Source organism: Chryseobacterium contaminans, from assembly GCF_001684955.1.
Taxonomy (GTDB): Bacteria; Bacteroidota; Bacteroidia; order Flavobacteriales; family Weeksellaceae; genus Chryseobacterium; species Chryseobacterium contaminans.
In genome coordinates this window covers 1-57671 of the sequence record NZ_MAYF01000356.1, presented here as the reverse complement: position 1 = coordinate 57671, position 57671 = coordinate 1, and the positions used below count along the sequence as shown (strand labels likewise).

The 57671-nt window shown below is 33.2% G+C and carries 53 protein-coding genes and 1 pseudogene (1 of these 54 running past the window's edge); 45 read left to right on the top strand and 9 right to left on the bottom strand.

All coding sequences use genetic code 11. The features are described 5' to 3' along the window. From BBH99_RS20920 to BBH99_RS20890, 7 genes are all read left to right on the top strand, one after another. Positions 1-169: the 3' portion of a valine--tRNA ligase gene (locus tag BBH99_RS20920; RefSeq protein ID WP_066700279.1), read on the top strand. The gene continues 2447 nt to the left of window position 1, outside the view; the window shows 169 of its 2616 coding nt (coding positions 2448-2616); its start codon lies beyond the left edge, outside the window; the stop codon is at positions 167-169. 71 nt (positions 170-240) lie between these two features. After that, a complete protein-coding gene (locus tag BBH99_RS20915) occupies positions 241-603 on the top strand; it encodes a GIY-YIG nuclease family protein (RefSeq protein ID WP_066700278.1) in 363 nt (120 codons plus the stop codon). A gap of 9 nt (positions 604-612) precedes the next feature. Continuing rightward, the gene (locus BBH99_RS20910; RefSeq protein WP_066700276.1) at positions 613-1248 is read left to right on the top strand and encodes a DUF4241 domain-containing protein; all 636 of its coding nucleotides are present in this window, start codon (positions 613-615) and stop codon (positions 1246-1248) included. Positions 1249-1313: 65 nt separating this feature from the next. Next, on the top strand, positions 1314-2204 hold the full coding sequence (locus BBH99_RS20905) for a ribokinase (protein ID WP_066700271.1): 891 nt from the start codon (positions 1314-1316) through the stop codon (positions 2202-2204). Between the two features lie 90 nt (positions 2205-2294). Beyond that, positions 2295-3137 carry an alpha/beta hydrolase family protein gene (locus BBH99_RS20900; protein ID WP_066700269.1) on the top strand — a complete coding sequence of 281 codons (843 nt, stop codon included), beginning with the start codon at positions 2295-2297 and terminating at the stop codon, positions 3135-3137. Continuing rightward, positions 3137-3784, top strand: a complete 648-nt coding sequence (locus BBH99_RS20895; protein WP_066700267.1) for an HD domain-containing protein — start codon at positions 3137-3139, stop codon at positions 3782-3784. The genes BBH99_RS20900 and BBH99_RS20895 overlap by 1 nt, the downstream gene beginning before the upstream one ends. Positions 3785-3897: 113 nt before the next feature. Beyond that, the gene (locus tag BBH99_RS20890) at positions 3898-4422 is read left to right on the top strand and encodes a hypothetical protein (RefSeq protein ID WP_066700324.1); all 525 of its coding nucleotides are present in this window, start codon (positions 3898-3900) and stop codon (positions 4420-4422) included. Positions 4423-4510: 88 nt separating this feature from the next. Here BBH99_RS20890 and BBH99_RS20885 read toward each other — a convergent pair whose 3' ends face one another. Further along, positions 4511-4741, bottom strand: coding sequence for a hypothetical protein (locus tag BBH99_RS20885; RefSeq protein WP_066700265.1), 231 nt, complete (start codon positions 4739-4741; stop codon positions 4511-4513). A gap of 132 nt (positions 4742-4873) precedes the next feature. After that, positions 4874-5764 (bottom strand): DUF72 domain-containing protein, encoded by an 891-nt coding sequence (locus tag BBH99_RS20880; RefSeq protein WP_066700263.1) that lies wholly within the window; start codon positions 5762-5764, stop codon positions 4874-4876. Positions 5765-5970: 206 nt separating this feature from the next. On the opposite strand from BBH99_RS20880, the gene BBH99_RS20875 reads away from it, so the two are divergent. Further along, the gene (locus BBH99_RS20875; RefSeq protein ID WP_066700261.1) at positions 5971-9156 is read left to right on the top strand and encodes a TonB-dependent receptor; all 3186 of its coding nucleotides are present in this window, start codon (positions 5971-5973) and stop codon (positions 9154-9156) included. Between the two features lie 259 nt (positions 9157-9415). On the opposite strand, the gene BBH99_RS20870 is transcribed toward BBH99_RS20875, so the two are convergent. From BBH99_RS20870 to BBH99_RS20860, 3 genes are all read right to left on the bottom strand, one after another. After that, on the bottom strand, positions 9416-11074 hold the full coding sequence (locus BBH99_RS20870) for a ribonucleoside-diphosphate reductase subunit alpha (RefSeq protein ID WP_066700260.1): 1659 nt from the start codon (positions 11072-11074) through the stop codon (positions 9416-9418). Positions 11075-11129: 55 nt separating this feature from the next. Further along, a complete protein-coding gene (locus BBH99_RS20865; protein WP_066700257.1) occupies positions 11130-11420 on the bottom strand; it encodes a hypothetical protein in 291 nt (96 codons plus the stop codon). A 107-nt stretch (positions 11421-11527) separates the two neighbouring features. Continuing rightward, positions 11528-12502 (bottom strand): ribonucleotide-diphosphate reductase subunit beta, encoded by a 975-nt coding sequence (locus tag BBH99_RS20860; protein WP_027374636.1) that lies wholly within the window; start codon positions 12500-12502, stop codon positions 11528-11530. 423 nt (positions 12503-12925) lie between these two features. Between BBH99_RS20860 and BBH99_RS20855 the strand changes: the two genes are divergently transcribed. From BBH99_RS20855 to BBH99_RS20675, 37 genes are all read left to right on the top strand, one after another. Then, on the top strand, positions 12926-13615 hold the full coding sequence (locus tag BBH99_RS20855; RefSeq protein ID WP_066700255.1) for an ABC transporter ATP-binding protein: 690 nt from the start codon (positions 12926-12928) through the stop codon (positions 13613-13615). Positions 13616-13838: 223 nt separating this feature from the next. Next, positions 13839-14051 (top strand): four helix bundle protein, encoded by a 213-nt coding sequence (locus BBH99_RS20850; protein ID WP_262487215.1) that lies wholly within the window; start codon positions 13839-13841, stop codon positions 14049-14051. Positions 14052-14178: 127 nt separating this feature from the next. Continuing rightward, the gene (locus tag BBH99_RS20845; RefSeq protein ID WP_066700253.1) at positions 14179-15411 is read left to right on the top strand and encodes an ABC transporter permease; all 1233 of its coding nucleotides are present in this window, start codon (positions 14179-14181) and stop codon (positions 15409-15411) included. A 50-nt stretch (positions 15412-15461) separates the two neighbouring features. Then, positions 15462-16733 (top strand): ABC transporter permease, encoded by a 1272-nt coding sequence (locus BBH99_RS20840; RefSeq protein WP_066700251.1) that lies wholly within the window; start codon positions 15462-15464, stop codon positions 16731-16733. Positions 16734-16855: 122 nt separating this feature from the next. Next, on the top strand, positions 16856-18067 hold the full coding sequence (locus tag BBH99_RS20835; RefSeq protein WP_066700249.1) for an efflux RND transporter periplasmic adaptor subunit: 1212 nt from the start codon (positions 16856-16858) through the stop codon (positions 18065-18067). A 159-nt stretch (positions 18068-18226) separates the two neighbouring features. Next, entirely contained in the window at positions 18227-19744 is a 1518-nt protein-coding gene (locus BBH99_RS20830; protein ID WP_066700247.1) for a glycosyltransferase family 39 protein, read from the top strand. 135 nt (positions 19745-19879) lie between these two features. Continuing rightward, positions 19880-20782, top strand: a complete 903-nt coding sequence (locus BBH99_RS20825) for an NAD(P)/FAD-dependent oxidoreductase (protein WP_066700245.1) — start codon at positions 19880-19882, stop codon at positions 20780-20782. A gap of 195 nt (positions 20783-20977) precedes the next feature. Further along, positions 20978-22243, top strand: a complete 1266-nt coding sequence (gene glyA, locus BBH99_RS20820) for a serine hydroxymethyltransferase (protein WP_066700244.1) — start codon at positions 20978-20980, stop codon at positions 22241-22243. A gap of 58 nt (positions 22244-22301) precedes the next feature. Further along, positions 22302-22760 carry a regulatory protein RecX gene (locus BBH99_RS20815; RefSeq protein ID WP_083188897.1) on the top strand — a complete coding sequence of 153 codons (459 nt, stop codon included), beginning with the start codon at positions 22302-22304 and terminating at the stop codon, positions 22758-22760. Between the two features lie 20 nt (positions 22761-22780). Next, positions 22781-23917 (top strand): DegT/DnrJ/EryC1/StrS family aminotransferase, encoded by a 1137-nt coding sequence (locus BBH99_RS20810; RefSeq protein ID WP_066700243.1) that lies wholly within the window; start codon positions 22781-22783, stop codon positions 23915-23917. Positions 23918-24042: 125 nt separating this feature from the next. After that, a complete protein-coding gene (locus BBH99_RS20805; RefSeq protein WP_066700242.1) occupies positions 24043-25971 on the top strand; it encodes a polysaccharide biosynthesis protein in 1929 nt (642 codons plus the stop codon). 37 nt (positions 25972-26008) lie between these two features. Then, complete coding sequence (locus BBH99_RS20800) at positions 26009-26827, top strand: polysaccharide biosynthesis/export family protein (protein WP_066700236.1); 819 nt, start codon at positions 26009-26011, stop codon at positions 26825-26827. Positions 26828-26835: 8 nt separating this feature from the next. Next, positions 26836-29217 (top strand): GumC family protein, encoded by a 2382-nt coding sequence (locus tag BBH99_RS20795; RefSeq protein ID WP_066700234.1) that lies wholly within the window; start codon positions 26836-26838, stop codon positions 29215-29217. Continuing rightward, positions 29218-30183 (top strand): SDR family oxidoreductase, encoded by a 966-nt coding sequence (locus BBH99_RS20790; RefSeq protein ID WP_066700232.1) that lies wholly within the window; start codon positions 29218-29220, stop codon positions 30181-30183. Between the two features lie 9 nt (positions 30184-30192). Then, on the top strand, positions 30193-32031 hold the full coding sequence (locus tag BBH99_RS20785) for an acyltransferase family protein (RefSeq protein WP_066700227.1): 1839 nt from the start codon (positions 30193-30195) through the stop codon (positions 32029-32031). Between the two features lie 2 nt (positions 32032-32033). Beyond that, a complete protein-coding gene (locus tag BBH99_RS20780) occupies positions 32034-33323 on the top strand; it encodes a nucleotide sugar dehydrogenase (RefSeq protein ID WP_066700223.1) in 1290 nt (429 codons plus the stop codon). A 28-nt stretch (positions 33324-33351) separates the two neighbouring features. After that, positions 33352-34608, top strand: a complete 1257-nt coding sequence (locus BBH99_RS20775) for an oligosaccharide flippase family protein (RefSeq protein WP_066700221.1) — start codon at positions 33352-33354, stop codon at positions 34606-34608. Further along, positions 34605-35660 carry an EpsG family protein gene (locus tag BBH99_RS20770; protein WP_066700217.1) on the top strand — a complete coding sequence of 352 codons (1056 nt, stop codon included), beginning with the start codon at positions 34605-34607 and terminating at the stop codon, positions 35658-35660. The genes BBH99_RS20775 and BBH99_RS20770 overlap by 4 nt, the downstream gene beginning before the upstream one ends. After that, a complete protein-coding gene (locus tag BBH99_RS20765; RefSeq protein WP_066700215.1) occupies positions 35657-36811 on the top strand; it encodes a glycosyltransferase family 4 protein in 1155 nt (384 codons plus the stop codon). Before BBH99_RS20770 ends, BBH99_RS20765 begins: the two co-directional genes overlap by 4 nt. Beyond that, the gene (locus BBH99_RS20760) at positions 36808-37923 is read left to right on the top strand and encodes a glycosyltransferase family 4 protein (RefSeq protein WP_066700212.1); all 1116 of its coding nucleotides are present in this window, start codon (positions 36808-36810) and stop codon (positions 37921-37923) included. The genes BBH99_RS20765 and BBH99_RS20760 overlap by 4 nt, the downstream gene beginning before the upstream one ends. 1 nt (position 37924) lies before the next feature. Beyond that, positions 37925-39064, top strand: a complete 1140-nt coding sequence (locus BBH99_RS20755; protein ID WP_066700207.1) for a right-handed parallel beta-helix repeat-containing protein — start codon at positions 37925-37927, stop codon at positions 39062-39064. A gap of 64 nt (positions 39065-39128) precedes the next feature. Next, a complete protein-coding gene (locus tag BBH99_RS20750) occupies positions 39129-40124 on the top strand; it encodes a glycosyltransferase family 2 protein (protein WP_066700204.1) in 996 nt (331 codons plus the stop codon). A gap of 20 nt (positions 40125-40144) precedes the next feature. Further along, complete coding sequence (locus BBH99_RS20745) at positions 40145-41290, top strand: N-acetyl sugar amidotransferase (protein ID WP_066700202.1); 1146 nt, start codon at positions 40145-40147, stop codon at positions 41288-41290. Continuing rightward, positions 41287-41901, top strand: coding sequence for an imidazole glycerol phosphate synthase subunit HisH (gene hisH, locus BBH99_RS20740; RefSeq protein WP_066700200.1), 615 nt, complete (start codon positions 41287-41289; stop codon positions 41899-41901). The genes BBH99_RS20745 and hisH overlap by 4 nt, the downstream gene beginning before the upstream one ends. A gap of 5 nt (positions 41902-41906) precedes the next feature. Then, positions 41907-42671, top strand: a complete 765-nt coding sequence (locus BBH99_RS20735) for an AglZ/HisF2 family acetamidino modification protein (protein ID WP_066700199.1) — start codon at positions 41907-41909, stop codon at positions 42669-42671. A gap of 2 nt (positions 42672-42673) precedes the next feature. After that, a complete protein-coding gene (locus BBH99_RS20730; protein ID WP_066700198.1) occupies positions 42674-43708 on the top strand; it encodes a polysaccharide biosynthesis protein in 1035 nt (344 codons plus the stop codon). Between the two features lie 44 nt (positions 43709-43752). Further along, positions 43753-44166, top strand: coding sequence for a WxcM-like domain-containing protein (locus BBH99_RS20725; RefSeq protein WP_066700196.1), 414 nt, complete (start codon positions 43753-43755; stop codon positions 44164-44166). Next, complete coding sequence (locus tag BBH99_RS20720; RefSeq protein WP_066700194.1) at positions 44163-45281, top strand: polysaccharide biosynthesis C-terminal domain-containing protein; 1119 nt, start codon at positions 44163-44165, stop codon at positions 45279-45281. Before BBH99_RS20725 ends, BBH99_RS20720 begins: the two co-directional genes overlap by 4 nt. Positions 45282-45303: 22 nt before the next feature. Next, positions 45304-46440 (top strand): non-hydrolyzing UDP-N-acetylglucosamine 2-epimerase, encoded by a 1137-nt coding sequence (gene wecB / locus BBH99_RS20715; RefSeq protein WP_066700189.1) that lies wholly within the window; start codon positions 45304-45306, stop codon positions 46438-46440. Then, a complete protein-coding gene (locus BBH99_RS20710; protein ID WP_066700187.1) occupies positions 46440-47648 on the top strand; it encodes a glycosyltransferase family 4 protein in 1209 nt (402 codons plus the stop codon). Before wecB ends, BBH99_RS20710 begins: the two co-directional genes overlap by 1 nt. Next, on the top strand, positions 47645-48541 hold the full coding sequence (locus BBH99_RS20705; protein WP_066700186.1) for an NAD-dependent epimerase/dehydratase family protein: 897 nt from the start codon (positions 47645-47647) through the stop codon (positions 48539-48541). Before BBH99_RS20710 ends, BBH99_RS20705 begins: the two co-directional genes overlap by 4 nt. Continuing rightward, a complete protein-coding gene (locus BBH99_RS20700) occupies positions 48541-49503 on the top strand; it encodes an MraY family glycosyltransferase (RefSeq protein WP_066700184.1) in 963 nt (320 codons plus the stop codon). Before BBH99_RS20705 ends, BBH99_RS20700 begins: the two co-directional genes overlap by 1 nt. 2 nt (positions 49504-49505) lie before the next feature. Beyond that, positions 49506-50051: a dTDP-4-dehydrorhamnose 3,5-epimerase gene (rfbC, locus tag BBH99_RS20695; protein WP_066700182.1), complete on the top strand. Its 546-nt coding sequence runs from the start codon at positions 49506-49508 to the stop codon at positions 50049-50051. A gap of 97 nt (positions 50052-50148) precedes the next feature. Further along, positions 50149-51450, top strand: coding sequence for a 30S ribosomal protein S12 methylthiotransferase RimO (rimO, locus tag BBH99_RS20690; protein ID WP_066700180.1), 1302 nt, complete (start codon positions 50149-50151; stop codon positions 51448-51450). 384 nt (positions 51451-51834) lie between these two features. Next, positions 51835-52488 carry a hypothetical protein gene (locus tag BBH99_RS20685; RefSeq protein WP_066700179.1) on the top strand — a complete coding sequence of 218 codons (654 nt, stop codon included), beginning with the start codon at positions 51835-51837 and terminating at the stop codon, positions 52486-52488. A gap of 25 nt (positions 52489-52513) precedes the next feature. Beyond that, positions 52514-53260, top strand: a complete 747-nt coding sequence (locus BBH99_RS20680; protein WP_066700178.1) for a hypothetical protein — start codon at positions 52514-52516, stop codon at positions 53258-53260. A gap of 788 nt (positions 53261-54048) precedes the next feature. Further along, entirely contained in the window at positions 54049-54420 is a 372-nt protein-coding gene (locus tag BBH99_RS20675) for a septal ring lytic transglycosylase RlpA family protein (protein ID WP_066700177.1), read from the top strand. Between the two features lie 62 nt (positions 54421-54482). Here the strand turns inward: BBH99_RS20675 and BBH99_RS20670 are convergent, their stop codons facing one another. The 4 genes and pseudogenes from BBH99_RS20670 to porX form a co-directional block, all read right to left on the bottom strand. Beyond that, positions 54483-55247 carry an exodeoxyribonuclease III gene (locus BBH99_RS20670; RefSeq protein WP_066700175.1) on the bottom strand — a complete coding sequence of 255 codons (765 nt, stop codon included), beginning with the start codon at positions 55245-55247 and terminating at the stop codon, positions 54483-54485. Continuing rightward, complete coding sequence (locus tag BBH99_RS20665; protein ID WP_066700173.1) at positions 55247-55537, bottom strand: YciI family protein; 291 nt, start codon at positions 55535-55537, stop codon at positions 55247-55249. Before BBH99_RS20665 ends, BBH99_RS20670 begins: the two co-directional genes overlap by 1 nt. A 143-nt stretch (positions 55538-55680) precedes the next feature. Next, on the bottom strand, positions 55681-56064 hold the full coding sequence (locus BBH99_RS20660) for an MliC family protein (RefSeq protein ID WP_066700170.1): 384 nt from the start codon (positions 56062-56064) through the stop codon (positions 55681-55683). Between the two features lie 247 nt (positions 56065-56311). Then, positions 56312-57667, bottom strand: a pseudogene (porX, locus tag BBH99_RS20655) (T9SS response regulator signal transducer PorX); the annotation flags it as partial. Between the last annotated feature and the right edge of the window lie 4 nt (positions 57668-57671).

Genomic DNA, 57671 nt, shown 5'->3' with positions numbered 1-57671 from the left:
AGAAGAATTAAAGTATCTGAAAGGATTCTTGATTTCAGTAGATAAAAAGCTTTCCAACGAAAAGTTTGTGGCTAATGCTAAACCTGAAATTGTAGAGGTAGAACGTAAGAAACAGAAAGATGCTCTTGATAAGATTGCGATCTTGGAAGAGAAGCTGAAAAGTTTGTAAATAAACCCAATAATAAAAGAAGTTGTTGGAATGTCAGGCTGAGCGGAGTCGAAGCCTTTTTTGGAATAAAAATGAAACAATATTTCGTATATATTTTAAGATGTTCCGACAACTCCTATTATACAGGAGTTACCAATGATATTGAAGTAAGATTAGCTCAACATCAATCAGGTAAATTTCCTGAAAGTTATACTTATAAAAGAAGACCGGTTGAACTAGTCTTCTTTTATGTATTTAATGACATTATTCAAGCGATAGTGTTTGAAAAGCAAGTGAAAGGTTGGAGTAGAAAGAAAAAAGAAGCTATAATTAATGATAATTGGGATCAATTAAAAGAGTTGTCTGTTTGTCAAAACAAAAGTCACTCTGATAATGTTGACAGCAAAAATCAAAAAGGCTTCGACTCCGCTCAGCCTGACACTGAGAATAAGTAATACAATAAAATGACACATATAGAAAACATAAAAAAGCTATTTTCGAAGGATTTTGTAGAAAGTCCCTTGTTAGAAAGTTTTGAAGTAGGGAAAATCTATCTTTCCAGTGGAAAGCTGGTTGCTTGTGATCCCTTAATCACCAATGATATGCTTCCTTTTTCTGCAGATTTTCCAAAAGGAGAATTTTCTGTAATGTTACATAAAGAAAGAGATAGTAATTGTGTAGCTTATGCAGAAATTATTTTCAATACTGCAGAAATTAAAGACTGGAAGCTGGCAACTACGGCTGGGCAGAATATTAAGGAACTGGTGGAAGGAGAAGTTTTTGGATATCCGGTAGAAAGTGGAATGGGCTGCTTCATGGATGTGGATACTCAAAACAGTCTTAATGAATTGGAACAGAAACTTTATCATAAAAAAGGTGGAGACTTTATGGGAATCTATGAAGAGTTTTTCCATGAATATTTCTTCGATGAAAAGGGGGCAATAGATCAATATGCATTTCTAAAACCTTCAGAAACTCATCCCGGGACTATATTTGCTTTTGAGACAGGATACGGAGAAGGTTTTTATGCCAGCTATATTGCTTACGATAAAAATCAATCACCGGTGAAGATTATTACAGAATTTATTGAAATAAGTTAGGTAAAATTAGTTATTTTTGGCACGGAATTTAGTCTGTTATAATTTTTAAACTAATATCAAACACAATGAATTTCTCATCAGAACAACCAAAAATTATCGTTGTAGGCAGCTCCTCAATTGATCTTGTTTTGGAAACCGATAAACTTCCTTCACCTAACGAAACCGTTCTGGCTGTCAATTCAGAGAGCTATTTTGGTGGGAAAGGTGCTAACCAGGCAGTAGGAACTGCAAGATTGGGCGCCAGTGTTTATTTCATAGGTTGTGTTGGAATGGATCCCCTGGGACAACAAATTATGAGAAATCTGGTGAGCGAAAGCGTAAATGTAGGCTTTGTACATGAAACAGATAAAGAGTCTACAGGAACAGCTTATGTAACCACTTCTGAAGGGAATGCTGCTATTGTGGTAGTTCCTGCGGCCAATAAATATCTGAATACCTCACATATTGACGAAGCAGACCGCTATTTCCATACTTCAGACCTTGTTCTTGTACAGCTTGAGGTTTCAATGGAGGTGGTAGAATATACTGTAAAAAAGGCTAAAAAATATGGTAAAAAAGTAGGATTGTATGCCTCTCCTGCCATGAGGGTTGATGATGCCATCCTTGAAGAAGTAGATTTTATTGTAGCCAAAAGTAATGAATTGTTTATCATTTTTGGAGAAGAAAAAAGAGAAGAGGTTCTTAAAAAATACTTTAATAAAGTGTTTGTACGGGATGATACCAATTCTACCGTTTATTTTGACGGTACAGAAATGAAATATTACAGAAAGAATAAAGAGAAGACCGTTTATAAGATGGGAATGGGAGATGCATTTACTTCCGGATTTGCAATCGCACTTTGCCATGGGAACTCTATTGAAGACTGTGTGAAATTTGGAAATGAGGTGTCATCCCGTGTTTCAGGAGGTAAAGGTTCACAAACCGGACTTCCAAGAATGTCTGATTTTGTTTCTTAAAGCTATTTACGGCATATCGAAAGTTCAAAACTAAACATAATAATATACTGAAAATGTCCACTTTTATAGTGGATTTTTTCTTTTTATCCTATGGAAAAACTAATACTTACCACAGAAGACCATGCCTCATTAACTGCCCATCTTTTTCAGCCTGAAAAAAGTAATGGAAAATTATTGCTTATTAACTCTGCAACGGGTGTAAAACAGCAGGTTTATTTTTCCTTTGCCCAATATTTTTCTGAGCATGGATTTACTGTGATTACCTATGATTACAGAGGTATAGGGCTGTCTAAACCTGATAATATGAAAGGTTTTCATGGATCTATGAGAATTTGGGGTTCAAAGGATTATAAAGCCATAACAACATATATTAAAAATCACTTTCCCGAGTATAGAAAATTCTGCCTGGGACATTCCGTAGGTGCTTTGATTTTAGGAATGAATAAAGACTCCGAAATGTTTGAAGAGCTGATATTTGTAGGAACTCAGAATGCTTTTGTAGGAAACCTCAGACTCAGGACGAAAATTGAAGCTTATCTGGGATTTGGAATTGTACAGCCATTAACTACTTCATTGCTAGGATACTTTCCTGCCAATTGGTTTGGACTTGGAGAAAGTCTTCCAAAAAATTGTGCATATGACTGGAGAACCTTAATTTTAAACAAAAAATCTACCAACAGGCTGTTGGAGAAAATTGATGATTATTCTAAAAATTTAAAGCAGAACGTATTTGTGGTTCGTGCAGAAGATGATGTCTGGTTAACAGAAAAAGGGGTTCTGAGTCTTTTAAACAATACCTATCCTAATCTTAACCCTACTTACAGGCTGATAAGGACTGCAGAGTCTGAGAAAAAAGAAATCGGGCATGTTAATTTTTTTAGAAGCTATAATCACAAGCTCTGGAATATTATTTTAAATGAACTGATAGATTAATGAAAAGTACGATTAACAACACCGTAGAATTTGTAAAGGAAAAATTGAATGGAGCAGAAGCAGGACACGATTGGTTTCATATTGAAAGGGTGTGGAAGCTGGCCAGAAAAATAGCGGAAACAGAAAAAAATTGTGATCCGGATGTAGTAGAACTCTCAGCATTACTGCATGATATAGCAGATCCTAAATTTCATAACGGAGACGAAACCATTGCTCCAAGAATATCCAGAGAATTTTTAGAAAGCCAGAATGTTCCCAATGAAACAATTGAAAAAGTTTTATTTGTGATCGAAAATATTTCATTTAAAAATAGAAGCCAGGCTCCAGCTAATCCGCCTATTGAACTTAAAATTGTGCAGGATGCTGACCGTATTGATGCTATCGGAGCAATAGGAATTGCCAGAACATTCAATTTTGGAGGATTTAAAAATAATCCGATGTATGATCCTAATGTTCAGCCCAATCTGAATATGTCTAAAGAACAGTACAAAAAGTCTAACGGAACAACCATCAATCATTTCTATGAAAAATTATTGCTGCTGAAGGATTTGATGAATACTGAACACGGAAAAAAAATGGCTCAGGAAAGACACGATTATATGCTGAATTTCCTGGATCAGTTTTATAAAGAGTGGAATGTAGATTAACATGCTCTGAAAAAATCTGAAATCAGTATCTTTGCAGTATGGTATTTTTCATTCTTGTTATCTTTTGGGCGTGTATATTTTCCCTGGTTTTATATAAAGTAAAATCGGGAAGAATGGCAAAATGGGCAAGACTGTTCCGTATTGTAACAGTGGTTTCTTCCATCTCAGTTTTTACCTATTGGTTTATAAAGAAAAGCGCTGTGGCATTTGTTGATAATTCTGTAGGATTACAAGTCATCAATAAGCTTCCGCAAGCGTTGGATTTTTATCTTATCAATGTTAATAAAATTGATAGTGCCACAAAGCTTGAGCCTAAACATATCGGTAAGATACGTCCGGAATATTACAGAATAGAATATCTGAAAATGGATAAGTCTGATGAGTACTGGATTGTAGGATATCTTGGAAAGAAGAATCTGGTGTATTTTTCGCAGCATTCTGTTCCTAATAAGAATATAGATCAGATTGTGGAAGTGCAGAATTATATCAACCAAAGTATGAAGCTCTCTGACGCTGCTAAAAAACAGGTTGATGCTTACAATTATGAAAATACAAAGCTGGGGATCTGGATAACGCTGGACTTTTTGCTTTTATTCCTGAATCTGGTTTTACTTCTGAAGAAAAATAATAAAAATTAAATTATATTCTCTCGCAGATTTTATTGATCCGGCAGATGATTATGTTTTATCAGGCTGCTGTATTTTTAAAATCTGCGAGAGCTTTTTATTAAGGGTAATCCAGAATATGCATAACCTGCTCTTTAACTTCTTCAGGACATTCTCTTATTAACTTATCCTTATTTTGTTTACTGATTTGATGAGGTTCCAGCCATTCTGTTTTATTAGAGTTCAGGCTATGATTGTCATATACTCTTTTTATGGTATGGTCTTCATAGAAAGTATATTCATCTCCCAGCCAGTTGCTGGATACACTGATTGTACAAATTTCCTTTTTCATGACATTTATTTTTTTAAGAATACCTTTTTCAGACTGAATAGGTATTACTCTAATGTATAAAATTTTCTGTTATGAAAAGGCTTTTATTGTAATTCAGGATATAAATTAAAATTAGTCTATTTAAAATTTTAACTAAAACAATGTACCCGTACTTTCAGTGGCCATTTTAGGGATATGAAGGTCGGTTTTCCATTCTTCATTCATTTTTTTAATGAAATAGGCAGAAAGAAGTGGAGATGCCTTTTCAATATTCTGATGAACGAAGAAATACAGATTCTGGAGACCTTCTTTTTTCCACTGAGTAAGGTGTTTTAACCAGTCATCCAGCCTTTCATAATCACTTTCAGCATTAGCTCCTACATAACGGATAAACGCGTTGGGAGTGGTAAGACGCATATGAAGCATATCTCTTCTTCCGGCAGTATCTACAATAATGTTGGTGATATTGTAGGCTTCAAAAAGCTCACAGGTTGTATTCAGAATTTCCTCATCAGTAAACCATTCCGTGTTTCTTAGCTCTATGGCCAGAGGGACTTCTTTAGGCCATTCTTTTACGAATTTCTCCAGCCTGTCGTAATCTTTGGGTTTAAAATTATCATGAAGCTGAAGAAAAGCCATCCCTAGTTTTTCATCAAAATTAATAACTGCTGATGCAAAATGGGTAACGGGATCTGTAACATCAATCAGCCTTCTGAAGTGAGATACGGTATTGGTAATTTTAGGGAAAAACTTGAAATTTTCCGGAGTTTTTTCCTTCCATGTTTTTACCTGATCCGGAGTAGGCATTCCATAAAAGGTAGCATTTAATTCAATGGAATTAAATTGAGTGGCATAATAGGTTAGCTCATCCTTGGTTCCTTTAGGATAGAATCCTTTAAGGTCTGTTTTGTTCCATTTGGCACATCCAATAGAAATATTTTCCAGCCCTTTTTTATTAAGGCTTAAAATTTCTTTGGTTCTGGAGTGATCTTTGGGAAGGGTGAAGTCTATTTTTGATGGGTCTTCTACTTGTCCGAATTTCATATTAAGCGGTTTTAATGTTTAAAATTAATCATTTTTTTGCTGTAATTTTCATAGAATAGACATCAAATCAAGGTAGAAATTTGCAATAAAGGTTAAGTTTTTTTTAAGGAAATATTAAACTTTATGTTACGCAATGTTAACTCTATGTTACCACACTTCATATTGAGTCGGTCTAATTTTACAGCAAGTTTTGTAGCAATAAAAATATGAAGAAAAAATTGATCTGTGCTTTTGCTTTGTTATCTTTCGGATTTGCATTTTCACAGGAAACCAGCTCTAAAATTTTCGGAAGATTAAGAGGAATATCGTCCGAAGTTACTGTGAAAGTAGTGCATATTCCTACCAACAGTACTTTTGAAACAAAAAGTAACAGCAAAGGACAGTTTAGCTTAGATAATCTTCAACCCGGCGGGCCTTATAAGATTGAGATATCGGACGGCTCACAGGTTATTTATGAGAATCCCAATCTGCAGCTTTCTTTAGGAAATAATGACTTGCCAGTAGTGGAAGTTGGTAATAAGGAAAAGACCATTGATGAGGTAAAGATCACTTCTAAAAAAACCAGTGTAAAATATGGAGTGGGAATCAGCCAGGCTCAGATTTCCGGATTACCCAATATTAACCGTGGAATTCAGGATGTAACCAAACTAATACCTCAAAGTGCCAATAACTCTTTCAACGGAACGAACTTTCGTTACAATAATGTAACTATTGACGGTTCTATCAATAATGATGCTATTGGTTTCAGCCCTTCATTGGGTGGGCAGACGGGAACTTCAGGAATGCCCGGAAGCAGTACGCGTTCCAACTCGATAAGTTTGGATGCAATTCAGGATGTACAGGTTTATATTGCTCCTTATGATGTAAAACTTGGGAATTTTCTTGGTGGAAGTATCAATGCTGTCACTAGAAGTGGAAGTAACGATGTTACAGGTTCCATGTATGTGTATGGTAGAAATGCTGCTATAACTGGAAGAAACAGAGTAGGGGATAACTCTAAAATGCCAGGTGATTTCTCTGATTTTATCTATGGTGGAAGAGTGGGATTGCCTGTAGTGAGAGATAAAGTGTTTTTATTTACCAATCTTGAATATACCAAAAGAGTAGACCCTGTATTTTATAATGCAAACGATCCTAATGCATTGATAGATGAATCGGTGGCACAGAAAATTTCAGACTTTGTGCAAAAGAAATATGGATTCAACGTAGGAGGTTTTAATGGGTACAATAACTTTTCTGAAAGTGCTAAACTGTTCAATAAATTAGATTGGAAGATTAATGATAAACATACTTTATCTATCAAAAATAATACAGTATTTTCCAGAGCTTCCAATCTTGAGAGGGATGGAGCCAACTTCAGATTTGGCAGTATGGATTTTGTTCAGAAAAATACGGCATCCACTACTACCCTTGAACTGAAAAGTCGCTTTAATGATAAATGGAATAATAATTTAGTAGTGGGGTATTCTTCTATTCATGATTACAGAGATCCTACTTCCGGTAATGCGATGTTTCCACAGGTTGAGATTTCCCATAACGGCGGAACTATTCTGTTCGGGAATGACAGGGAAGCCACTGTTTTCAATATGAAACAGAAGACATTTGAAATTACAGATAATCTAACCTATAAAACAGGAAACCATACTTTCTTATTAGGAACTCACAATGAATTATATGATATCAATTATGGTTTTGTAAATGCCTTAAACGGAAGAATATCTTATAAATCCTTAAATGATTTCTATAATGGAAATCCTGCCAGAATAAGAGGTACTTATCCTTTCAACGGAGACAGCAGACAGACTCTTTTTGATAATCCTTATGCACAATATAAAGTAAACCTTCTTTCATTATATCTGCAGGATGAGATCAATTGGGGGAGAGTTAGGCTTTCTCCGGGAATAAGAGTAGATTATACCGATTTGCCTAATAAACCACAGTTAAGCCCACAGGTTAACAAATCTCCTCAGGATCCTTACTTCGGTAATACTTACAGCTATACTCCATTAAGTCAGTTAACCAATAGCTATCTTAATAAACCGACACTATCTCCAAGATTAGGATTTACGATTGATGTTACGGAAGACAGATCTGTAGTGCTAAGAGGAGGTTCCGGTATTTTCGTAGGAAGAATTCCGTTTGCATGGTTAGGATATGCGTATTATAATGATGGTGTTGGCTTTGGAAGCTATGATTATAATGCTCCAACAGCAGCTCAGATTGCAGCTAACGGAGATCCTCTGGTGGGAGCTAATTTCTCGAAATGGCAGAATTCATCAAAAGTACAGGTTGACCTTATTGATAATAATTTTAAAATGCCAAGAGTCTGGAGAAGTTCACTGGCATTAGATTATACGCTTGCCGGATATAAACTGACACTGGAAGGAATTTACACGAAAGTATTGTATGATCTGAAATTCCAGCAGGTGAATAAAACTGATAATGTAACATACTACAGCTATGATGTGAATCATGAAATGCCGATCTATACAACGAATATCAATAGCAGCTTCTCTAATGCTTATTTACTATCCAATACAAAAGAGGGATACCGTTATAATCTGACGGCTCAGATTTCAAAATCCTATAATTTTGGATTTAATTTCTTTGCAGCTTATACTTATGGCGATGCTAAAGATATTACGAATGGTATCAGAAATTCCATGGAAAGTAACTGGCAGATGAACCAGTCGCTGACTCCGAATGATCCTCAGTTAACGACTTCCAATTTTGCAATAAAACACAGAGTTGTTGCCAACCTTGGATATGCGTTTAATATTTCAAAATCTAACAGGTTGTATACCAATGTGTATTTTAATGCACAGTCAGGAAATCCTTTCTCATGGGGATTTGTAAACAGTACCATTGCCAATACAGGACAGGCAGCTGGTCTTGCTTATATCTTTAAAGATGCTGTGGAAGCTGCAAAATATATTGTTCCTATAAAAGACGGATCTGGCAATGTATTGGTAAGTACCCAGCAACAGGTTGCAGATTATGAAAACTTTGTTAACAACAATGATTATCTGAAATCCAGAAGAGGAAAATTTACTGAAAGAAATGGAGATAACACTCCATGGAATGTTCAGGCTGATATCAGAATTATGGATGAGATCAGGCTGAGTGAAAAATCTAAGAACAATATCCAGATTTCTTTGAGTATCATTAATTTCACGAACTTACTGAATAAAGATTGGGGTAAAGTGTATTTTGTACCTAATACATTCAACTCTACAGCAAGTGTGGGGCTTACAAAAGTTGGAAACGTGGCGGCAGGACAACCATCAGCAGGAGATCCTACTTATAACTTCAAAACTCCAGGATCGGCTTACACCATTGATCAGTTTGCATCAAGATTCCAGGCACAGCTGGGAGTGAGATATAATTTTTAATACTTCTTTTTACAAATACTTCTTTCAAAGGTTCGGATTTTCTTTCCGGGCCTTTTTTATGAGTAATGAGTGGTGGGAGATATTTTTGTTTGAAAATATAATTGTTCCATTTGTTCAATTCAATAGAAATGGGTTTTAGTTTGTTTTGTATTTAAATGATATTTCTGATGACTTTAGCCAAAATTTATTTCATTATCCCTAAACAAAAAAAGCACACCCAAAAGGTGTGCTCCACTTATAGTGCGTTTATTATTTGATCTTATGCCTCGCAGCTTGAGCATGATACAAAGTTCACCATCATTTCTTTTGAAACGGAAGAACTTCTTTGGTAGTAAAGCGTTTTTACTCCTTTTTTCCAAGCTTCGATATACAGATAGTTTACGTCTTTTACAGGCATTGTAGATGGAATCTGAAGGTTCAGAGACTGTGCCTGGTCAATATATTGCTGTCTTTGTGCAGCCTGGGAAATAATCTCCATTGGAGAGATCTCTTTGAATGTTTTGAATACTGCTTTTTCTTCAGGAGTAAGCTCATTCAGGTGCTGTACAGATCCGTGGTTCAGCATGATGGTTCTCCATGTTTCCTCATTATCCAATCCTTTTTCTTCTAATAATTTAGCCAGGTATTTGTTCTTACGCATGAAGTTTCCTTTAGCTAAACCTGCCTTATAGTAGTTTGATGAGAAAGGTTCAATTCCAGGAGAAGTTTGTCCTAAGATGGCAGAACTTGAAGTGGTAGGAGCAATAGCCATGGTAGTGGTATTTCTTAATCCGTATCCTTTTAATACTTCTGGTTCTCCGTAAATGTTGGCAAGTTCTCTTGAAGCCTGCTCAGCCTGTTCTTTAATATGCCTGAATGCTCTTGCGTTGAACTGGGTTGCTTCAAAGCTTTCAAACGGAATCATATTTTTCTGTAGGTAAGAATGGTATCCTAAAACTCCTAATCCAAGAGCTCTGTGACGCATTGCGAAGTTTCTTGCTCCCTGTAAATAGTAGTTACCTTCAGTTTTATCAATAAATTCAGATAATACGGCATCCAGGAAGTATACTGCTAATTTAACAGCATCTGTATCTTTCCACTCGTCATATAGTTCAAGGTTCATGGAAGACAGGCAGCAGATGAATGATTCTTCCATGGTAGAAGGCAGCATGATCTCTGAGCAAAGGTTACTTGCGTTAATTGTCATTCCAAGGTCTTTGTATACCTGTGGTTTGTTTCTGTTTACATTATCTGTGAAGAAAATATAAGGAAGTCCTTTTTGCTGACGGCTTTCCAATACTCTTGCCCAGACTTTACGTTTGTCCATATCGCCATCAATCATATCCTGCATCCAGTAATCCGGAACACAAACTCCGGTGAACAGGTTTTGAATAGGGCTACCGATATCTTTAATGGATAAAAATTCTTCAATATCTCCGTGGTCAATGTCAAGATAAGCAGCAAATGCTCCTCTTCTTACTCCTCCTTGGGAAACAACATCCATAGCGGTATCAAAAAGCTTCATGAATGAAACTGCTCCGGAAGATTTTCCGTTATCTGTTACAGCTGTACCTCTGTTTCTAAGTTCTCCGAAATAACCTGATGTTCCTCCACCAATTTTTGTCTGCATGATCACCTCACCCATTTTATGAGTAATGCCTTCAATGCTGTCTGGAATGTGAGCGTTGAAACAAGAGATCGGAAGACCTCTCTGTGTTCCCATATTAGCCCATACAGGAGAAGAGAAACTGATCCATCCTTTTGTGATCATTTCTTTGAAAGCTGGCTGAAGTTCCGGCTTATATAACCTTTTTGCAGCAGCAGTGGTAATTCTGTCGATAGCTCCATCTACCGTTTCACCTTTCAACAGATATCCTCTGTTTAGCATTTGCTCAGACTCTTCATTGAGCCACCATATATTTGAATTTTGCTCTTCCATAGATGTTATATTTTCGAATTCCGGAATGAGATTCCCACTCCGGAATTTTGTTTTTTTATATTATTGACTGTAAAAGTTCTACTTTGTGTGAGTTGTTCAGTCCACTTTCGTCTCTCAATCTCTGAAATTCCTTGAAAGATGGAATATTCAAAATTTCATGCTGAACTTCCTCATTAATGTAGTTTGAATAATGCAGAAAAGTAACGCCATCCTCCTTTACAAAAACCTTATATTCAAATGTTGACTGATCCAGATTTTTGAAATCATTCAGAAACTTTTCAACATTGGCTTTATTTGCAGAAACAAATTCAGGTTTTACGGTATAGCTTACGATTACATTAATCATATTTATTTGTGTTTATTAAGTCAACGTTTGTTCTGTTTTTGAAGCATAGAAAATCGTATGATTCTAATACTTTGTGCTTTGACGCTCGCTTCGCTCGCGTTTTTGCATTAGAACAAATCGTTTGCTGTAATACTCTTATCGTGCTTCGTGTAATCTACAGGTCTTTTTGCAAAGAAATCATCTAATGAATTCGCGAAAACTTCCTCTTCGAACCATACCATTGGTCTGTATTGTTCCGGAGTGATGTTATATCTTGTTTTCATGTTGATTTTCTTCAAACTGTCATCTACACGGTACTTCATGAAGTTCAGTAAATCTTCTTTAGATACGTTATCAATTTCACCCAGTTCAAAGATCCAGCTAAGGATATCTCCTTCTCTTGCGATAGATTCGTCAACAAGGGTGTAAATATCTTCAATATCGCTGTCTGTTAACAAGTCTGGTTGTTCTTCACGGATTTTGTTGATAAGGTAGATTCCGGCATTAGCGTGAATTTGCTCATCTACAGAAGTCCATGCAATGATATTGGAAACATTTTTCATGAATCCTTTGAATCTTGTGAAAGAAAGGATGATGGCAAACTGAGAGAAAAGAGAAACGTTTTCTACCAAGATACTGAATAGCAATAATGCAGAAACATATTCTTTAGGAGTAGCAGAATTGGCATGTTTTAAAGCATTACCAAGGAACTCAATTCTACCTTTTACTGCTGGAATTTCAATGACATTAAGGAATTCATCGTTATATCCTAAAACCTCTAATAAACGGGAATATGCTTCAGAATGACGAAACTCACATTCTGCGAAAGTAGATCCTAGTCCATTGAATTCCGGTTTCGGAAGGTGGTTGTATAAATTCCCCCAGAATGTCTTTACAGACACCTCAATCTGTGCAATGGCTAAAAGCGCATTTTTCACAGCATTCTTTTCATGCGGTTCCAACTGCGAATGAAAATCTTGTACATCTGCAGTAAAGTCCACTTCCGAATGTACCCAGAACGATTTGTTGATGGCTTCTACAAATTGAAGAACCTCCGGGTATTCAAATGGCTTATAGCTTACTCTCTTATCAAAAATTCCCATATTAAATATCTTTATAATTAAATAATTCAGATCTCTGTGGATAATGTTCAGAAGGTATGTAACTTTTTGTTTTTGTGGTGGTTGTGAATTTGAGTTATTCACATTATAAGTTTTCTTTTCTGACCAGAATCTAATGACAAAGTTCGAAAAAAAGAACTGATTTTGAAAGAGGTAAATACTAATAGGCTGACTTTTAGCTGTAAAAGTTTTCCACATTTACATGAAACAGGCTCGAATAATAGGCTGGAAGGGGATACAGGGGATAAATCCATGGAAAACTCAAGTTACAGTTAAACAAAATTCAATAAATTACTTTAAATAAAGGATTAAACAGTTAAACAAAAAAATATTTGAATAAATTTTCATTCTTGTAACAATTTCAAAATATCATCTACTTATTGGGTATAAAACATACATCACTTAATGTTAGTAATTCAGGATTTACATAAGTCATACGATACAGGAAAAAGCAAACTTCATGTTTTGAAGGGAATCAATCTGAATATTTCAGAAGGAGAGTTTGTTTCCATCATGGGAAGCTCCGGTTCCGGAAAATCTACCCTTCTTAACATTATTGGTATTCTGGATGAAAAAGATTCAGGAACCTATGAACTGGATGGTGTTCCTATTGAACATTTATCAGAAGTAAAAGCGGCAGAATACAGAAGTAAGTTTTTAGGATTTATTTTCCAGTCTTTTAACCTTATCAGTTATAAAACAGCGCTTGAAAATGTAGCCCTTCCATTATATTACCAGAATGTACCCAGAAAGGAACGTAATCAGAAAGCTTTGGAATACCTTGAAAAAGTAGGGCTTGCGCAATGGGCAAACCACCTTCCGAATGAACTTTCAGGGGGACAGAAGCAAAGAGTAGCCATTGCAAGAGCTCTTATTACAAATCCTAAAGTAGTTTTGGCGGATGAGCCTACCGGAGCATTGGATTCAAAGACTACCCATGATATTATGAAGCTTCTTCAGGATATCAACAATGAAGGAAAAACAATCATTGTGGTAACCCACGAACCGGACGTAGCTGCACAAACCAAAAGAAATGTAGTACTGAAAGATGGTATCATTGAAAGTGATGAGTTTATAAAGCAGATTGTACTGTAAAAGTCAATCGTGAATCGTCAATTTTGCTTCGTAAGTGAATTTGACAGACAACAACACAAATGAATTTGAAAAAATAAAAGATGTTTTTAAATCTGAACCATTATAAACTTGATGTTTATAAATCAGCGAGAGAATTAAGAATTGAATGTTATAAAATTCTACCCAGAATTCGGATTGTGAACGGTTTAATATAATAGATCAAATACGGAGAGCTTCCACTTCTGTGATATTGAATATTACTGAAGGTTGTTCAAGGAAATCCGAGTTAGAAAGAAAAAGATATTTTGAAATTGCACGAGGTTCCGTTATTGAACTTGATGCTTGTTTTGATATAGTGATAGAAAGTGATTATATCAGAAGAGAAGAATTAATAAAAATTGAAAACTTAATTAAGACCACATTTATCTTATTAAGCAAAATGTTGGAAAAAGATTAGATACGTGAAAAGTAATAACGTTCTGTATTTGAAATTAACCTAGAAGAAATTGACAATATATTAATTGACTTCGAAGAAAATTGACAGCGCAGCTCATTGACTTTTTACATCGTAAAAAATAAAAACTATGTTTGACCTAGATCGTTGGCAGGAAATATTCAGTTCTATCCGGAGTAATGTGCTTCGGACGGTACTTTCAGGATTTACGGTAGCCTTAGGACTGTTTATATTCATCGTACTTTTTGGAATTGGGAAAGGGTTACAGAATGCTTTCTCAGAAGGGTTTGCAGGAGATGCTAAAAACCTTATTACCATTTATACAGGAAAAACAACCTTAGCCTATAAAGGATTGCAGTCTGACAGAAGTGTAAGTATGAATAATGATGACTACGATTTTCTTGTCAATACAGATAAAGAAAAAGTAGGAGCAGCCAGCCCACGATATGCCACCAATTTAATGGTGAAATACGGAAAAGAAAGTGGGTTGTACCAGGTTCATGGTGCAGAGCCGGGAGAACAGGTTATTGAGAACAGAAAACTTGTTGAAGGACGTTACATCAACTCCTTTGATCTCACCAAGAAGCAGAATGTAGCCGTTATCGGAAGAATGGTTCAGAGAGACCTTATTAAAAACGGAGGTTCCATAGGTAAAGAGCTGGATATTAATGGAACCATGTTTAAAGTGGTAGGAGTGTTTTCAGATGATGGTGGGGACAGGGATGAAAGACATATTACAGTACCAATTACCACTCTTCAGCAGATGAAAAAAGGATCGGATACTGTAAACACGATTTATATAGCCTATAATGATAAGCTCCTTAATCCTCAGGATGCTATCAAATATGGAGACGAACTAAAAGATAAGCTAAAAGCAAGAAAAAATGTCTCTCCTGATGACGAAAACGGAGTTCGTGTATGGAATAATGCCAAAAATATGAATGATACCTTCACTTTTATGGCAGTATTAACAGCCATTGTAGGGTTTATTGGATTAGGAACATTACTGGCAGGGATTATTGGGATCAGTAATATCATGGTGTATATTGTGAAAGAAAGAACCAAAGAAATTGGAGTACGAAAAGCTATTGGAGCCAAACCGGCAGGAATTGTTGCTCTGATTGTTCAGGAAAGTGTTGTAATTACAGTGGTCTCAGGATTTGTAGGAATAGGAATCGGAGTTTTAACGTTAAGCCTGATTGGTGACAGCCTTGAAGAGTTTTTCATCAAAGATCCAAGCGTAGGCTGGGGATCTATCTTTATGGCATTTATTGCATTAGTTTGTTCCGGGCTGATTGCAGGATTTGTCCCGGCGTACAGAGCTTCAAAAATTAAACCGATTGAGGCATTGAGAACGGAGTAAGCAGAAAAATATAAATTAAAAAATAATCTAATAACTCATAATTCAGAAAGGTGAATATCATATTTAAAAAAGATACTTGGCAGGAAATTTATTATTCATTGAGGAATAATAAACTCCGCACATTCCTTACCATGATTGGAGTAGGATGGGGGATGTTTTTGTATGTAAGCCTTCTTGGCGCTGCAAAAGGTATGGAGAATGGGTTTGATAAATTGTTTTCCGGATTTGCTACCAACTCTATTTTCCTGTGGGCACAAAAGACATCTATTCCTTATGAGGGATTTCCTAAAGGAAGAGAAGTTCATTTGAACTTATCAGATATGGAAATGCTCAAAAGAAAAGTGGTGGATGTAGATTATATATCACCCCAGAATGCAAGAGGGAGCTTTACAGGAACACCGGGAGAATCCATATCAAGAAACGGGAAAAGTGCTACTTATTCTTTGACAGGAGATTATGCAGTAGGAAATAAAATTTCAGAAAAGAAACTTATTTTCGGGCGTTACATCAATGATGCCGACGTTTCCGGAAATAAAAATGTAGTAGTTATAGGAGAAGAAATCTACAAAAATCTTTTTGATTCCAAGAAAAAAGAGAATCCGATAGGGCAGTCTATCAATATAAAAGGCATATTCTTCAATGTAATTGGTGTTTTCAGAGTAAAGAAAGGTGGAGGTTTTGAGAATGACCAAACAGCCTTTATTCCACTATCTACCTATACTAAAATGTATAATGCAGGAGAGCAGATTGATCTGTTTGCTATTGTAAGCAAGCCCAATGCTAACGTTAACGGAGTGGAAGAAGAAGTAAAACAGGTATTAAAAGCAAAAAATAAAATTTCTCCCGAAGATACCAATGCCTTTGGAAGTTTCAACCTGGGGAAAGAGTTTAAAAAACTGACTGGTTTCCTCACCGGAATGCAGCTTTTAACCATCATTGTAGGTACATTAACTATTCTTGCTGGGGTTATTGCCATTTCCAACATTCTCTTGATTACGGTAAAAGAAAGAACCAAGGAAATAGGAATCAGAAGAGCATTGGGCGCAAAACCGGCAGAAGTAAGAAATCAGATCTTGCTGGAAAGTGTAGTGATTACACTCTCATCAGGACTTTTAGGGTTTATGTTTGGGATTTTTGTGCTGATGATTTTAAATATAGCCACCCAGGGGCAGGACTCGTTTCCTTTCTATAACCCTACAGTGAATTACGGAAACGTATTTGCAGCCATGGCAGTAATGGTTGTTTTAGGATTGATTATAGGAATGATTCCTGCGCAGAGAGCTGTGAAAATTAAGCCAATTGAAGCATTAAGAACAGAATAATAATTTGAAAATGATATAATTTGAAAATTTGAAAATAAAAAATGATCAGTAGCTATATGGTATTCATCTTTTTTAAATTTTTAAATCTTTCAATCCTTTAATTAAAAAAATAAACTATACATATGAAAAAGAAATTCACTTGGAAAAAAGCCATTTATATAGTGTTGGGGCTTTTATTTGCAGTGGCATTGTTCTCAGGGATTGGTTATCTTATAAAATCGAACTCCAAAGAAAGCGAGGCATTCCTTACCCGTAAACCTAGCATTCAGAATATGGATGATAAGGTAATGGCCACCGGAAAAATTGTTCCAAAGGAAGAAATTGAAATCAAACCTAACATTACAGGGATTATCGATAAAATTTTAGTGAAGGAAGGAGACCGGGTAGAAGTAGGGCAGCTTATTGCTACCGTGAAAATTGTACCAAGTATCTCTGAGGTGAATGCCGCCCAGCAGGAAGTTCAGAATGCGCAAATTCAGATCAGTAATGCACAAATGAATGTTGGAAATATGCAGAAGCAGTTTGATATGCAGGATAAGCTGTATAAGCAGGGAGTGGCTTCCAAACAGGAATTTCTTAATGCTCAGCAGCAGTTATTCTCTCAGCAGCAAACTCTAAAAAATGCTCAGCAGCAATTGAATACCGCGCAAAAAAGATTACAGATCGCGAAAACCGGAGCTACTCCTGAGCTTCAGGGGCAAGGTTTGGCTACCACACAAATTCGTTCCAAAGCATCAGGAACAGTGCTTGAAGTTCCTGTAAAATTAGGAAGCCAGGTAATTGAAGCGAATAACTTTAATGCGGGAACAACAATCTGTTCAGTAGCGGATTTAAATTCCCTGATCTTCAAGGGAGAAATTGATGAAGCGCAGGCAGGAAAACTGAAACAAGGGATGGATATGAATATTGTTATCGGTGCCCTACAGAATAAAACTTTTCCTGGAAAGCTGACTATGATTGCTCCTAAAGGGAAAGATAATGCAGGAACCATCAAATTTCCGGTAGAAGGAAATGTGGAAAATCCTAATAATGAATATATCAGAGCCGGATTCTCTGCTAACGGAGAAATTGTACTAAGCTCTCAGAAAAATGCCTTATTACTGGATGAATCTTTAGTTCAGTATGAAAAGAAACAGGGAAAAGATGTTCCTTTTGTAGAAGTGAAGCAGCCAGACGGGAAATTTAAGAAAGTATATGTAAAACTTGGAGCCAGCGACGGAATCAATGTTCAGATTCTTCCAGGATCCAACATTACAAAAGACTCTGAAGTGAAAGTGTGGAATCCTTCTGATAAAGATAAAGAAGAATTAAAAGAAAAAGCAAAGGCAAAATAATAAACTGACACTATAAATTTTTAAACTGTTAGGTCCCGGAGAAAGCTTCTCCGGGATTTTTTATTTTATTTGAAGATTATATTAGTATGGTTTTCAGTAATATGGATAAAAATAACTTTCATCTTCCTATATTTATCTTTCAATTATAAAATTATAATCATGAAAAAAAGCTATCTGATCCTGATCCTTTTTATCATTGTGAAATTTGTTCTGCAATATATTTTGGTAAGTCCTGAATATGATCTGCAGCGGGATGAGTACTTGCATTTGGATCAGGGAAGTCATCTTGCCTGGGGCTATCTTTCCGTTCCTCCTGTTAGTTCATGGATATCATGGTTGATAAAGATACTCGGGGATTCGGTATTTTGGATAAGGTTTTTTCCTGCGTTATTTGGTGCGTTAACAATAGTTGTTGTCTGGAAAGCCATTGAAGAATTAAAAGGTGGTCTTTTTGCCTCTGTTCTTGCTTCGTTAGGATTATTGTTTTCTTCATTACTTCGGCTGAATATGCTTTATCAGCCCAATTCACTGGATGTTCTTTTATGGACTTCCTTCTTCTATATCCTGATACAATATGTAAACACCGAAAAAGCAAAATGGTTGTATTGGGGCGGAATTATCTTCGGAATTGGTATTCTGAATAAATATAATATTGCTTTTCTTGCATCAGGATTTATTCCAGCGCTTTTAATAACCAAGCAAAGAAGGATTTTTACAAACCCTCATGTGTATGGATCTGCAATTTTAGCTTTACTGATTATTCTTCCCAATCTCATCTGGCAATATCAGCATGGCTTGCCTGTAATTCATCACATGAAAGAACTTTCCGAAACGCAACTGGTAAATGTTAATAGATTTGATTTTTTAAAATCCCAGTTTTTATTCTTCATGGGAGTAACCTTTGTTATTGCTTTTGGTTTTTATGCCTTATTGTTTTACAATCCTTTTGAAAAGCTCCGTTTTTTCTTTTTTGGGTATGTTATCACCATATCATTATTTTTATTTTTTAGAGCCAAGGATTATTATGCTATAAGTATTTATCCTATTTATATAGGCTTCGGATCTGTTTATCTTGAGAATATTTTAGAACGCGGATGGGAAAGGTTTCTTAAGCCTGTCTGTATCTTACTCCCTTTACTTCTGTTTGTACCTGTATATAATCTAGCCTTTCCTAATAAAAGTCCGGAATCTATAATAAAAAATACTGAAGCTTATAAGAAATTCGGGCTTCTGCGTTGGGAAGACGGTAAAGATCATCCCTTACCTCAGGATTTCGCAGATATGTTGGGCTGGAAAGAGCTTGCACATAAAGTTGATAAAGAATATTCCAGGTTATCAAAATCCGGAAATACTTTGGTGCTTTGTGATAACTATGGACAAGCCGGGGCTATTAATTATTATTCAAAAAAAGGAATAAAAGCCGTTTCATTCAATGCAGATTATATCAATTGGTTTGATTTAAGTAAGAAATATAAGAACCTGATCAGAATTAAAAACCGCCCTGAAGATGAACTTAAAGAGACAGGTGTTTTTTTTGAACATGCTATAATAGCTGATTCTGTTACCAATCCGTATGCCAGGGAAAAAGGCACTACGATTTTCAGTTTTGAAGGCGCCAAAATAGACATACGGAAAAGACTTCAGGAAGAAATTGTTGAAGTTAAAGGAAGAAACTAATATTTTATTGCTGAAATCAGAGGTAGAGATTAATAAATAAAATCGAATAAGAACATAAAAAAACACTATTGCAATAATGTTGCATTAGTGTTTTTTATTTTACCTTTGTAATATCAATTATTAATTTCATGAATCATGCAAAATAAAAACTTTGAAGTGATCATTATCGGAGGAAGTTATGCTGGATTATCTGCAGGAATGTCCTTAGGAAGATCTTTAAGGAATGTTTTAATTGTTAACGAAGGAAAGCCTTGTAACAGCCAGACACCTTATTCACATAATTTCATTACCCATGACGGTAAAGTACCAAAAGAAATAGCATCGCTTGCAAAAGCCGACGTTGAACAATATAAAACTGTAGAGTTTTATAATGGCAGCGTTACAAAACTAATAAAGAGTGCAGATGGTTTTGAAGTTAAATTATCTTCAGGAGAAAGATTCCATGCGAAGAAAATTATTCTAGCTTCCGGAATAAAAGATATCATGCCGGATATTCCTGGTTTTGCTGAGTGCTGGGGAATTTCTGTATTACATTGTCCGTATTGTCATGGATATGAAATAAAAAATGAAGTGACAGGTATTTTAGCTAACGGTGATATGGCTTTTGAGTTTTCAAAACTTATTTTTAATATGACCAAAAAATTGACTCTGTTTACCAATGGAAAATGCACCCTTACTAAAGAACAGGTTGAAAATTTGAAGACTCATGATATCAGCCTAAATGAAGATGAAATAAAAAGCATTGAACATGAAAATGGAAGGATTCAAAGAATAATCTTTAAAAATGGAAATACTGTTGCTTTAAAAGCTTTGTATGCTAAAATTCCGTTTGAACAGAATATAGATGTTTCAGATTTAGGAGGTGAATTGACGGATCAGGGATTTATTAAAGTTGATTTTATGCAGAAAACATCGGTTCCCGGAATTTTTGCCTGTGGTGATAATGTAACCATGATGCGATCTGTAGCGAATGCTGTAGCACAGGGAAATTTAACCGGAGCTATGGTTAATAAAGAGCTTTCAGACGAGGAATTTTGAGGTGGATGAACTGCTGATAGGGATGTAGTGCAATGTTAAAATCTCATGTCAATAATGTAAAGAACAAAATTTATAAATAGTCAATACTTTAAAGCTTTTATAAAATATCAGGTCTAAAATCATATTTTTTGATGCCAAAATCTCAACGAAAATTCCGTACATTTGGGGTGAAAAATTTCAAAAACTAAAAGTAAAATGGATATTATTTTCGACCTGATTGAAAAGGAAAGACAAAGACAGGCCCATGGATTAGAACTTATCGCATCAGAAAACTTTGTTTCTGAAAATGTGATGAAAGCAATGGGAAGTGTACTGACAAATAAATATGCTGAAGGGTATCCCGGAAAAAGATATTACGGCGGATGTGAAGTAGTAGATGAGGTTGAAACATTAGCGATCAACAGAGCGAAGGAACTTTTCGGAGTAGACTATGTAAACGTACAGCCACATTCCGGATCTCAGGCGAATGCTGCCATTTATCTTGCTGTTTTGAAGCCGGGAGATAAGATCATGGGAATGGACCTTTCAATGGGAGGACACCTTACTCACGGTTCTGCTGTAAACTTCTCAGGAATTCAATATGAAGTAGTTTCTTACGGAGTAGAAAGAGAAACAGGTCTTATCGATTATAATCAAATGAGAGAAGTCGCTTTAAGAGAAAGACCAAAAATGATGATTGCCGGATTCTCTGCGTATTCAAGAGATCTTGATTATGCTAAATTCAGAGAAATTGCAGATGAGATTGGAGCCACTCTTTGGGCGGATATTGCTCACCCTGCAGGTCTTGTAGCTAAAGGATTATTAAATTCACCATTTGAACACTGCCATGTTGTAACCACTACAACTCATAAGACTTTAAGAGGTCCAAGGGGAGGAATGATTATGATGGGGAAAGACTTTGAAAATACATACGGCCACAAAACTCCAAAAGGAGAAACTAAAATGATGAGCCAGGTATTGGATGGTGCTGTGTTCCCAGGAATTCAGGGTGGTCCGCTAGAACATGTTATTGCAGGTAAGGCAGTTGCCTTTGGTGAAGCTTTGGACGGACAGTTTGAAACTTATGCAAAACAGGTTAAAGCTAATGCTCAGGCATTATCAAAAGCGATGATCAACAGAGGATTTGATATCGTAAGTGGAGGTACAGACAACCACTTAATGCTGGTAGACCTTAGAAATAAAGGAGTAAATGGTAAAGAAACAGAAAAAGCATTAGTACTTGCCGATATTACATGTAATAAAAATATGGTTCCTTTCGATGATAAGTCTCCATTTACAACATCTGGTATCAGATTAGGAACAGCTGCTATCACAACAAGAGGGCTTAAAGAAAATGATATGGAAACAATTGCAGAATTAATCTCTGAAGTAGTAGACAATATCAAAAACGAAGAAGTTCTTATATCTGTAAGAAAGAAAGTGAATGAATTAATGGAAGGTAAAGCATTATTCAACTACTAATAAAAAAACTTATAATATAGTATGAAGAATGAGCGAGAGCTCATTCTTTTTTATTCATATGGAAAAGAAATCTTTCACTTTTGATGAGATCAAACAAAAACTGGTGAGCTATTGCGTATACCAGGATCGTTGCCATGCCGAAGTAGAACAGAAAATGAGAGAATTTTTGCTGATTGATGAGGCTAAGGAAGAAATTATCCTTTACCTGATGAAGGAAAATTATCTTAATGAAGAGAGATTTACAAGAAGCTATATCAGAGGAAAATTTTACATCAAACACTGGGGGAAAAATAAAATCAGAATGAATCTTAAACAGAAGCAAATTTCTGAAAAAATGATTAGCATGTGTTTTGATGAAATATATGAAGATGATTATATAAAAACCATCAAAAGGATTTATGAAGATTATTCCTCTAAACAAAAAGGACTTCAGGAATACCAGAGAAAAACAAAGACCATAAAATATTTGATGAGCAGAGGCTTTGAATATGAAAAAATAAATGATATTTTTGACTGAAAAACCAAAACACAGAAAGTTTGGAAGAAAATAAGATTTGGCTGTCACCACCACACTTAGGAGGAAAAGAATTGAACTATATACAGCATGCTTTTGATACCAATTGGATTTCCCAATATGGCTCAAATATAGATGAGTTTGAGAAAACACTTGAAAATTATCTTGAGAATAACTCATTTGTAACAGCTTTATCTTCAGGAACAGCAGCAATACATCTTGCGTTAAGGCTATTGAATATTGAGGAAGGAGATTTTGTTTTATGTCAATCATTTACTTTTGTAGCATCAGCTAACCCTGTTCTTTATCAGAAAGCTATTCCTGTTTTTGTAGATAGTGAACCTACTACGTGGAATATGTGCCCTAATGCACTGGAAGATGCTATTAAATATTGTTTAAAACAAGGTAAAAAACCTAAAGCAATCATTCCTGTTTCATTATATGGTATGCCTTTTATGGTAGATGAAATCTTAGAAATTTCCCGGAAATATGAAATTCCGATTATCGAGGATAGTGCAGAAGCTTTAGGAAGTAAATATAAAAATAAACCTTGTGGAAGTTTCGGAGATTTATCAATCATAAGTTTTAATGGAAATAAAATTATTACAACTTCTGGCGGGGGAGTTCTTATATCAAGAAATCAAAAATCTAAAGATAAAGCATTATACTTTGCTACACAGGCAAAAGAAAATAAAGACTATTATAACCATTCTGAGGTTGGATATAATTATAGAATCAATAATATTTCGGCGGGTATTGGAAGAGGACAGTTAGAAGTACTGGAAGAAAGAATTGTGAAAAGAAGAGAAAATCATCAATTCTATCAGTATATTTTTGAAAAATATGATGAAATTAACCTCTTCGAAGAGCCTGATGATAATTTCTTTTCAAACTATTGGTTAAATACAGTAACAATTGAAAAGAAAGATTCTAGGTTTACAAAAGAAAAGCTAAAACAAATATTTTCTGAGAATAATATAGAAACCAGATACTTGTGGAAACCCATGCATCTGCAACCCCTATTTAGTGAATGCAAATTCTTTGGTCGGAATGTTTGTGGTACAGTTTTTGAGAAAGGTTTATGCTTGCCTTCAGGTACTAATCTAACTGAAGGAGACAAAGATAGAATTAAAGAGATTCTGATTAATCTCAGATATTAGATTTATTTTTTAAGATTTAAGGAATTGATGATATTTTATTTTAATTTTGCACGATCTTTACAGATCGATATTAATTTAATGAATGGCTTTTTTGCCGAATAATAATATGAACACAAATAAGGACAATGTATAATTCTTTCAGGAAAAAAATATTTGGAGGGGATAATGTTGTCAATCTCTCAGATGTAAGATATCTTCCCAGATGGATAATACTCATAATAGATATTATTATTCTGGTTGTATCTTTATTTCTTTCAACGTACATTATAGAAAAAATTACTCAAAAAGAATTTATTTATCATAACGATAAGAGTATTGTTTTTGCTTTTATCATACTGGTAAACACAAGTTTTATGTATATCTTTAAAACTTATGCCGGGATTATCAGGCATTCTACCTTTATAGATTTATTTAAGCTTTTGGTTTCGTGCTTTTGTACAATGTTTGTCGTTGCTACAATTAATGTGGTGTATTTTTGGGTCACAGGTGGTAAATTTATTTTAACTCCTTATCTGGTTTTATATTTTGTAATTTCTTTTATGGGATTATTCCTGTTTAGACTTTATGTCAAGGAATTTTTTCATATCGTAAGAGAATACAGAAGAAGTTCATTGAAAAAAAGGATTCTAGTATTAGGGATTGATGAGCAGTCTATTGCTATAGCAAGGGCCATTTTAGATAATCCTAACCTTCCATATCAGGTAGTTGGCTTTTTAACACAACGAACTGATTCAAAAAGGGCATCTCTACTTGGTAAGCCAATCTATGCTAAAGAAAAAATTGAAAACAGTACGAAGGATGATTTGGTGATTGATGGAGTCATTATTGTAAAAGAAATGATGGCTAAAGATGAAATGAATTCCTGGGTGAATCTTTTTCTTGAAAAAGACTTAAATGTTTTTAAAGCACCTTCGGTCCAAAAGCTCAGAGACAGTGACCTCGGCGGATCCATCAGAAATCTTCAGATTGAGGATCTGCTGAACAGAAAACCGATCAAGATCGAAAATGAAGAAGTTAAAAGTAGACATTATGGAAAGAATGTTCTTGTAACAGGAGGAGCTGGTTCTATCGGAAGCGAAATTGTTAGACAGGTAGCTCAGTTTACCCCTTCTTTAATTGTTGTTTTAGATCAGGCCGAAACACCTTTGTATGATATTGAACTTGAAATGAAGGAAAAGTTTCCTCATATCAGATTTAAGTTTGTTCTTGCTGATGTTTCTAATATGCATAGAGTAGAAACATTATTTCAAACTTATAATTTTTCAATGGTGTATCATGCTGCAGCCTATAAACATGTGCCTTTAGTTGAAGATAACCCTAATGAAGCAATTCGGGTTAATGTATTGGGGTCAAAAAATATCGCGCTTTTATCAAGTAGATATAATGTTAATAGATTTGTAATGATATCTACCGATAAAGCAGTAAATCCTACAAACGTAATGGGAGCCTCAAAAAGAGCTGCTGAATTATTTGTACAGTCTTTACAGCATAAAGAAGGAAATACTACAAAATTTATTACAACAAGATTTGGGAATGTTTTAGGATCAAATGGATCTGTAATCCCTCACTTTAAAAAACAAATCGAAGCAGGAGGACCTGTTACAATTACTCATCCAGATATTGTGAGATATTTCATGACCATTCCTGAAGCATGTGAGCTTGTTCTTCAGGCGGGAACAATGGGACATGGGGGTGAAATTTTTGTTTTTGATATGGGAGAGCCTGTGAAAATTTTAGATTTGGCTAATAGAATGATTAAGTTATCAGGATTTGAACCTAATATTGATATTAAAATTATTTATACCGGGTTAAGACCAGGTGAAAAATTATATGAAGAGCTATTAAGTGATAATGCAAAAACTCTTCCTACTCACCATGATAAAATCATGATTTCTAAGGATCCTATTATATCATTTTCGGAAATTGATGACCTTGTGAATTTAATCACTGAAGCATCTGTGATGAAGGAAAAAGTGGAGGTTGTAAAGATTTTAAAGCTTATAGTGCCTGAGTTTAGGAGTAATAATTCTATCTATGAGGTTTTAGATAGATAGAAAGAAATATAAATGTATATTTGTACAATTTTAAAATATGAAAAGTAAAATAATAGGGATATTTTGTGCTTTCTTATTGGTTTCTTGTAAAGTCAATGAGAAGGCAAAAAATGATTTAAACTATATGCAAAATATTGAAAATGTTGCTATAGAATCATCTACAAAAAATTCAAATTCTACAATACAGTCAGGTGATCAATTGGTTATTCTCATTACAGCTAAAGATATGGATGTTGTAAAAGCTTTTAATCAAAATTATTCATCTTCTGAACTTATTCAGACTAATGCTTTTGCAGGAGGTAATACTCCTAATCAAGGTTTAACAAATATAACTGGTCCTACTTATATTGTAGACTCTAATGGTAATATAGATTTTCCCATTCTAGGAAAGCTTAATACAGTGGGAAAGACACTATCTGAATTCAAAGATATGTTGAGATTGGAAATGACCCGATATGTTATCAATCCAACAGTAAATGTTAGGTTGGCCAATTTTAAAATTACTATTTTAGGAGAGGTAACGAGACAGGGTGATTATGTCGTTTCTAATGGGCAAGCTACTATTCTTAATGCTCTTGGGATGGCGGGTGATTTAACCCAATATGGTAAAAGAGATAATATATTGATTATAAGGAATGAAAATGGTCAGATAACACATGGTAAAATAAATCTTCAAGATGCCAATCTTATTAATTCACCTTATTACCATCTTAAACAAGGAGATGCAATTATTGTAGCTTCAAACAATACAAAAGATTTAGCCTCTAAACAAAACCCCAATACAGGATTATATTTAACAGCTGCTTCAATTGCTATCACAGCTGCTGCAGTTGTTGTAAGTTTAATCAAGAAGTAAAAAAATTAATGGACAACCAAAAAACTTTGCATTCCTCAGAAGGAGAAAATTCAAATAATATTAATGAAATCATTAAACCTTATTTAAGAAAATGGAAATGGTTCATTATTTCAATGCTTTTATGTGTTATTGCAACCTATTTTGCTTTGAAATTTATTACACCTGTCTATAGTATAGAAACTACAGTTCTGATAAAGGACTCTAAAAACACCCCTGCAGCAGGAAGTGAAATTGGAATACTCCAGGATTTATCCGGATTTGGAGGAATGAAAACAAACAGTATTGATAATGAGATAGAAGTCCTCAAATCTAAAAAGCTAATGAGAGATGTCGTAAAATCTTTAGATTTACAGGCTGATATCATTGCTAAAAAAAAGATAGGAAGTGTTGAATTATACAAGAAATCTTCTCCAGTACTTGTTAAAGTAGTTTCAGAAAAGCCGTTGGCAGAGTTTCCGAAAGTACCAATCAATTTAAAAATAAAAGGAGATCAATTGTATCTTAGTTCAGAAGAACTTAGTAAAGAAATTGTTTCCAGTTTTGGTAAGACCATTAATCTACCTTATGCTACAATCATTATTATTAAAAATAGGGAATTTAATCCATTACTAGCTAAAGGCATAAATACAGATGAATTGCAACTTAGTATAGTACCTATGGAAGTTAAAGTATCTTATTTTCAGGGGATTTCTAAAATTGGTACTGTGAGTAAAGATGCTACCGTTTTAGGTTTATCTATGACTTATCCACAACGTGAAAAGGCTATTGATATTCTGAATGCATTGGTTGTTGCTTATAATAATGATGCAATTACTGATAAAAATCTCGAATCTAAGAAAACTTTAGATTTTATTGAGGATAGAATAAAGAAACTATCTACTGAGTTGGGAGATGTTGAAAGTCAAAAAGAAAGCTTCAAATCAAAAAATAATCTTACTGATCTTGAAACGGAAGCTCGAATAAATTTGGAAAGTTCAGCTGCTGCAAGAGCTAAACAATTAGAGGTTGATGCCCAGTTAGAATTAACAAATTCTTTAATTGGATTTGTTTCTAAACAAGGGCAATTTCAAGTTCTTCCATCTAATGTAGGTTTAAATAATCAAGAAGCAAGTTCAGGTATTACAACCTATAACCAGTTGGTGATGCAGCGTAATAGATTATTAGAATCTGCAACTTCCGAAAACCCAGCTGTAATTGATATCACCAAGCAGATAAGTTCAATGCGTACAACCATAATGCAAAGCCTGCAGAGGAATAAAGATGGATTGGAATTAGCAAGAAATGAATACTTGGGTGAACAAAATAAAGTTTCAGGTAAAATATCTAAATTACCTTCTATTGAAAGATTATTCAGAGGAATAGAAAGGCAACAGCAGATTAAAGAGAATTTATATCTTCTTCTTCTTCAAAAAAGAGAAGAAACAGCTATAGGTTTATCTATTACAGCTCCAAAAGCAAGGGTAATTGATACAGCTTATGCTTCAAGTGTTCCAGTTTCACCTAAGAAAATCATTATTCTTGGGGGAGCTCTAGTTGTAGGTCTACTAATCCCTTTTATCATTATCTATTTACTTGAGCTTCTAAATAATAAAGTTGTATCTAAGCATGATCTTGAAAACTTGACTCATGCTCCAGTAATTGCAGAACTACCGAGCTTAGAAAAAGGAGATCCAGATATTGTTCAAATGAATGATATCACTCCAATGGCTGAAGCATTTAGAATTCTAATAACCAATATGAATTTTATGCTTCCCAAAAATAAGAGTAAGGGAAAAGTAGTATTTGTTACCTCAACAGTTAAAGGAGAAGGGAAAACATTTACATCCGTCAATCTGGCTCTTACTTTAGCTAATCCTAAAAAGAAAGCAATTATTATTGGCTCAGACATTAGAAATCCACAATTGCAAAGATATAACCCAACAAGAAAGGGGCTTGCAGGACTTACTGAATATCTTTACTCAGATCAAACTCAACTTGAGGATATTATTCATGTTTCATCTTTTAACCCACACTTAGATGTTATTTATTCAGGGATGATTCCTCCTAATCCTACAGAACTACTTTCCAATGGTAGATATGAATCATTGGTTGATCAGCTTAAGGAGAAATATGATTACGTAATTCTAGATACAGCACCGTTGCTTCTTGTTACTGATACCTTCTTAATTGCAGATATGGCAGATGTAACAATTTATGTGGCAAGATCTAATTATACAGAAAAAGCATTAATTGAATTTGCTAATAACAACGTAGATCAGAAAAAAATTAAGAACGTTGGATTTGTATTAAATGATGTAAGCCATGAAAATTTGGGTTACAGTAATAAATATGGCTATGGTTATACTTTTGAAAAGAAAACCTGGTTCCAAAAACTAAAAGATAGATTTTAAATGAAAAAGATTCTAATTACAGGAGGTGCTGGATTTATAGGTTCTAATCTTACAGAATATTTCTTAGGAAAAGGATATAAGGTTATCTGCCTTGATAACTTTGCAACTGGACATAGACATAATGTAGAGCCCTTTTTAGGTAATCCAAATTATACATTAATTGAAGGAGATATTCGTAATTTTGAAACTTGTATACAAGCTGTACAAGGAGTGGATTATGTACTTCATGAAGCTGCTTTAGGATCAGTACCCAGATCTATTAAAGACCCTCAAACTTCTAACGAAGTTAATATTTCAGGTTTTTTAAATATGCTAGTAGCTGCAAGGGATGCAAAAGTTAAAAGATTTATATATGCTGCTTCATCTTCTACTTACGGAGATTCGAAAGCTTTACCAAAAGTAGAAGAGGTAATTGGTCGTCCTTTATCTCCTTATGCTATAACAAAATATGTAAATGAATTATATGCTGATGTTTTTAGTAAAACATATGGGATAGAATGTATTGGTCTTCGTTATTTTAATGTTTTTGGAAGAAGACAAGACCCTCATGGAGTATATGCAGCAGTAATCCCGTTATTTGTTAAACAATTTATGAATGGTGATTCACCACGAATTAACGGAACAGGAGATTATTCGAGAGACTTCACGTATATTGATAATGTTATTCAAATGAATGAATTAGCAATGTTAACGGACAATCCACACGCGGTCAATACAGTTTATAATACAGCTGTTGGAGAGCGTACTACCTTAAATGATTTGGTATTGTGCTTGAAAAGACTGTTAAGTAACTACGATGCAAAAATAGCTGATATTGAAATAGAATATGGACCAAACAGATTAGGTGATATTCCTCATTCATTGGCTTCAATAGAAAAAGCTAAAACATTACTAGGTTATTCTCCAAGCCATACTCTTGAAAAAGGATTAGAGGAAGCCGTAAAGTGGTATTGGGAGAATTTGTAATAAATTTATATGAATGATTTTAGAGCAGACATTCAAGGGCTAAGGGCTTTAGCTGTTTTTCTTGTATTTATTTTCCATATTTCTTCTTCGGTACTACCTGGAGGTTTTCTGGGAGTAGATATTTTCTTTGTGATTTCAGGCTATTTAATTTCCGGAATTATTTTAAAAAAAGTTGAAAAAAAAAGCTTCCGATTTATAGATTTTTATATTGGCCGTCTTAAACGTATTGTACCTGTATATTATATCGTTTTAACTGTAATTTTAACTGCAGCTGTACTCATTTATCTCCCTTCTGACATTTTGCAGCTTAGGATGAATGCATTTTGGTCTGCAATTTTTGCATCTAATATATATTTTTCTACGCTGGATACTTATTTTGGGGCGTCAAGCATAGAGAATCCTTTTCTTCATACTTGGACTCTTTCTATTGAAATGCAGTTTTATTTTTTATTACCATTATTACTGTATTTTATCAATAAAAAATGGCTGCCGATAGTACTAACAATTATTATTATTGGTTTTTTAGGATATTCAGTCTGGGGAACTTATTTTTTAGATCTTAAAAGTAAAATGTATTTTTCTTTGGCGGCAAGAATTCCTGAATTTTGTATAGGTGCTTTGTTTGCTGTAAAGCAGGATACTATTAAGAAAGTTGGTGCATCTGCTCTTAATTATTTATCAACTATTAGCTTTGTTGTAATTCTTATTTGTGCTTGTTTGTTTTCTGAAAAATCTGACTATCCTGGATATTTGGTGATTATTCCTTGTTTGGCTACCAGCTTTTTACTGATCAATAAAAGTAGTTTTATTAATCGCAAAATTTTCAGTAATAGAGTTGCTGTACATATTGGAGAATTATCATATTCCATTTATTTATGGCATTGGGCAGTAATGGCATTGTGGCGTTATTATAATGTTGCTTATGAGTTTAGTGGACTTGAAATTATTTTAATTATAATTTTGACTTACCTTTTATCTCTACTGACATATTTTACAATAGAAAGTTATTTTAGACGAACGAATAATAAGAAATTTTTTACTCTACTTAGTGTATTGGTTATCATTCTTGGAATGGTTGCAACATTATTACCTAAATTGAATACTTATTTTTATACAATACCAGATAAATATTCTCGACCTACTTTTGGTCTTAAATCTCACTCAAATTCATTTGAAAAGGTGGAAAGTTTTGGGGATTTATCAAAAAAGTCAGATTCAATTTTGTTAATAGGTGATAGCCATGCATTAGTTTACAAAAATATTTTACACAATTTAGGACTTATTAATTCATTTAATTTTAGAACAATAACAAATGATAGATATCCGAATATTCCAGGAATAAATCAGAAAGACTTTTCTAACAAGGATCTATTTATTCAGTATTCCAATATTGTGACAAAAACGAATGATGAAATTAAGAAAGCCAAAATTATTTTTATTTGCTCAGTTTGGTTTGATGACCAATCCTCCTTACCCAATGCTTTAAATCAGTTTTTAAAAAGTCTTGATGCTTCACAGACTGTTGTTATCTTACCAGATTATCCTACTCCAGATAAGAATCCAATACGGATGAACAGAGATTTTATAAAGAAAGATAATTCTGAATATAAATATACTGTTGAATATAAAAAACTGCCTGCAAGAATTCAGAAAGTTTTAGAACAATATAAGAATGTACATATAGTAAGTATAGATTTTAAAGAAAAATTGAAAGATATACCATTTAATAAAGATACATTAATGTACTATGATAAAGGTCATTTGAATTTATATGGGACTGAAGTAGTTTCAAAAGAATTTGATGAAGAATTTATGAATAGTATTAACAAAATTTTACAAAGACATTAATAATGAAAAGTTTTAAAATTGCCATTATTGGATTAGGATATGTGGGACTACCTTTAGCGCGTTTATTTGCGACTAAATTTCCTGTTGTTGGTTTTGATATCAATGAACAACGAATTAGGGAGTTAAATGAAGGTAAGGATAGTACATTAGAAGTTCCAGATGAAGTTTTACAGTCTGTATTGATTGATAAAAGCCCTTTTGACACAGCCACAAACGGTTTATTCTGTTCTAATAATATTGAAGATATTAAACAGGCAAACATCTATATAGTTACTGTGCCTACTCCGGTTGATAAGAATAATAGACCAGACTTAACTCCACTTTATAAATCTTCTGAAACGGTAGGGAAAGTACTTTCATCAGGAGATATTGTGATCTATGAGTCTACAGTATATCCTGGTGTTACAGAGGAAGAATGTGTTCCTGTTTTGGAAAAAATATCTGGATTAGTTTTTAATGAAGATTTTTATGTTGGGTATTCTCCAGAAAGAATCAATCCGGGAGACAAAGAGCATACAGTAGAAAAAATTCTGAAAGTAACTTCAGGATCTACCCCTGAAATAGGACAAGTTGTGGATAATCTCTACAAATCTGTTATTACTGCTGGTACACACTTAGCTCCTACTATTAAAGTAGCAGAAGCGGCTAAAGTGATTGAAAATTCTCAAAGAGATATTAACATTGCATTTGTAAATGAATTAGCAAAGATTTTTAATATCCTAAAAATTGATACTCATGCGGTTTTAGCTGCAGCGTCTACAAAGTGGAACTTTTTACCTTTCAAACCAGGACTGGTTGGAGGGCATTGCATTGGGGTAGACCCTTATTATTTAGCACAGAAAGCTCAGGAACATGGTTACCATCCGGAAATAATTTTAGCTGGAAGAAGACTTAACGATTCAATGGGAGAATATGTGGCTTCACAGATCGTTAAAGCAATGATCAAAAAAAATATTAAAGTTAATGGAAGTAAGGTTTTAAATCTTGGAATTACTTTTAAAGAAAACTGTCCGGATGTTCGTAATACAAAAGCCGTAGACGTAATAAAAGGACTTTCCGATTATTCATTAGCTGTAACCACATATGACCCTTGGGCAAATCCTTCTGAGGTTGAACATGAATATGGCTTGTCTATACATAATGAAGTCCCTGAAGAAAAATTTGATGCTATTGTTCTAACTGTTGCTCATAAAGAATTTGCTGATTTTGATTTTGATAAATACCTGGCTGATGGTGGAGTCATTTATGATATAAAAGGTTTTGTGAATCAAGACGATGTAATCAGATTATAAAAATCTCTGAAAATGTAGACCGTTTATAATGATGAAATTAATTTACTTCCTTCGTGAAGGGTATAAAAATGAAAATATTATTCAAGCCTTTTGGTTATTGGTATCTACTGTAGTAGGGCTTGTTTTAGGGTTTGTCACAAATTCTCTTTTGACACGAATTTTGGGGAAAGAGTTATATGGTGATTATGCCTTATTATTTAATATTTATAGCTTTTGCCAAATCATTTTCAATTTTGGTATATTTTATACTATTTCTCGTTTGGTAGCTATTACTAATGATACTAATAAAGCGAGAGGATATTATCTGGTAGGAAGTTTCTTTGTTGCAATACTTTTTGTTGTAATGGCAATATCAGTAATTGGATATGCTTTCTTTTCTGAAAACATGGATAAAGGAAGTTTATTTAAAGTATTATTAATTTCCATTCCATTTTCATGGGTGTATTTATTGACCACATTAAATGAAAACTATCTTCCCGGAGATAATAAAATTAGTCTTTTATCGTGGTCAAGATTACTTCCCAAAATTTTTTTAACAGCTATATTAGCCGCCATTTTCTTTTATTTAAAAAAGATAGATCTTATCAGTATCATCTTACTTAACTATCTTACTTTTATTATTGCCTATATATATGTTTTTATAAAGGTTAAACCTACATTCACACAGTTTAGAAGAAGGCTCTCCGAAGTATTAGTTGGAAATAAACAGTTTGGTTTTGATATTTATTTTGGGGCTTTAATCGCTTCAGGAAGTAGTAGTTTGTCCGGAATATTAATCAGTCATTTTGGGGTCAATAATGTTGAAGTGGGATACTATACATTAGCTACATTGTTAGCTTCACCTTTATCAATGATTCCCAATATCATTGCGACAACGCAATTTAAAAGTTTTGCCCAAAGTGCAATTATTCAACCTAAATTGATACTGCTTACCTTTGGATTAAGTACATTTCTTTTGTTATTTATTATATTTGCAGCCAAACCAATAGTCTCTATTTTTTTTGGGAAAGAGTATCTTGATTTAGTTATTATGCTACAATATTTATCCTTAGGATTTGTATTTTATGGTATAGGAGATTTCTTTAATAGATTTCTTTTAGCAAAGGGAAAGGGGAAAGAATTACGAAATGCATCATTTCTTGTTGGGCTTACTTTACTTATTGCAAATATTTTATTTATTTATTTATATGGAGGTGAAGGAGCCGCATTTGCACGTATTTTATCGGGCTTAATGTATGCATTGGTAATTTTATATTATTATAAAAAAGAAATTAAAGGATTATGATTTTTGCAGTTTTTATTTTCCTTTTATTATTATGCATTATTTTCCCTAAATCTAGAATAGTTGCGGGGTGTGTTTTCCTGTTTATGTGGCAGCTTTGGGGCTGGAATAGCTGGAATGGAGATTATTTTCAATATGAATATATATATAATTCTATAGGGAAATTTGGACTTGATACAGTCAATGTTGAGATAGGATACAAAATATTTAATAATTGGATTTATAGTTTGGGATTTGACTTTCAAGATTTTATGATTTTGTATTCTTTTGTAATCTTGGGACTAGTTATGTACTTTACAAGTATGTCTCCTTATCCAGCATTATTTGCTATTTTATATTTTGTTATTTTTATCATGGATTACGTTTTTATGCGTAACTATATGGCTAATGTACTATTTTTTGTATTCTTAGCAGTTTTATATAAAAACCCTAAATACTTAATAATAAAATCTTTAACTTTATTGTTATTAGCACTTACATTCCATAATACAGGAGTGTTTTATTTTGCATTTTTACTTGTTTTAAGAAAAAAACTGAGTGTTAAGACTCTTTTTTTTATTATACTGGGAATTGTTTTAGTGTTAGCTACATCAATGACATTGTTCATATCATTGATTGATAGTGAACTCCTGGCAGGTAAGATAAAGTATTATGCAACTGGTGATAGTCCTATTGGCCCCGCTGTAAGTCATGTAATCATTGTATTTGCATTGTTATTATTTATTCATTTTACCCAAAAGCAACAAACCCAGTTGTCCCTTGAAAATAACCGGATAATAACTTTATTTCAGAAAATAAATATAATAACCCTTATATACATACCCTTATATTTCTTTATTCCCGATTTCGGAAGATTCTTCCGGGTATTATTTCCCTTAGAATTATTCCTTATATTGTATTTATTCTATAATTATAAGAAAGTAAATTTACGTGTTATTCTTGGATTGATTTTAATTGGTATGTATTCTATTATAGTGTACCAATTTGCTTTCAGTACTCTAAAATTAACTTATTATCCGTTAATTGAATCTAATCTTATTTATAGTTCACCATGAAAATTATATTGATTGCTTCATATTATTTTCCAATACAGGATGTTTCGTCTTTAAGAATTCATAGCTACTGTAAAGCTTTGGCAAAAAGGGGTATAGACATTCATGTTTTAATGGTATATCCTGCTCATACAGAATGTCCCGAGAATGGTATTTTTGAAGGGGTACATTATTCTTTTCTTTCCGAAAAAAAATATTATTATGGTAATATTTTAGATAAACTATATTTTAGATTCTCTGGACTAAATAATATTAAAAAATTTATTTTTAATAAAAAAGCGGAAGTTGTATTGTCATATCATGATAATATACTTACGAATTTCTTTGTAAAAATATTTACACTGTTAGCATCAATACCATTCGTAATTGATAAGACTGAATATCCATACGGGTATTTCCAAATGTCACAATTCAGACAGTTAATGGAGAGAATAAATTTATCCTTGTTCGATGGTTTTATAGTTATTTCGAATACATTAAAAGATTTTTATTCCAAAATTTCAAAAAATGTATTTCTTCTTCCAATGACAATTGATCCCAATAGATTTGAACATGTTGAAATTAGAAAAGGGCATGATAAATATGTAAGTCTTACATTTGGAGCCCATAATCGAGATGGATTATTAGACAGTGTTATTACATTTCACAAATATTTAAATAAATCACAAAAAAAATCTTTTAAACTTTATCTGATTGGAGATTATAAAACATTGTGTCAAAACTTTCCTGAATGCCTAAATATTGAAAAATATATCCAGGAAAATAAGTTGGAGAATGATATCTTTTTTTTAGGGCGCAAACCAATTCAAGAAGTTCCTGCGATTCTTGCAGGAGCCGAATGTTTAATAACAACGCCTACAAAATATGTTTCAGGAGGTTTTCCTACAAAATTAGGTGAATATATGCTTTCTGGAGTTCCGGTAGTGGCAACTAATGCTGGAGAAATTTCAGATTATGTTACTGATAAACATGATATATTTTTATGTGAAGTCGGAGACTTAGATGGAATGGCAGACCAAATTATCTTTATTGAAGATAATCCCGTAGATGCTATACTTGTAGGAAAAAATGCGATAGAAACGGCTCAAGTTAAGTTTAATGCTGATACCTATGTTAATGGTTTGTTGGAATTTTTAAATTCAATTAAGAAATGAAAAAGCATAAGGTATTAATTATCCCAAACGCAGAAATTACTAAAGTAAATGATGATTTTACTGTAGAAAAGAATACAGGTGAATTTGCAAAAGAATTACAAAATCTAGGTTCCGATATTACAGTCTATGGGCAAATCATGGATGAACCAAATAATATTCATATCTATAAACTCAATGGAAATGGTTTGAAGGTTAAAGGATTATACAGAAGGTCTAATAAGATTCTGAATTATATACTTCTTTATCTGAGAGTTATTCCAGAGATCATGAAATCAGATTTTGTGTATATTTTCTACCCTACAGCTTTTAAATACATAGCTTTTATTTGCAATATATTGGGGCGGAAATATGGCTTATATGTAAGGGGGGTGGATGATATGCAAGGGAAAATCCCATCATTAATATATAAAAAGGCTGCTGTTGCATTTTGTGTAGCTGATTATTTCACAGATAATATCAATACCATTGTTGAAAAAAAAATAGCTTACACTATGAGACCTATGATTACGCTTACAGAAAAAGATATCATAGAGAATAGATTATACACAAAAAAAGATTTTTATAAAGTTCTTTATTTGGGACGTATGACTAATGATAAAGGAATTATAGAGTTACTTAATGCTGTATCAGAATTAAAATATTTACAAGATAAACTTCATATAGACTTGGTTGGAGATGGTGAATATTTTGAAGAATTGAAAAAATTAGCAGATGATTTAAACATCAATGATATGGTATCTTTTAAAGGTGCCACCTTCGATGCACAAGAGATTAAAGACTACTTTTTAAATTCAGACATCTATATATTACCTTCTTATCATGAAGGCTTTCCAAGAACCTTATATGAAGCAATGATATATGGAACACCTATCATTACAACATTTGTAGGTGGGATACCATCCTTAATGAAAGATGGAGAAAACTGTTTAAAAATCGAGCCGAAATCTTCAGAATCTATTGTTTCATCTTTAAAAAGGATTTTTGATAATTATGATCAATTTAGCCTGCTTGCAAAAGAAGCTACCAAAACGGTAAGTAATTTGCTAGAAACAAGAAAGTATTCACATGCAATGGATGTACATAGATATTTAAATAACCTTCACAAAAAATAATATGAAAAGTAGCATCAATTACAAAATTATTTTTTTTCTTTTCATCGTATTGCCATTTAATATTTTTGCTCAGTTTCTGTATAAGAAAATTGATGAGTGGCTTCTTCCAGCAATTGATAAGAAGGCTGAAATTAGAAAGGTAAGATCCTCATTATTTATAAAAGCTAAGGATCTTACAGATTATTTGCCAAAGAATTTTTCTAAAAAAGGAGATGTAAACTATACTAAATATTTACAAAAAGGAATTGATAATAATAAAAAAATTATTCTTCCTGATTTTCCGGTGATGATTGATTTCGGTGGGTTAAGATTATCGTCTAACTCTGAAGTATTATTCCAGGAGAATTCTAAACTATTATTACAGCCAAATAGTGAAGAATTATATGGAATGATCTATATGGAAGGTGTGGAAAATGTTAAGGTATATTTTGCAAATTTAGTAGGAGATAGAGATAGGCACCAAGGAGATAAAGGAGAGTGGGGAATGGGTTTTTTTATTCGTAATAGTAAAAATATAAAAATATATAATCCTATTATTTCCAAAATGTGGGGAGATGGCATCTATATTGGGAATCTAAACAACCCTTCAGAAAAAATTGAAATTAATTTTGCAGTAATTGATAATAATAGGAGAAACGGCATATCAATTGTAGCAGGAGAAAACATATTTGTAAAAAATAGTCTTATTGCTAACACTAATGGGACTATTCCTCAATCAGGTATTGATATTGAACCTAATAAACCAGATGATTTTATCAAAAATATATTTTTAGAGAATATTATTACATATAATAACGCGGACAGCGGACTTATTTTTGCGTTAGATAACTTACAAGGAAATAAGTTGGATCGTGTAAAAATAGATATTAATCGCTTTAAAGATTACTACTCGAATAAAGGTATTGATTTTTATGTAGATAGAGGATATAACAAATTTTTAGAGCCTTTAAAAGGAGCAATTAGTATTAGAAATATTCAGTTATTTAATAATAAATTTCCGATAAGAAATAGTTATAGCACAAAATCAAATATACAAATAGGTTTTCAAAATATAAATATCAATAATAAAAAGATTAATACTAATAATTTAGATACTTTTGTACAGAAAATTAAAAATGGGGAAGAACAAATCTTAAAATAGCCCACTTTAATTTAAAGAGAAGAGAATTAAAAACATTAAATAAGAATAAAAATTATATAGAATTATGTTCATATCCGTCATCGTTCCAACCTATAACCGAGTAGATACACTTCATAAGTGTCTTCAACATTTAGAAGATCAAAGTATTGGAATAGATAATTATGAAGTTATTGTTGTGGATGATTGTTCAAGAGATGAGACACCAAAATTCATTGAGGATTATGTGTCAAAATCTAAAAATGTGAAATATATTCGTAATCAGACCAATTTAGGACTAGCAACAACTAGAAATGTAGGTATTAGAGCTTCCAAAGGTGATATATTAATGTTTCTAGATAATGATTTGTTAATCTCTAATACATTTTTAGAAGCCCATATAGACCTATATAAAGCAAATAATAATAAAAATATAGCAATCGTTAGTGATGTGACTTATCAGCCAAAAGACCTTGATAAAACAAATTTTGGCCGTTTTATCCAGAGTAGAGCAATTGGTTACAGAGCCGAAAAATACATGCAGGGAATTGATTTAGCAGATTTACCTAGTAACTTTTTTGCAGGAGGAGGATCCTCTTGTAAAAGAGAAGATGCATTTAAAATTGGACTTTTTGAAGAAGGTCTAAAGAAATATGGCTCTGAAGATGAAGTTTTCGGATATAGATTAAAAAAAGCTGGTATTAAAATTGTCTTTTGTCCTGCAGCAAAATTAATTCACTTTGATAGTAATATTCTACCTCATTATTGGAGGATTAAATATATTGAATTAGGTAGATACAGTCTAAAAACATTGAAAGAGAAAGAACCTGAATTAGTTAATAATTCCTTATATAATCTATTAATGCCTATAGATAGAAAGAAAGATAGTATTAAAGCTATTTTTTCTAAATTCATGATTAAATTATTTAGTTCAACTATTTTTAGAGTGCCAATTGAAAAATTTGTTTTTGCAACCGATGGAAACAAAAAGTTTTATACAGATATTGTGTACAGATATATTACAATGGTATGGATAATAAAAGGGTTTAACTCTGATGAACAAATTGAAAAAGTTAAATATTAATCTCAAATATAATATTGAAAATGGTAAATAACAGGCCATATCAAATTTGTACTAAAACAATAATGGATACTACGGATCCTAATATCATTTTCAACGAAAAAGGAGAAAGTGATTATTATACAAATTTTAAAGAAAACATAGAGCCTAATTGGCATACTGATCAGCGTGGCTACGATGAGCTGATGAAAATTGCAGATAAAATCAAGAAAACAAGTAAGAATAAAGATTTTGATTGCATCATTGGTCTTAGTGGGGGATTAGACAGTTCGTATGCTGCATATGTAGCTAAAGAAATTATGGGAATCCGTCCATTGATCTTTCACGTAGATGCAGGATGGAATACAGATAAAGCAGTAGGAAATATTGAAAAACTTATTAATGGTCTCAATCTTGATCTTTATACAGAAGTGATAAACTGGGAAGAAATGAAAGATCTTCAGGTTGCATTTCTTAAATCTCAGATTTCAGATCAGGACCTTCCTCAGGATTATGCCTTTTTCTCAGCATTATATAAGTTTGCAAGAAAACACAAGATTAATTACGTGCTTACGGGCGGGAATTTTTCTACAGAATGTTGTCGTGAACCAGAAGAATGGGGAGGTTTCCCAGGAATTGATACCACTTTAGTAAAAGACATTCATTCTAAATTTGGAAAAAGACCTCTAAAAACATTTCCATTAGTAGATATTCTTTCTTATAAGATTTATTACAAATATGTATATGGAATGGAAGTTTTTAAACCTCTTAATTTGATTCCGTATATTAAAAAAGATGCAGAAAATCTTTTGGAAACAAAATTCGGTTGGGAATCTTTTCAGCATAAGCATCATGAATCTAGGTTTACACGATTTTATGAAGATTATTGGTTACCTAGAAAGTTTGGATATCAAAAAAGAAAAGCTCATTTCTCTTCTCTTATCCTTACGGGACAAATGACAAGAGAAGAAGCTTTAGACAGAGTTTCAAGACCCGAATTATCAGAAGAGTTTCTACAAAAAGAATTTGAATATGTAGCTCATAAATTAGACTTGACAACAGAAGAACTACAAAAGATATTTGAAGGTGAAAATAAAACCTACAAAAATTATAAAAATAAAATGGGAATCATCAAATTCGGAGCACAAGCAATGCAAAAACTCGGTTTGGAAAAAAGATTATTCAGATGATAACACTTATAGATTATGGCGTTGGAAATATCAACGCCTTCGTCAATGTATATAAAAGGGTAGATGTCCCTGTAAAAATTGCAAAAACAAAAGAAGACTTACTGGATGCTCAAAAGCTTATCCTTCCTGGAGTAGGACATTTTGATCATGCTATGTCACAGCTTAATAATTCAGGAATGAGGGATACATTAGACGAATTGGTTCTTGAGAAAAAAATCCCAGTTATCGGAATATGTGTTGGAATGCAAATGATGGCTAATAACAGCGATGAAGGAACCTTGGAAGGTTTAAAATGGATAAACGCCACTGTTAAAAAGTTTGATGAAAGCAAAATCAAACAAGTTACACGTCTTCCTCATATGGGATGGAATGACGTGAAACCAGTTAAAGATCTTGATCTTTTTAAAGGTCTGGAAAGAGATGCTATTTTCTACTTTTTGCATACTTATTATTTTGAATGTAATAATTCAGAAGATATTATGGCTATTACTGATTATGGTGGAGAATTTGCGTCAGCTGCCCATCATGAAAATAAATATGGGATCCAGTTCCATCCTGAGAAAAGCCATTCTTATGGAGAAATATTACTTCACAATTTTGCTAAACTCTAATACTGATGCTTAGACCGAGAATTATACCAAGTTTGTTGATACAAGATAATGGTTTGGTAAAGACCGTTAATTTCAAAAATCCCAAATATGTTGGGGATCCTATCAATGCTGTTAAAATCTTTAATGAAAAAGAAGTAGACGAGCTCGCTATTTTTGACATCGATGCTACAACAAAAGGGTTGGAGCCTAACTATAGTCTTATTGAGAGAATCGCTAATCAATCCAGAATGCCTTTGTGCTATGGTGGTGGTGTAAAAACCGTTGAACAGGCTCAGAAAATTTTTGGATTAGGAATTGAAAAAATTGCTCTATCTTCTGCAGTTCTTAATAATCCTAAGCTTATTACACAAATAGCCGATAGAGTAGGCGCTCAAAGTGTGATCGTAGTGTTGGATGTTAAGAAAAAATTATTTGGGGGATATGAAGTGTATACTCATAATGGCAAAAAAGCAACAGGAATTAATCCTTTTAAATTTATTGAAGAAGCTCAGCAATTAGGTGCTGGTGAAATCGTAATTAATTCTATAGATCAGGATGGTGTAATGAAAGGGTATGACATGTCCTTAATTGATAAGGCAAGAGAAAAAACATCACTTCCTATGACAGTATTAGGTGGTGCAGGAAGCTTAGAAGATATCAAAAAAGTGATTGATAAACATGAAATTATTGGAGTCGCAGCCGGAAGTTTATTCGTGTTTAAAGGGAAATATAAAGCCGTTTTGATTAACTATCCAATTAAAGAAGAAAAAGAAAATTTATTAAGAAAATAATTATGCAAATTCAAAATAAAACACTTTTGATTACAGGTGGCACAGGTTCTTTTGGAACAGCTGTGCTTAATCGTTTTTTAGCGACAGATCATTTTAAAGAGATTCGTATTTTCTCTCGTGACGAAAAGAAACAAGATGATATGCGAAACCTTTATAAAAATGAAAAAATTAAATATTATATTGGAGATGTTCGTGATTATAACTCAGTAGAACAAGCAATGCGTGGTGTAGATTACATTTTCCACGCTGCTGCTTTAAAGCAAGTTCCATCTTGTGAATTCTTCCCAATGCAAGCCGTGAAAACAAATGTAGAAGGAACTCAAAATGTTATTCGTGCTGCTGCTTCCAATGGAGTGAAAAAAGTAATTTGTCTTTCAACTGATAAAGCGGCTTACCCTATTAATGCAATGGGAATCTCTAAAGCAATGATGGAAAAAGTAGCCGTTGCAGAAGCTAGAAATCTTACAGATACTGTGGTATGTCTTACGCGTTATGGAAATGTAATGGCTTCAAGAGGATCTGTTATTCCTTTATTTTTAAATCAGATTCAAAAAGGAGAAGCTATTACTATTACAGATCCTAATATGTCACGTTTTTTTATGTCTTTGGAAGATGCGGTTGATTTGGTATTATTTGCTTTTGAAAATGGTAACCCTGGCGACTTATTTGTTAATAAGGCACCAGCTGGTAGTATTGGTGATCTGGCTAAAGCGTTAATTGAGCTTACAGGGAAAGAAGTTCCAATTAAAGTAATTGGGACTCGTCATGGTGAAAAACTCTATGAAACATTATGTACTCGAGAGGAAATGCTGAAAGCAGAGGATATGGGTGATTTCTATAGAGTTCCAGCAGATAATCGCGATCTTAATTATGCTAAATATTTTTCAGAAGGAGAAGAAGATATTTCTAAAGTAGAAGATTATCATTCTCATAATACAGAACAACAAGGAGTAGAAGGGCTTAAGAAATTAGTTTCTTCTTTACCATTAATACGTAAAGAAGTTTTCGGAGAAGATATAATGCAATATCCCTACTAACTTTTGATAATTTTATTCTTTAAAAATGATAAAGGAAAAAATATATGTTTACTAAAGGAAATAAATTTGAAGACGAAAGGGGGGTAATCAGATTTAATAATGATTTTGATGCCTCGGCCGTCAAAAGAATTTATATCATTGAAAACGCAAATATCAATTTTGTGAGAGGATGGCAAGGCCATGCCATTGAACAGCGTTGGTTCTCTTGTATCAAGGGAAGCTTTAGAATCGCTGTTATTGAAGTAGATGATTTTGATAATCCTTCACAAAATTTAGAAGTTCAATATTATGATCTAAATCCCGAAACATTGGATTTTCTTCATATAAAAGCTGGTTGTATTACTGCGATCAAGGCGGCAGAAGAAGGAAGTAAGTTATTAGTTCTTGCCAATTATGGATTAGGAGAAATCAAAGATGAATATCGTTTTCCTCTGAATCATTTTAATATTAAGCTATGAAAAAAATAGGAATTACCGGCCAAAATGGTTTTGTTGGCCGTCATTTATATAATACTTTAGGGTTGTTTCCTGAAGAATTTGAACGTGTTGATTTCCAGAAGGAATATTTTGAAAATCAATCAGAGTTGGATGCTTTTGTAACAAAATGTGATGTTATTGTACATTTAGCAGCAATGAATCGTCACGAAAGCCAGGAAGTAATTTATGAAGCGAATGTTACTTTAGCTAAGACATTAGTTGATTCATTAAAAAGGACAAACTCTAAGGCTCATGTTCTAATTTCATCATCCACTCAGGAAGAGCGTGACAATCTTTATGGAAAATCAAAACGCGAAGGAAGAGAAAGCATTGTAAATTGGGCTAATGAAAATGGGGGTAAAGTGACAGGGTTAATTATTCCTAATGTATTTGGTGCTTTTGGAAAGCCATTTTATAATTCATTTATAGCTACTTTTTGTCATCAATTAACATCTGGTGAGACTCCAAAAATTGATAATGATGGTGATGTAAAGTTGATCTACGTTCAGGAACTTGTAATGAAAATTATTACAGAAATTCGCTCCGAGAAAAGTCAACCGGAATTATGGGTTGAAGAAACTGCAATTAAAAAAGTATCTGAAGTATTAACCCTGCTTAATGATTTTAAAATCAAATATCTGGATGGGGGAGAAATTCCTGTTTTAAAAGATAAATTTGAGCATAATTTATTTAATACTTATCGTTCTTATATTAATCATATAGAACACTATCCTGTGAAATTTACACAGCATAGAGATCCAAGAGGAGCTTTTGTTGAAGTAATCAGATTGGGAATAGGAGGTCAGTGTTCATTTTCAACTACAGTACCAGGAATTACAAGAGGTAATCATTATCATACACGAAAAATAGAGCGTTTTGCTGTAATAAAAGGAAAAGCTTTAATTCAGTTGAGAAAAATTGATACTGATGAAGTAATGGACTTCTATTTAGATGGTGCAGAGCCTGCCTATGTAGATATGCCAATTTGGTATACCCACAATATTAAAAATATAGGAGAAGAGGAGTTATATACTATTTTTTGGATTGATGAGCCTTTCAACCCTGAAGATGCAGACACTTATTTCTTAGAAGTATAAATTATAAAGTAAGATTGGTTTGATGAAAAAATTAAAAGTAGTGACGGTTGTAGGAACTCGACCAGAAATTATTAGATTATCGAGAGTATTATCAGCTTTGGATGCTTCCGAAGCAGTAGAACATATCATTGTCCATACAGGACAGAATTATGATTATGAACTTAATCAAATCTTTTTTGAAGATTTAGGTCTTCGCAAGCCAGACTATTTCCTTGAAGCTGCTGGAAAAACAGCAACAGAAACTGTAGGAAATATTTTGATTAAAATTGATCCTCTTTTAGAAACCCTACAACCAGAGGCTTTCTTAGTTTTAGGAGATACTAATTCTTGCCTTTGTGCTATTCCTGCTAAAAAGAGACAAATACCAATTTTTCACATGGAAGCTGGTAATAGATGTTTTGATCAACGTGTGCCTGAAGAAACAAATCGTAAAATTGTAGATCATACTGCTGATATTAATCTAACTTATTCTGATATTGCACGTGAATACCTTTTAAGAGAAGGTCTTCCTGCTGATAGAATTATCAAAACAGGTTCTCCGATGTTTGAAGTATTAAATCATTATTTACCTCAAATAGAAAGTTCAGATGTTTTGTCAAGATTAAGCTTAGAAGAAGGTAAATATTTTGTGATTTCATCACATAGAGAAGAAAACATCAACTCTGAGAAAAATTTCAGAGGACTAATGGAGTCTTTAAACGCGATTGCTGAAAAGTATCAATACCCAATCATTGTATCTACGCACCCACGTACAAAAAATATGATTGATAAAATGCAGATTGAAATGCGTCCGGAAATCCAGTTCCTAAAACCTCTAGGATTCCACGATTATAACGCTTTACAAATGCGTTCATTTGCTGTGCTTTCAGACTCAGGAACCATCTCTGAAGAATCTTCGATACTGAATTTCAGAGCGTTGAATATAAGAGAAGCTCACGAAAGACCTGAGGCAATGGAAGAAGCATCAGTGATGATGGTAGGGCTTTCACCTGATAGAATTTTGCAAGGTTTGGTTCAACTACAACAACAGAAAGTTGGAAAAGAAAGAAACTATAGACAAGTATCGGATTATTCTATGCCAAATGTTTCTGAGAAAATGGTCAGAATTATCCTTAGTTATACTGATTATATTAACAGAGTGGTCTGGAGCAAAAAATAATGAATATATTAATTGTAACCCAATACTTTTATCCTGAAAACTTTAAGAGTAATGATATGGCCTTTGAACTTCAAAAAAGAGGCCATAATGTTACTGTTTTGACTGGTATTCCTAATTATCCTGAAGGGAAAATTTATGATGGATATAGCTTTTCTGAAAACAGAGAACAGATGATTGATGGAGTTAAAATTATTAGAGCTTTGTTATTACCCCGAGGAAAAGGAGGGGGAATTAGGCTTTTTCTTAATTATTTTAGCTGGGCATTTTTTGCTTCTTTAAAAGCCAGAAAATTGTCATCTCAGGAAAAGTATGATGCTGTTATTGTTCATGAACCCTCTCCGATTACTCAGTTTTATCCAGCTCTGGTTATAAAAAAATTACAGAAAACTCCTGTTTATTTCTGGGTGATGGATCTTTGGCCTGAAAGTCTTGAAATAGCAGGAGGAATAAAAAATAAATTTGTTCTGAACTTTTTCACTAAGATGGTTCAGAAGTTTTATAATGAATCTGAGAAAATACTAATTACTTCTAAAGGTTTTAAAGAGTCAATATTAGAAAAAGGAAATTACAAAAGTAAAATTGAATATTTCCCCAATTGGGCTGAAGATACTATTTCCTCAGGAAACCTTGATTATCCTATTCCTGACCTTCCAGATGGCTTTAAGGTAATGTTTGCTGGAAATATTGGTGAGGCTCAGGATATGGAAAGCATAATGGAGGCAGCCCTTAAGCTTAAAAACATTAAGTATATTAAAATTATACTAGTAGGAGATGGGCGCAAGATGCCTTTTGTGCAAGACTTTATTAAAGAACATGAGTTACAAGATACAGTATATACAATGGGCAGATTTCCTGTTGAGGCAATGGCTTCTTTCTTTAATGCTGCAAATATATTATTGGTAAGTCTTAAAGATGATCCTATCTTTAATCTCACTGTGCCAGCTAAAGTCCAGGCATATATGAGTTCAGGAAAACCCATTATGGCAATGTTAAACGGAGAAGGAGCTGAAAATATAAAAGAAGCCAGATGTGGATTTACTGTTCCAGCAGGAGATGGTGAAAAATTGGCAAAAACTATAGAATTAGCATCTCAGAAGGACAAAGAAGAATTAAATGTAATGGGGCTTAACGGAAAATTCTTTTATGAGAAAAATTATAAAATGGAGGAATGTATTTCAAATCTTGAAAAAATAATTTCAAAAAAATGAATGTTGTTATTACAGGAGTATCGGGGTTTGTAGGGCAGAACCTATTTAAATATCTTGAAGAGAACCAGTGTAATCCTGTAGGATTATCCCTTAGAAATGATTGGAGACTTTCTGGAAATTATGATGCTTTGATACATCTTGCGGGAAAAGCTCACGATACAGCTAATACTGCTGCTGATGAGGAATATTTTAAGATCAATACAGAGCTGACAAAAGAGCTTTTTGATGAATTTATAAACTCGGATATTAAAGACTTTTTGTATTTCAGTAGTGTAAAAGCTACAGCAGATACAGTAGATGATATTTTAAATGAAGACCATCATTCAGATCCTAAAACACCTTATGGGAAGTCTAAGCTTTTAGCGGAAGAATATTTATTGTCAAAAGTGCTACCGGCTGGAAAGAGACTTTTTATTATTCGACCATGTATGATTCATGGCCCTGGAAATAAAGGAAATTTAAATTTATTATATAAAGTGGTAGAAAAAGGAATTCCATGGCCACTTGCTGCTTTTGAAAATCAAAGATCCTTTTTAAGCATAGATAATTTGAACTTTTTAATATTACAAATTCTTAAAAATAAGAATATTAACTCGGGAATTTATAATTTTGCTGATGATGATTTTATTTCCACCAATAAACTTATACAAATTATAAGTAAAACATCAGGTAAAAAATTAAAATTATTGAAAATTTCCAAAAAGTTGATTATTTCTATCGCAAAATTAGGTGATAAAATTAAATTGCCACTGAACTCTGAGAGACTAAAAAAGCTTACGGAAAGTTATGCCGTTTCTAATATTAAAATTAAAAAAGCTTTACAACTTTCAAAGCTGCCAGTCTCAGCTGAAGAAGGATTAACAAAAACTATAAAAAGTTTTCAAACAAAATAATGGAATATATTTTTGTAACACTACTGTTATTTGTCTCAATACTTATTTATTTCAAAATAGCAGATAAATACAATATCATTGATAAACCCAACCATCGAAGTGCACACACGCAGATTACCTTAAGAGGGGGTGGAATTATTTTTCCTATTGCTTTTATTATCTTTTGTTTCTTCAATTTTGATGAAGTTATACAAAACTATTGGTCTTTTGGCTTGGGTTTACTGGCTATCTGTACAATTAGTTTTATAGATGATGTTAGGACTCTGTCTAATAAGATCAGATTATCAGTTCATTTGATTTCAGTAGTATTGTTGTTGTATTTTACCGGGGCATTTACTTTAATGCCTGTTTGGGTTTGGCCCATACTATTCATTGTAATTATTGGTACATTGAATGCTTATAATTTCATGGATGGTATTAATGGGATGACCGGGCTCTATAGTTTGGTTACTTTAGGTTCATTAGCTTATATCAATAGAGAAGTTATCCAGTTTACTGATCATAGTTTTATATATTATCCGGTATTAGCATGTGCAGTATTTCTTTTTTTTAATTTTAGAAAAAAAGCAAGGTGTTTTGCAGGAGATGTTGGTAGTATGGGGATAGGTTTCTGGGTCATAGGTCTTATTACCCTTTTAATCATGAGGACAGGAGAATATAAATATATTTTGCTGTTATCTATTTATGGGATGGAAGTGGTACTTACCATTATGGAACGCTTATTATTAAAAGAGAATATTTTTGAAGCTCATAGAAGACATTTATATCAGCTTTTTGCGAATGAGAAGAAAGTCTCCCATTTAATAATAAGCTTTGTGTATGCATTATGTCAATTAATTATTAATATATTTTTAATTCATTCGCAACTTCCAATTTGGGTTGTCTTTTTAATTATATTTATTCCGGCAGGTGTAGTATATTTGGGATTAAAATGGAGCTTGAAAAAAAAATATAACCTATAAACATGAAAATTAAAGAAACCCCGCTTAAAGACTGTTATATTATAGAGCCTACTGTATTTGAAGATGATAGAGGCTACTTTTTTGAAAAGTTCAACGAAAAAAGATTTGAAGAACTTACAGGAATGAACGGACATTTTGTTCAGGATAATGTTTCCAAATCTTCTTATGGTGTATTGAGAGGATTACATCTTCAAAAAGGAGAGCATGCTCAAGCCAAACTGGTATCATGTCTTGAAGGAAGCGTTTGGGATGTGGCAGTTGATCTTAGAGAAGATTCTCCTACATTCGGGCAATGGTTCGGAATAGAACTTACTGCAGTGAATAAATTACAGCTTTATGTACCAAGAGGTTTTGGCCATGGTTTTTCAGTGCTAAGCACTCATGCTGTGTTCTCTTATAAATGTGATAACTTTTATAATAAAGAATCAGAAGGAAGTGTAAAATTTAATGATCCAGATTTGAATATAGACTGGAAGATTGATGAAAAAGATGCTGTTCTTTCAGAAAAAGACCAGAATGCTCCTGGATTTAAAGAAAAAAATTTTTAAAGTATCATACTGAAAACCACTTTTTTAAAGTGGTTTTTATTTTTGTAACTCTTACTCTTTTAATATTTTGTATCTTTGCAGACTCAAAATCAAAAAGATGCGTACAAAATCGGTAGGGAAGAAAAAAATCAATGTAGTTACACTTGGATGTTCCAAAAATGTATATGACTCTGAAGTATTAATGAGCCAGCTGAAAGCCAACGGAAAAGAAGTGGTTCATGAAGATCGCGGAGATATTGTTGTTATTAATACCTGCGGATTTATTGATAATGCTAAAGAAGAATCTATCAATACCATTTTAGATTATGTAGAGGCTAAAAACAGAGGTGAAGTAGAAAAAGTATTCGTTACAGGTTGTCTTTCTGAAAGATATAAGCCGGATTTGGTTAAAGAAATTCCAGATGTAGACCAATACTTTGGTACAAGAGATCTTCCTGTACTGTTAAAGCATCTTGGTGCAGATTATAAACATGAATTGGTAGGAGAAAGATTAACAACTACTCCGAAACATTATGCATATCTTAAAATTTCAGAAGGATGTGACAGACCATGCTCTTTCTGCGCTATTCCTTTGATGAGAGGTGGCCACGTTTCCACTCCTATTGAGAAATTAGTTTCTGAAGCTCAGAAATTGGCAAAAAAAGGAACTAAAGAATTAATCCTTATCGCTCAGGACCTTACTTATTACGGATTAGATATTTATAAAAAACGTGCATTAGGAGATTTACTAAAAGAATTGGTAAAAGTAGAAGGAGTAGAGTGGATCCGTCTTCATTATGCTTTCCCAAGCGGTTTCCCTGAAGATGTTCTGGATATTATCCGTGAAGAACCTAAAGTTTGTAATTATATAGATATCCCACTTCAGCATATCAATTCTGATCTGTTGAAATCAATGAAAAGAGGAACTACCCACGAGAAAACAAATGCCCTTTTAGGAAAATTCAGAGAGAAAGTTCCAGATATGGCGATCAGAACAACTCTTATTGTAGGGTATCCGGGAGAAACAGAAGAAAGATTCCAGGAACTTAAAGAATGGGTGAAAGAGCAGAAATTCGACAGATTAGGATGCTTTACTTATTCTCATGAAGAAAATACCGGAGCTTATGTGTTGGAAGATGATATTCCGCAGGAAGTAAAAGAAGCCAGAGTAGAAGAAATTATGGAAGTACAATCTCAGATTTCTTGGGAAAAGAACCAGGAAAAAGTAGGGAAAGTGTTTAGATGCATCTTCGATCGTAAAGAAGGAAACTACTTTATCGGGAGAACAGAATATGACTCTCCGGATGTAGACAATACGGTTCTGGTATCTGCTGAAAATACCTATATTTCTATCGGAGAATTTGCAGATGTGAAGATTACTTCAGCAGAAGAATTCGACTTATATGGAGAATTATTATAGAAAGATAAAACATTCTTAATCAGGAAGAAAAGTTTTGCTTCCTGATTAAGAAAAAATCAAATATTAATGCAAATTAATATAAATAATTTTATGTTAAATTTACCAATTAGTTGATTTTCAATTAATTGTGTTTTTTAAGTATTAAGATTTTTTAATTTTCTATTATAAAGTATGTAAATTAAAAAATTATGTCTTAAATTTGCGCCATAAGCAATGTTTTTAAATCATATGCTATCAACAAGTTATTTATTAAAATTAGGCTGAAAATTCAAAAAAATACTTTTTTTTATTTATATTAGCCTTAAGATAATAATCGCAAGTTGAGATACATTTTCCTTTGGAAATTTTGATGAAAAATAATGTAATTAAAATCTTTAAAAACTTATGAAAAAATTTTTATTAACAGCAACTATGCTCGTTGCCTTTACGGCTCTTTCTAAGGCTCAGCAAGGGAGAGTGGGGATTAACACGTCCACACCTGCCGCAACTCTAGATGTAGTAGCTAACGCTGCAGATACTTCTAGACCTGATGCCCTATTGGTCCCTCGTTTAACAAGAGCAGAATTAGAAACTAAAAACACAGCTTATGCTGATGCTACTACTACTCCAAGTGCTCAAAATGGTGCTCTAGTGTTTGTAACCGGATTAGGAGGTAATGGTACAGGTAAAACAGTAAATGTTACAGCTCCAGGATTCTATTACTATGACGGTACAGCTGGTAACAATGTGTGGAAAGCATTAGGTGGTGGTGGTACAGTAAGTGCACCAGTTAGTGTGAGAACATCTACTACAGGAAATGATTTTACTGCTGCAGATCTTAATGGGTATGTATTCCTTACAGGAAATACAGCAGATTTTACAGCTTTTCCAGCGAATGCAGGTAATAAAGGTAAAACTATAACTGTTGTTAGAACCGGAACGCAAAATATTACAATTAATGGGATTAGTTCTACTTCTGTAAATTCTATTCAGGTTGCAGGTAGAGGTATCGCGTTTGTCTCTGATGGTACTAGTTGGCAATCGTTCTCAGCTCAATAATATTAACTTTTTACACATTTAAGTCATGAATAAAAAATTTTTACTAATCGTTGCCTCTGCATTAGCAATGTCTCAATATTCTAAAGCTCAATTAAGAACTAATGGATTTGCTAGTGGTAATATTCAGGGACAATCAGCATTTATGGATGCATCAGGAGCCACTAATGGTTTCAGTGATGATGCTAATACTAAAGATGGGAAAGGATTAGTTTTCCCTAGAACTAACTTAACTAATTTTACATTTGCATCAACAACAGGAGATGAAGATAACTTCCCTACTGCTTATGATGGGATGATTGTTTATAATACAGGAACTGGAAATACTCCGGCTACAGGATCAGGAATAGGAGCTCAGGCTGTTACTCCAGGATTCTATTATTTCTCTAATCCAACTGCGGGACCTGCTTCAGGTAACTTTTCTGCAGCAACAGGGAGATGGGTTGCCATTGGAGCTTCTCCAAAAGTAACTATCGGAACAACTGAAACAACTACAAATACACTTATCAATACTCCAACTGGTGATAAGCAGCTTTATGCTATTAAAGGTACTTTCACTGCTAGTGGTACATCTACAGCTGTAAGTATCCCTGCTCCTGCTGGTATTACTGCAATGTATGGCATTACAATTTATAAAGCTGGAACAAATACAGTATATGATAGAAGTTTATACTCATATGATACGACTTCAGGTAATGCTATTACAGGTTCTCCTAACATGTCTGTAGTGTATCCTAACGGAACATACGATTATGTATTAGAATATTTAAAATAAAAAGAATTTTATTTAATTACATATTAAAACCAACGATTAAATCGTTGGTTTTTTCTTTAGCTTCCTATATAAGAAATGTACCATTATAGCTTTGTGGTATTCTTTATTTAGCTAGCTATTAATTACGTTTAAATAGACCGTAATTGATTTCATTATGAAGAAGTTAAATATAAAAGTTCAATCTCCGGTTAATAGGGTATTATTGGGTTTTTATTTGTTTTAGCCTATAATAATTGGTATATTTAATTTTTCATTATAGCTATTATTTAAATATCCGTTCTTTACCGTCTACTTTTGAAAGTGATTACAAAGAGAAGTTGTTCTTTTACATACATAATGAATGAAATATACAATAAGATTGAATAAATAATTCATTAAGTTTAAATTTCGAGGTTAATTTTGTTGTTAAAATAACCTTAGAAGTTTAAGTGTTATGATGTATAGGGTATTCTATCAACGGGTTTACTCTATTTTAATTCTTAACACTTTTAGTTTTCAAAACTTAGATTTATGAATGTAATCAATATTTTTAATTATTACAAATTATTGATAGTCAGTTATTTATATTTTATCAATTTTGAAATTATGCATAAATTAGTTAATTAAATTAACATTTTAGTATTTTTTTTAACACTTTTTAACAATGGTCTTTGAAATCCCTATTCATAGGAGGTTACAAAGGTAGTTAACATATAATTTAGGTTTTGTTAACATTTTTTAACAATTGAAATAGGGACTTAATTAGATTCCTGATACTTTTGCCCTGTCAAAACCAATAAAAGTTCAAAATGATGAAAAGATTCATTCTCGTAATCATAATGATGATTTCAACCCTAGGTGTTTACTCGTTTACAAGTAATGCCTTAGATGCGAAAAAAACAAGTTATGCATCGTACTACCACGATAAATTTAACGGTAGAAAAACTGCTAGCGGAGAAATCTTTGATAACTCAAAGTTTACTGCAGCAAACAGAACGCTTCCATTTGGAACAAACGTTAAGGTAACAAACCTTAGAAATGGTAAAGAAGTAATAGTGAGAATTAATGACAGAGGGCCTTACCATTCATCGAGATCTTTAGATATGTCTAAAGCAGCGTTCGATGAGATCGGAGATATCAATCGTGGTACTATTCCGGTCGAATATGAAATTGTCGATTAATTTTATGATTTAAATTAAAAAAAGCCAGCTGATTTCAGCTGGCTTTTGTATTGTATAAGGATTTATAGATCTAATTCCAACAGAGCAGGGCAATGATCAGAATGAACCGCTTCTTTTAAAATAACAGCACGGGTAAGCTTATCTTTCAAACTATATGAGGCGAAGTTATAATCCAGCCTCCAGCCTTTATTTCTCTCTCTTGAATTTTGCCTGTAGCTCCACCACGTATAATTATCGGGCTCATTGTTAAAGAACCTGAAACTGTCAATAAGTTCACATTCATTGATGAAATCCGTCATCCATTCTCTTTCCATAGGAAGAAATCCTGAAACGTTCTTTAATCCAACAGGATTGTGAATATCAATAGCTTCGTGGCAAATATTAAAATCACCTGATATAATCAGATTAGGAATTTCTTTTTTAAGGTTTTTGATATAGGCAAGAAAATCGTGGCAGAACTGCATCTTGAAATCCAGCCTTTCAATATTAGATGCGGAAGGCACGTAGACTGAAATAGCAGAGAATCCATCAAAATCAGCACGAATGATTCTTCCTTCATTATCATAACTTTCTATACCGCAACCATACTCTACGTGATTAGGTTTTATTTTTGAGGCAATTCCAACCCCACTATAGCCTTTTCTTATTGCTGAATGCCAATAGCTGTGGTAACCTAATTTTTCAAGACTTTCGATATCTATCTGATCATTTCCTGCCTTGCTCTCCTGGATACAGATGATATCCGGATCAGCAGTCTTCAGCCAACCTAGAAAATCTTTTGTGAAAGCCGCTCTGATTCCATTAACATTGTATGTAATTAATCTCATTAGTCTTTTATAAATATTTTAAAATTTTCGTTGCATTTTGTTGGGATAAATTCCGTGATATCATAATCTGCTACCTGATGGATATGAAACGGATCTTCTGTGATGATATGTTCAATTTCATTTTTAGAGGAAGCGTTACAGACTATAATTCCTCCGGTTCTGGGCTCTTTTCTTCCCGAAGCAATAAAAAGTCCTGAATCATAATATTTTTGAAGAAAGATATTGTGTTCCGGAATATGGCACTCTACATTTTCAATGGAGACCTTATATGTAAGGGAAACAATGAACATAATTTTTATTTTTTACGAAGATAGGAACTCTTACAGACTATAAAAAAGAAACAGGGAAATATCTAATAAATTTCAATTTCAAGAGATAAAAAAACGGTTTTACAAAGTGTAAAACCGATGTTATTAAGAAAATTAAATTTATCTTATTTAGCATTTTCAAAGACAACCTTACCATCTTTAGAGAGTTGAACGTCATCTCCTTTTCCTCTAAGTTCATAATGGTCATTCTTATACCAAATTCCTGATGCAGGTTTTTGACCTTTTAATTCTAAGTTTTCACCATTAAAGACTAATGTAGCAACATCTTTGGTGTTATCAAAGACTACTTCCAATGTTTTTCCGGAGCTATCTTTTAGAGTACTTTTTACTAAATCAGTACTGGCTATAGAATCTTTGGCTATTGTGGATGTAATAGAGTCTGTAGCGGCAGCAGTTTCTGATTTTTTTTCAAAGTTTGTTTTTTCCTGTTTGCAAGAAGTTAATAAGAATACAGAAAGTAATGCAATTGCAAAAATGTTCTTTTTCATAATTTATATTTTTTTTTACTGTATAAATTTATCAATAGTTAGTAAGTCAGGCCATATCTATAGCTTGATTGAATTTTTTTTATTGGTATTTTTATTATTGAGTTTAAAATATAAATTGAATTGTTTTGATAATAGAATAATTGTTGATTTTATTATTCGCTAATTCAGATAATATTAAAAAAGAAGCGGGAAAAATCAAGTGATTTTTCCCGCCTTTAACCCAAAATTAAATAAACTATGAAAAAAACTACTTGGGTTCTAAAATACTGATAGGAATAATACATTCCTCCAATGAAATTCCACCATGTTGGTAGGTTTCTTTATAGTAATTTACAAAATGATTGTAATTCTTAGGATAAGCCAGGAAGATATTGTTTTTTGCAAAAATATACTTCGAGCTTAAGTTTCCTTTCGGAAGGAAAAGTTTTTCCGGATTAGTAATAGCCCAAACATCACTATCGTCATATGTTAAGCTTTTCCCTGTTTTATATCGGATATTGGTAGAAGTTTCTCTGTCACCTACCACTTTGCTTGGTTTTTTAACATAAACCGTACCATGATCTGTGGTGATAACTAATTTATATCCGTTTTCCGCCGCTGTTTTAATGATCTTCATCAGTGAAGAATTTTCAAACCAGTTCAAAGTTAATGAGCGGAAAGTTTTATCATCACGGATCAGCTGATCTACTATATGATTATCAGTTTTAGCATGAGAAAGAATATCAATGAAGTTATAAACGATTACCAACAGGTCATTATTTTTATGCTGGTTGAAATCATCGTAGATTTTTCTTTCAAAATCCGCGTTTAACACTTTTAGATATTTCATGGATTTGGACCCAAGGCCAATTCTTTTCATCTGATCTTCCAGGAAGTCACGTTCAAACTCGTTTTTATTTCCTTCTTCATTATCGTTAAACCATTTATCAGGGAAACGTTTTTCAATTTCTGAAGGCATTAAACCTGCAAAGAAAGAGTTTCTTGCATATTGTGTAGCCGTTGGAAGGATACTGTAATAATAATCTTCTGAAATTTTATTGTAATATTTCGTAAATAAAGGCTCAATCACTTTCCATTGGTCGTAACGAAGGTTATCAACCATTAATAAAAGTACTTTCTCTTTTTCTACCTCAGGCTTTACTTTTTCCTTGAAAAGGGTATGACTCATCAGAGGTTTGTCAGAATCGGTAAGCCAGTCTACATAATTTTTTTCAATAAATTTGGCAAACTGGATATTAGCTTCCTCTTTCTGGGATTGTAGAAGATCTGCAAACTCATTATCTGCCACCTTATCGAACTTAATTTCCCAGCTTAGGATTTTTTTATAGTATTCGGCCCAATCCTGATAAGTTCTCAGGTAGGAAAGTTCCATAGAGAGGTTTCTGAATTCCTGTTGATATTGTAAAATAGTTTTTTGTTCTACCAGATTATCTTGCTGAAGGTTCTTTTTTAAAGAAAGTAATATCTGATTAGGATTTACTGGTTTTAGGATGTAATCCGCAATTTGGGAACCAATGGCTTCCTCCATGATGTGCTCTTCTTCACTTTTGGTTACCATTACTATTTTTAAGGAGTTATCTTTCTCCTTAATCATAGGAATGGCTTAC

Excerpts from the sequence above, each read along its gene's own strand:
- BBH99_RS20745 (WP_066700202.1), top strand. The coding sequence starts at position 40,145 with ATGGTAAATAACAGGCCATATCAAATTTGTACTAAAACAATAATGGAT.
- BBH99_RS20870 (WP_066700260.1), bottom strand. The coding sequence starts at position 11,074 with ATGGAAGAGCAAAATTCAAATATATGGTGGCTCAATGAAGAGTCTGAG.
- BBH99_RS20730 (WP_066700198.1), top strand. The coding sequence starts at position 42,674 with ATGCAAATTCAAAATAAAACACTTTTGATTACAGGTGGCACAGGTTCT.
- BBH99_RS20835 (WP_066700249.1), top strand. The coding sequence starts at position 16,856 with ATGAAAAAGAAATTCACTTGGAAAAAAGCCATTTATATAGTGTTGGGG.
- BBH99_RS20825 (WP_066700245.1), top strand. The coding sequence starts at position 19,880 with ATGCAAAATAAAAACTTTGAAGTGATCATTATCGGAGGAAGTTATGCT.
- BBH99_RS20865 (WP_066700257.1), bottom strand. The coding sequence starts at position 11,420 with ATGATTAATGTAATCGTAAGCTATACCGTAAAACCTGAATTTGTTTCT.
- BBH99_RS20755 (WP_066700207.1), top strand. The coding sequence starts at position 37,925 with ATGAAAAGTAGCATCAATTACAAAATTATTTTTTTTCTTTTCATCGTA.
- BBH99_RS20775 (WP_066700221.1), top strand. The coding sequence starts at position 33,352 with ATGATGAAATTAATTTACTTCCTTCGTGAAGGGTATAAAAATGAAAAT.
- BBH99_RS20700 (WP_066700184.1), top strand. The coding sequence starts at position 48,541 with ATGGAATATATTTTTGTAACACTACTGTTATTTGTCTCAATACTTATT.
- BBH99_RS20670 (WP_066700175.1), bottom strand. The coding sequence starts at position 55,247 with ATGAGATTAATTACATACAATGTTAATGGAATCAGAGCGGCTTTCACA.
- wecB (WP_066700189.1), top strand. The coding sequence starts at position 45,304 with ATGAAAAAATTAAAAGTAGTGACGGTTGTAGGAACTCGACCAGAAATT.
- BBH99_RS20725 (WP_066700196.1), top strand. The coding sequence starts at position 43,753 with ATGTTTACTAAAGGAAATAAATTTGAAGACGAAAGGGGGGTAATCAGA.
- BBH99_RS20815 (WP_083188897.1), top strand. The coding sequence starts at position 22,302 with ATGGAAAAGAAATCTTTCACTTTTGATGAGATCAAACAAAAACTGGTG.
- rimO (WP_066700180.1), top strand. The coding sequence starts at position 50,149 with ATGCGTACAAAATCGGTAGGGAAGAAAAAAATCAATGTAGTTACACTT.
- BBH99_RS20665 (WP_066700173.1), bottom strand. The coding sequence starts at position 55,537 with ATGTTCATTGTTTCCCTTACATATAAGGTCTCCATTGAAAATGTAGAG.
- BBH99_RS20720 (WP_066700194.1), top strand. The coding sequence starts at position 44,163 with ATGAAAAAAATAGGAATTACCGGCCAAAATGGTTTTGTTGGCCGTCAT.
- BBH99_RS20860 (WP_027374636.1), bottom strand. The coding sequence starts at position 12,502 with ATGGGAATTTTTGATAAGAGAGTAAGCTATAAGCCATTTGAATACCCG.
- BBH99_RS20905 (WP_066700271.1), top strand. The coding sequence starts at position 1,314 with ATGAATTTCTCATCAGAACAACCAAAAATTATCGTTGTAGGCAGCTCC.
- BBH99_RS20765 (WP_066700215.1), top strand. The coding sequence starts at position 35,657 with ATGAAAATTATATTGATTGCTTCATATTATTTTCCAATACAGGATGTT.
- hisH (WP_066700200.1), top strand. The coding sequence starts at position 41,287 with ATGATAACACTTATAGATTATGGCGTTGGAAATATCAACGCCTTCGTC.
- BBH99_RS20910 (WP_066700276.1), top strand. The coding sequence starts at position 613 with ATGACACATATAGAAAACATAAAAAAGCTATTTTCGAAGGATTTTGTA.
- BBH99_RS20895 (WP_066700267.1), top strand. The coding sequence starts at position 3,137 with ATGAAAAGTACGATTAACAACACCGTAGAATTTGTAAAGGAAAAATTG.
- BBH99_RS20735 (WP_066700199.1), top strand. The coding sequence starts at position 41,907 with ATGCTTAGACCGAGAATTATACCAAGTTTGTTGATACAAGATAATGGT.
- BBH99_RS20680 (WP_066700178.1), top strand. The coding sequence starts at position 52,514 with ATGAATAAAAAATTTTTACTAATCGTTGCCTCTGCATTAGCAATGTCT.
- BBH99_RS20915 (WP_066700278.1), top strand. The coding sequence starts at position 241 with ATGAAACAATATTTCGTATATATTTTAAGATGTTCCGACAACTCCTAT.
- BBH99_RS20890 (WP_066700324.1), top strand. The coding sequence starts at position 3,898 with ATGGCAAAATGGGCAAGACTGTTCCGTATTGTAACAGTGGTTTCTTCC.
- BBH99_RS20785 (WP_066700227.1), top strand. The coding sequence starts at position 30,193 with ATGAATGATTTTAGAGCAGACATTCAAGGGCTAAGGGCTTTAGCTGTT.
- BBH99_RS20790 (WP_066700232.1), top strand. The coding sequence starts at position 29,218 with ATGAAAAAGATTCTAATTACAGGAGGTGCTGGATTTATAGGTTCTAAT.
- BBH99_RS20685 (WP_066700179.1), top strand. The coding sequence starts at position 51,835 with ATGAAAAAATTTTTATTAACAGCAACTATGCTCGTTGCCTTTACGGCT.
- BBH99_RS20900 (WP_066700269.1), top strand. The coding sequence starts at position 2,295 with ATGGAAAAACTAATACTTACCACAGAAGACCATGCCTCATTAACTGCC.
- BBH99_RS20750 (WP_066700204.1), top strand. The coding sequence starts at position 39,129 with ATGTTCATATCCGTCATCGTTCCAACCTATAACCGAGTAGATACACTT.
- BBH99_RS20760 (WP_066700212.1), top strand. The coding sequence starts at position 36,808 with ATGAAAAAGCATAAGGTATTAATTATCCCAAACGCAGAAATTACTAAA.
- rfbC (WP_066700182.1), top strand. The coding sequence starts at position 49,506 with ATGAAAATTAAAGAAACCCCGCTTAAAGACTGTTATATTATAGAGCCT.
- BBH99_RS20885 (WP_066700265.1), bottom strand. The coding sequence starts at position 4,741 with ATGAAAAAGGAAATTTGTACAATCAGTGTATCCAGCAACTGGCTGGGA.
- BBH99_RS20660 (WP_066700170.1), bottom strand. The coding sequence starts at position 56,064 with ATGAAAAAGAACATTTTTGCAATTGCATTACTTTCTGTATTCTTATTA.
- BBH99_RS20855 (WP_066700255.1), top strand. The coding sequence starts at position 12,926 with ATGTTAGTAATTCAGGATTTACATAAGTCATACGATACAGGAAAAAGC.
- BBH99_RS20875 (WP_066700261.1), top strand. The coding sequence starts at position 5,971 with ATGAAGAAAAAATTGATCTGTGCTTTTGCTTTGTTATCTTTCGGATTT.
- BBH99_RS20805 (WP_066700242.1), top strand. The coding sequence starts at position 24,043 with ATGTATAATTCTTTCAGGAAAAAAATATTTGGAGGGGATAATGTTGTC.
- BBH99_RS20845 (WP_066700253.1), top strand. The coding sequence starts at position 14,179 with ATGTTTGACCTAGATCGTTGGCAGGAAATATTCAGTTCTATCCGGAGT.
- BBH99_RS20705 (WP_066700186.1), top strand. The coding sequence starts at position 47,645 with ATGAATGTTGTTATTACAGGAGTATCGGGGTTTGTAGGGCAGAACCTA.
- BBH99_RS20795 (WP_066700234.1), top strand. The coding sequence starts at position 26,836 with ATGGACAACCAAAAAACTTTGCATTCCTCAGAAGGAGAAAATTCAAAT.
- BBH99_RS20710 (WP_066700187.1), top strand. The coding sequence starts at position 46,440 with ATGAATATATTAATTGTAACCCAATACTTTTATCCTGAAAACTTTAAG.
- BBH99_RS20780 (WP_066700223.1), top strand. The coding sequence starts at position 32,034 with ATGAAAAGTTTTAAAATTGCCATTATTGGATTAGGATATGTGGGACTA.
- BBH99_RS20770 (WP_066700217.1), top strand. The coding sequence starts at position 34,605 with ATGATTTTTGCAGTTTTTATTTTCCTTTTATTATTATGCATTATTTTC.
- BBH99_RS20880 (WP_066700263.1), bottom strand. The coding sequence starts at position 5,764 with ATGAAATTCGGACAAGTAGAAGACCCATCAAAAATAGACTTCACCCTT.
- glyA (WP_066700244.1), top strand. The coding sequence starts at position 20,978 with ATGGATATTATTTTCGACCTGATTGAAAAGGAAAGACAAAGACAGGCC.
- BBH99_RS20675 (WP_066700177.1), top strand. The coding sequence starts at position 54,049 with ATGATGAAAAGATTCATTCTCGTAATCATAATGATGATTTCAACCCTA.
- BBH99_RS20830 (WP_066700247.1), top strand. The coding sequence starts at position 18,227 with ATGAAAAAAAGCTATCTGATCCTGATCCTTTTTATCATTGTGAAATTT.
- BBH99_RS20800 (WP_066700236.1), top strand. The coding sequence starts at position 26,009 with ATGAAAAGTAAAATAATAGGGATATTTTGTGCTTTCTTATTGGTTTCT.